This window comes from Candidatus Krumholzibacteriia bacterium (genome assembly GCA_035649275.1).
Classification (GTDB): domain Bacteria; phylum Krumholzibacteriota; class Krumholzibacteriia.
On record DASRJW010000143.1, the window covers coordinates 1 to 57,671 of the forward strand.

General features: G+C 69.4%; 42 protein-coding genes, 1 tRNA gene and 1 other RNA gene (1 of these 44 running past the window's edge). 16 read left to right on the forward strand and 28 right to left on the reverse strand.

The window, feature by feature from the left end; genetic code table 11:
* Positions 1–490: PDZ domain-containing protein (locus VFE28_16050; GenBank protein ID HZM17508.1), on the forward strand; the 490-nt coding region annotated here is incomplete at its 5' end.
* A gap of 10 nt (positions 491–500) precedes the next feature.
* Here the strand turns inward: VFE28_16050 and VFE28_16055 are convergent.
* From VFE28_16055 to VFE28_16065, 3 genes are all read right to left on the reverse strand, one after another.
* Positions 501–1,001, reverse strand: a complete 501-nt coding sequence (locus tag VFE28_16055; GenBank protein ID HZM17509.1) for a DoxX family protein — start codon at positions 999–1,001, stop codon at positions 501–503.
* Between the two features lie 14 nt (positions 1,002–1,015).
* Positions 1,016–3,805, reverse strand: a complete 2,790-nt coding sequence (locus VFE28_16060; GenBank protein ID HZM17510.1) for an insulinase family protein — start codon at positions 3,803–3,805, stop codon at positions 1,016–1,018.
* A gap of 151 nt (positions 3,806–3,956) precedes the next feature.
* Complete coding sequence (locus tag VFE28_16065) at positions 3,957–4,754, reverse strand: hypothetical protein (protein HZM17511.1); 798 nt, start codon at positions 4,752–4,754, stop codon at positions 3,957–3,959.
* Positions 4,755–5,159: 405 nt separating this feature from the next.
* On the opposite strand from VFE28_16065, the gene VFE28_16070 reads away from it, so the two are divergent.
* Complete coding sequence (locus tag VFE28_16070; GenBank protein ID HZM17512.1) at positions 5,160–6,659, forward strand: serine hydrolase domain-containing protein; 1,500 nt, start codon at positions 5,160–5,162, stop codon at positions 6,657–6,659.
* A gap of 27 nt (positions 6,660–6,686) precedes the next feature.
* Here VFE28_16070 and VFE28_16075 read toward each other — a convergent pair whose 3' ends face one another.
* From VFE28_16075 to VFE28_16090, 4 genes are all read right to left on the reverse strand, one after another.
* Positions 6,687–7,094: a response regulator gene (locus tag VFE28_16075; GenBank protein HZM17513.1), complete on the reverse strand. Its 408-nt coding sequence runs from the start codon at positions 7,092–7,094 to the stop codon at positions 6,687–6,689.
* Positions 7,095–7,135: 41 nt separating this feature from the next.
* Positions 7,136–9,238 carry an ATP-binding protein gene (locus tag VFE28_16080; GenBank protein ID HZM17514.1) on the reverse strand — a complete coding sequence of 701 codons (2,103 nt, stop codon included), beginning with the start codon at positions 9,236–9,238 and terminating at the stop codon, positions 7,136–7,138.
* 11 nt (positions 9,239–9,249) lie between these two features.
* On the reverse strand, positions 9,250–10,932 hold the full coding sequence (locus VFE28_16085; protein HZM17515.1) for an ABC transporter substrate-binding protein: 1,683 nt from the start codon (positions 10,930–10,932) through the stop codon (positions 9,250–9,252).
* A gap of 128 nt (positions 10,933–11,060) precedes the next feature.
* Positions 11,061–11,702 carry a hypothetical protein gene (locus tag VFE28_16090; protein HZM17516.1) on the reverse strand — a complete coding sequence of 214 codons (642 nt, stop codon included), beginning with the start codon at positions 11,700–11,702 and terminating at the stop codon, positions 11,061–11,063.
* A gap of 90 nt (positions 11,703–11,792) precedes the next feature.
* Between VFE28_16090 and pgm the strand changes: the two genes are divergently transcribed.
* On the forward strand, positions 11,793–13,502 hold the full coding sequence (pgm, locus tag VFE28_16095) for a phosphoglucomutase (alpha-D-glucose-1,6-bisphosphate-dependent) (GenBank protein HZM17517.1): 1,710 nt from the start codon (positions 11,793–11,795) through the stop codon (positions 13,500–13,502).
* Here the strand turns inward: pgm and VFE28_16100 are convergent.
* The 8 genes from VFE28_16100 to ligD all read right to left on the reverse strand — a co-directional run bounded on the left by VFE28_16100 (position 13,477) and on the right by ligD (position 29,370).
* Positions 13,477–14,832: a HAMP domain-containing sensor histidine kinase gene (locus VFE28_16100; protein HZM17518.1), complete on the reverse strand. Its 1,356-nt coding sequence runs from the start codon at positions 14,830–14,832 to the stop codon at positions 13,477–13,479. The genes pgm and VFE28_16100 overlap by 26 nt on opposite strands.
* Before the next feature lie 27 nt (positions 14,833–14,859).
* Complete coding sequence (locus tag VFE28_16105) at positions 14,860–15,297, reverse strand: STAS domain-containing protein (protein HZM17519.1); 438 nt, start codon at positions 15,295–15,297, stop codon at positions 14,860–14,862.
* The gene (locus tag VFE28_16110) at positions 15,278–17,524 is read right to left on the reverse strand and encodes a SpoIIE family protein phosphatase (GenBank protein HZM17520.1); all 2,247 of its coding nucleotides are present in this window, start codon (positions 17,522–17,524) and stop codon (positions 15,278–15,280) included. The genes VFE28_16105 and VFE28_16110 overlap by 20 nt, the downstream gene beginning before the upstream one ends.
* Before the next feature lie 11 nt (positions 17,525–17,535).
* Positions 17,536–19,578, reverse strand: a complete 2,043-nt coding sequence (locus tag VFE28_16115; protein HZM17521.1) for a hypothetical protein — start codon at positions 19,576–19,578, stop codon at positions 17,536–17,538.
* Positions 19,575–25,760, reverse strand: coding sequence for a DUF11 domain-containing protein (locus VFE28_16120; GenBank protein ID HZM17522.1), 6,186 nt, complete (start codon positions 25,758–25,760; stop codon positions 19,575–19,577). The genes VFE28_16115 and VFE28_16120 overlap by 4 nt, the downstream gene beginning before the upstream one ends.
* A gap of 255 nt (positions 25,761–26,015) precedes the next feature.
* Positions 26,016–26,387 carry a hypothetical protein gene (locus VFE28_16125; protein HZM17523.1) on the reverse strand — a complete coding sequence of 124 codons (372 nt, stop codon included), beginning with the start codon at positions 26,385–26,387 and terminating at the stop codon, positions 26,016–26,018.
* Between the two features lie 21 nt (positions 26,388–26,408).
* Positions 26,409–26,630 carry a hypothetical protein gene (locus VFE28_16130; GenBank protein HZM17524.1) on the reverse strand — a complete coding sequence of 74 codons (222 nt, stop codon included), beginning with the start codon at positions 26,628–26,630 and terminating at the stop codon, positions 26,409–26,411.
* A gap of 70 nt (positions 26,631–26,700) precedes the next feature.
* A complete protein-coding gene (gene ligD / locus VFE28_16135; protein HZM17525.1) occupies positions 26,701–29,370 on the reverse strand; it encodes a DNA ligase D in 2,670 nt (889 codons plus the stop codon).
* 26 nt (positions 29,371–29,396) lie between these two features.
* Here ligD and VFE28_16140 point away from each other — a divergent pair, with 26 nt between their 5' ends.
* Together VFE28_16140 and VFE28_16145 are read left to right on the forward strand one after the other, a co-directional pair.
* Entirely contained in the window at positions 29,397–30,257 is an 861-nt protein-coding gene (locus tag VFE28_16140; protein HZM17526.1) for a Ku protein, read from the forward strand.
* 182 nt (positions 30,258–30,439) lie between these two features.
* Positions 30,440–31,312 (forward strand): tetratricopeptide repeat protein, encoded by an 873-nt coding sequence (locus VFE28_16145; GenBank protein ID HZM17527.1) that lies wholly within the window; start codon positions 30,440–30,442, stop codon positions 31,310–31,312.
* A gap of 11 nt (positions 31,313–31,323) precedes the next feature.
* Here the strand turns inward: VFE28_16145 and typA are convergent, their stop codons facing one another.
* The 8 genes from typA to VFE28_16185 all read right to left on the reverse strand — a co-directional run bounded on the left by typA (position 31,324) and on the right by VFE28_16185 (position 40,567).
* Positions 31,324–33,144: a translational GTPase TypA gene (gene typA / locus VFE28_16150; GenBank protein HZM17528.1), complete on the reverse strand. Its 1,821-nt coding sequence runs from the start codon at positions 33,142–33,144 to the stop codon at positions 31,324–31,326.
* The gene (locus tag VFE28_16155) at positions 33,141–34,196 is read right to left on the reverse strand and encodes a pyridoxal-phosphate dependent enzyme (GenBank protein HZM17529.1); all 1,056 of its coding nucleotides are present in this window, start codon (positions 34,194–34,196) and stop codon (positions 33,141–33,143) included. Before VFE28_16155 ends, typA begins: the two co-directional genes overlap by 4 nt.
* Positions 34,197–34,272: 76 nt before the next feature.
* Positions 34,273–35,382: an AmmeMemoRadiSam system radical SAM enzyme gene (amrS, locus tag VFE28_16160; protein HZM17530.1), complete on the reverse strand. Its 1,110-nt coding sequence runs from the start codon at positions 35,380–35,382 to the stop codon at positions 34,273–34,275.
* Between the two features lie 67 nt (positions 35,383–35,449).
* The gene (locus VFE28_16165; GenBank protein ID HZM17531.1) at positions 35,450–35,950 is read right to left on the reverse strand and encodes a tetratricopeptide repeat protein; all 501 of its coding nucleotides are present in this window, start codon (positions 35,948–35,950) and stop codon (positions 35,450–35,452) included.
* Between the two features lie 20 nt (positions 35,951–35,970).
* Positions 35,971–37,338, reverse strand: a complete 1,368-nt coding sequence (locus VFE28_16170) for a glycosyltransferase (protein HZM17532.1) — start codon at positions 37,336–37,338, stop codon at positions 35,971–35,973.
* A gap of 191 nt (positions 37,339–37,529) precedes the next feature.
* Entirely contained in the window at positions 37,530–39,104 is a 1,575-nt protein-coding gene (locus VFE28_16175; GenBank protein HZM17533.1) for a DUF6029 family protein, read from the reverse strand.
* Entirely contained in the window at positions 39,101–39,670 is a 570-nt protein-coding gene (locus VFE28_16180; protein HZM17534.1) for a TlpA disulfide reductase family protein, read from the reverse strand. Before VFE28_16180 ends, VFE28_16175 begins: the two co-directional genes overlap by 4 nt.
* Positions 39,671–39,736: 66 nt before the next feature.
* Positions 39,737–40,567 (reverse strand): helix-turn-helix domain-containing protein, encoded by an 831-nt coding sequence (locus VFE28_16185; GenBank protein HZM17535.1) that lies wholly within the window; start codon positions 40,565–40,567, stop codon positions 39,737–39,739.
* A gap of 220 nt (positions 40,568–40,787) precedes the next feature.
* Between VFE28_16185 and VFE28_16190 the strand changes: the two genes are divergently transcribed.
* The gene (locus VFE28_16190) at positions 40,788–42,452 is read left to right on the forward strand and encodes a DUF3352 domain-containing protein (protein ID HZM17536.1); all 1,665 of its coding nucleotides are present in this window, start codon (positions 40,788–40,790) and stop codon (positions 42,450–42,452) included.
* Here VFE28_16190 and VFE28_16195 read toward each other — a convergent pair.
* Positions 42,415–44,070, reverse strand: coding sequence for a glycerol-3-phosphate dehydrogenase (locus tag VFE28_16195; protein ID HZM17537.1), 1,656 nt, complete (start codon positions 44,068–44,070; stop codon positions 42,415–42,417). The two genes, VFE28_16190 and VFE28_16195, sit on opposite strands and share 38 nt — an antisense overlap.
* Positions 44,071–44,078: 8 nt before the next feature.
* Entirely contained in the window at positions 44,079–45,407 is a 1,329-nt protein-coding gene (locus VFE28_16200) for a PEGA domain-containing protein (GenBank protein HZM17538.1), read from the reverse strand.
* A 268-nt stretch (positions 45,408–45,675) separates the two neighbouring features.
* Here VFE28_16200 and VFE28_16205 point away from each other — a divergent pair, with 268 nt between their 5' ends.
* Positions 45,676–47,715 carry a SpoIIE family protein phosphatase gene (locus VFE28_16205; protein ID HZM17539.1) on the forward strand — a complete coding sequence of 680 codons (2,040 nt, stop codon included), beginning with the start codon at positions 45,676–45,678 and terminating at the stop codon, positions 47,713–47,715.
* Positions 47,716–48,001: 286 nt separating this feature from the next.
* Here VFE28_16205 and VFE28_16210 read toward each other — a convergent pair whose 3' ends face one another.
* Entirely contained in the window at positions 48,002–48,763 is a 762-nt protein-coding gene (locus VFE28_16210) for a TIGR04283 family arsenosugar biosynthesis glycosyltransferase (GenBank protein ID HZM17540.1), read from the reverse strand.
* Between the two features lie 99 nt (positions 48,764–48,862).
* Here VFE28_16210 and trxB point away from each other — a divergent pair, with 99 nt between their 5' ends.
* Positions 48,863–49,801: a thioredoxin-disulfide reductase gene (gene trxB, locus VFE28_16215; protein ID HZM17541.1), complete on the forward strand. Its 939-nt coding sequence runs from the start codon at positions 48,863–48,865 to the stop codon at positions 49,799–49,801.
* A gap of 49 nt (positions 49,802–49,850) precedes the next feature.
* On the opposite strand, the gene VFE28_16220 is transcribed toward trxB, so the two are convergent.
* Positions 49,851–50,171 (reverse strand): hypothetical protein, encoded by a 321-nt coding sequence (locus tag VFE28_16220; protein ID HZM17542.1) that lies wholly within the window; start codon positions 50,169–50,171, stop codon positions 49,851–49,853.
* A gap of 233 nt (positions 50,172–50,404) precedes the next feature.
* On the opposite strand from VFE28_16220, the gene VFE28_16225 reads away from it, so the two are divergent.
* Positions 50,405–50,845, forward strand: coding sequence for a single-stranded DNA-binding protein (locus tag VFE28_16225; protein ID HZM17543.1), 441 nt, complete (start codon positions 50,405–50,407; stop codon positions 50,843–50,845).
* A 169-nt stretch (positions 50,846–51,014) separates the two neighbouring features.
* Here the strand turns inward: VFE28_16225 and VFE28_16230 are convergent, their stop codons facing one another.
* Positions 51,015–51,740, reverse strand: a complete 726-nt coding sequence (locus VFE28_16230; protein HZM17544.1) for a class I SAM-dependent methyltransferase — start codon at positions 51,738–51,740, stop codon at positions 51,015–51,017.
* 225 nt (positions 51,741–51,965) lie between these two features.
* Here VFE28_16230 and VFE28_16235 point away from each other — a divergent pair, with 225 nt between their 5' ends.
* The 7 genes from VFE28_16235 to VFE28_16265 all read left to right on the forward strand — a co-directional run.
* Positions 51,966–53,669 (forward strand): carbamoyltransferase C-terminal domain-containing protein, encoded by a 1,704-nt coding sequence (locus VFE28_16235; protein ID HZM17545.1) that lies wholly within the window; start codon positions 51,966–51,968, stop codon positions 53,667–53,669.
* A 76-nt stretch (positions 53,670–53,745) separates the two neighbouring features.
* Entirely contained in the window at positions 53,746–55,161 is a 1,416-nt protein-coding gene (locus VFE28_16240; GenBank protein ID HZM17546.1) for a hypothetical protein, read from the forward strand.
* 323 nt (positions 55,162–55,484) lie between these two features.
* Positions 55,485–55,560, forward strand: a tRNA-Lys gene (locus VFE28_16245).
* 20 nt (positions 55,561–55,580) lie between these two features.
* Positions 55,581–56,216 carry a hypothetical protein gene (locus tag VFE28_16250; GenBank protein HZM17547.1) on the forward strand — a complete coding sequence of 212 codons (636 nt, stop codon included), beginning with the start codon at positions 55,581–55,583 and terminating at the stop codon, positions 56,214–56,216.
* Positions 56,217–56,388: 172 nt separating this feature from the next.
* Positions 56,389–56,738, forward strand: a transfer-messenger RNA (tmRNA) gene (ssrA, locus tag VFE28_16255).
* Positions 56,739–56,827: 89 nt separating this feature from the next.
* Positions 56,828–57,481 carry a thymidine kinase gene (locus VFE28_16260; protein HZM17548.1) on the forward strand — a complete coding sequence of 218 codons (654 nt, stop codon included), beginning with the start codon at positions 56,828–56,830 and terminating at the stop codon, positions 57,479–57,481.
* A gap of 116 nt (positions 57,482–57,597) precedes the next feature.
* Positions 57,598–57,671: the 5' portion of a YggS family pyridoxal phosphate-dependent enzyme gene (locus tag VFE28_16265; protein ID HZM17549.1), read on the forward strand. The gene runs 592 nt beyond the window's last position; 74 of the gene's 666 nt are visible here — the first part of the coding sequence; it begins with the start codon at positions 57,598–57,600; its stop codon lies beyond the right edge, outside the window.

Here is a 57,671-nt window from a genome sequence, read left to right on the forward strand (position 1 = left end):
CGGGCGCGGCGTGCCGGCTATCCAGCTGTTCACCGGGGCGAACGCCGACTACCACCGGCCGGGGGACACGCCGGACAAGCTCGACTACGCCGGGCTCGAGCGCATCGCGGGCTTCACGAGCGAGCTGGTGCGCTATCTCGCGGACCGTGACGAGCCGCTGACCTTCCTGCCACCGGGTGCCACGAGTGCACCGGCGCAAATAGCGCCGAAGAGTAGTGGCAGCCGGCGTGTCACCTTCGGCAGCATCCCCGACTTCAACGACAAGGGCGAAGGCGTCCTGCTCTCCGGCGTCATTGCCGGCAGTCCGGCGGAAAAGGTGGGGCTCAGGGCCGGCGATCGCATCGTCGGCTTCGCCGGCGTCGCGGTCACGGATCTCGCCAGCTACAGCGAGGTGCTGAAGACGCTCTCACCGGGGGACGAAGCCGAGGTCACCTTCGTCCGCGACGGCAAGCGCCAGACGGTCAAAGTCACGGTGGTCGAGCGCAAATAGTGGCGTGCTCTCACATCTCGGTCGATGAGGGCGTTCGGTCGGGATCTGCGACGAGCTTGCCGCCGCGAACGGTCGCACCGATCACGACACCAGCGCTCACCAGCACCAAGTTCTTGATGATGTACTGGCCCTCCAGGGTCGGGGCATAGGGGAAGCGCTGGAACACTTCGCTCGGAAACAGGCAGATCGGTGCGATGGTGCCCAGCATCTGCACGAACATGAGCAGCAGCGTCACCCGCATCATGATGCCGGTGACGAGGCCGAGACCAATCAAGCACTCCCAGGTCGCCAGCAGTGGCATGGAGACCGAAGCGTGCACCACGCCGAAGCTCAGCTTCTCGATGGTCCGCGTCGCCAGTCCCTGCGCCGGGCTCAGGTCGGGAAAGAACTTGAGCACGCCGAACCAGAAAAAGACGACGCCAAGGCTCAGGCGCAGCAGGAGCACACCTTGGCGCGCCATCCATCGCGTCAGCTTCGGGTCCAGCCGCTGGTAGAGGTGGCGCAGGTTCACGGCGATGCAAGCCCCTAACGCGCGATCACGGTGACGAGCGGGCCAGGGCCGAGGTAGCGCTGGGCGGCGCGTTCCACGTCCTCGGGCCGCACCGCCATGAGGCCCTTCGCCTCGCGCTCGGCATAATCGATGCCGCCACACTGGAAAAGATCCCGGCTCAAGTTGAATGCCTGACCCATGCTCGTGATGCGGCGCATGCGGACGAGCGCGAGGTACTTGTTCACCGCCGTCTCGATGGCGTCCGGCGCAGCTTGCAGCTTGCCTGCAGTGATGTAGTCGAGCATGCCCTTCTCGGCTTCGGCGAGGTTCTCCGGGCGTGTTCCCATGGAGGCGACGATGCTCGCCCGGTCACCGACGAATTGGGTCGAGATGCCGAGCGAGTAGGCGAGACCGCGGGTTTCGCGCAGGTCCTGCTGCATGCGGCTGGAAGCGAGGCTTGCCGCCACCAGGAGGGCCCAGCGGTCCGCCGGATCGACATCGACGACGCGGCCGAGGCGGAGCGCCGCCTGCTTGCCACCGACCTGGAGCTCCTCGCGTGCCGCCGCCTGAGTGAGAGGGAGTGCCGGCACCGCGAGAGGTTTCGCCCGGCGCGCCGAGAGATGTCCCAGCGTCGCTTCGACCTGGGGGAGCAGCACCTCGCGTGGGACGTCGCCGACGACGGCGAGCACGAGCTGGTCCGGCGCGAGGTAATCGGCGGCGAAGCGAGCCAGCATGTCCGGTGTGATCTTCCCCAGGCTCTCGGCGTCCCCAAGCACGGGCCGCGACAGCGGATGACCCGGCTGCAGGAGGGCGTCGAACCGGGCCTGCGCGCGGGGTCCAGGTTGGCTGGAGGTGCGCTGCAAGGCGGAGAGCATTTCCTTCCGCGCCGTGTCGAGGGCCTCGGCATCGTCGTGCGGGCCGGCGACCATCGTCGCCAGCAATCCGAGAGCCTCCTGGTAGTAGGTGTCGAGGCACTCGAGGCGCACGAAGGAGTAGAGCGGCGTCGTGTAGTAGTCGTCGTAGGGAATGGAAGGACTGTCTGCCACCTTGAGCGTGCCGCCGATGCGTTCGAGCGGCGAAGGTCCCCCCGCCCCCAGCTTGTCGATGCGGGCCGCCATGCTGCGGTGCAGCAGATCGGCGCAACCAGGCGCGTCTGCGGGCTCCCGCAGGCTGCGGTTCCGCACCAGGAGATGGGCGGCGAACATCCGCGTGCTGGCGGAAGCCGTGTGCACCAGGGTGAGGCCGTTGCCGAGCTGCTGCACCGTGGCCGGTTCGTCCGCAGCGAGCGGCACGGGCGGCCGGCGCTCGGGCTCCCCGGCGACGGACGTCGTCGAGGCAAGGGAAAGCTGGGCAAGTGGTTCGAGCCCCGAGAGGTCGCTCGCTTGGGTCACCAGGCCAGGGCCCGCGGCGGCAATCTGCAATGGCGCCGCGGCGAGCACCCTCTTGGCCATGGCGCCGAGGGCGGCGGCATCGGCCTTCTCCAACGCCGCGAGATAGCGCGGTGTGAAGCCCGGGCCCACGTGCCAGAGGCGGTCGCCCTGGAAGATGGCGTAGTAGTGCAGCTGCTCGAGTTGCGAGACTTCCTGGGTGAGAAGCGCTTTCTGCGCCGCCGCCAGTTCCGCGGCGCCAATCGTGCCGAGGCTGCGGAACGCCGTGAGCAAACGCTTCGCCGCCTCCGTGGCCGCCGCTGCCGCTCCCGCAGAGGACTGCGGTGCGGTGTCGGAGGCGAGGCGCACACGGAGCTCGAGCAGCCGGCTGTCGGCACGGTGATGCAGGGTCGCGCTCGCTGGCTCGTGCGGCACGGCAGGTTCCTGCTGCAAAGCCCGTTCGAGAAGGCTCGATTCGCTGCCGCCGGCGATCTGGGCAAGCAACGCGAGCAGGGCGTCATCCTCCGGTACACCTGCGGGCAGCGCCGCCAGGAGCTCGACCACCGCCAAGGGTCCCTCGACGGCCTGCAGGGTGAGTCGCCCTGGGGCGGCGAGCGGTCCGGGCGGGACCGGGAGCGGCGCAGCCGCGGGGGGTCGGGCGCTGGGAGTGGGGAAGAGACGCTGCAACTCCGCCAGCGCCGCATCGCGCTCGAACTCACCCATGAGCACGAGGAGCATGTTCGACGGCACGTACTGGCGCGCGTAGTACTCCGCGACGTTCGCCCGCGGCAGCTCCTTCAGGGTCGTCGGCGTCCCCAGGACGGGACGGGCGAAGTGGCTGCCCTCGCCGTAGAGCATCGTTTCCAGGGCGCGGTCCGCGCGGTACTCCGGATCGTCCATGTCCTTGCTCAGCTCCTCGAGAACGATGCCCCGTTCCTTATCGAACTTCGCCTCCGGCAGGGTGCTGTGCAGCAGCATGTCCGCCTGGATGTCGAGGGCTGCGGCGAGCTTTTCCGAGGGCGCCACCATCATGTAGTGGGTGTACTCCTGCTTGGTCGTGGCGTTGTTGTAGGCGCCGATGCGGTCGGTCTCGGCGTAGATCTGCTCCTGCGTGCGCCGCTCGGTGCCATTGAAGAGGACGTGTTCCAGGAAGTGGCTGCTGCCCGCGTCGCGGTTCTCCTCACGCGTCGAGCCGGCGCCGACGAAAACGTTGCTCGCCACCATGCCGCTGCCCGCGTGGGGCAGAAGGAGAACGCGCAGGCCGCTCTCGAGGCTGAGCTCCTCGCTCGTGCCGCTCGCGGCGCGCGTGCCGCTGGCAGCGGCGAAGAGCAGGGACGCCGCGAGGAGCGACGCCGCGGCGAGAAGCAGCACCACCGCGCGATGCGGCGCCGCAGCGACCTGCCGCACCACCGTGCGGAACTCCCGTCGTGCCGAATGAAGGGGGGTCTTGTCGCGCACGGGCACACCGCCTGGGTTCGCTGGGCGTTCGCTCCGGAGACCCGAGGCAGTCTGCCTCATGGCGGGGAGAGACGCAATCGTCCGGCCGGACGAGGTGAAACTCCTCCCAGGGGAGCACCGAGGAGTTTCACGATCGTCCGGCGGAGCCGCACTATGGCGTGCGATACAGACTCTTCATGTTCGACCAGGTGAGCGCCTCGACCCCCAGCGTGGTGGGATCGAAGAAAGCGACGAAGGCCCACTCGAGGGGCAGGGACTGTGGATTCTGCGGGTCGTACACCGGCTCGAACCAGACGCCCGAGCGGCCCGCATCGACGGTGAAGAAGTCGCAATCGTTGTCAGGGGCGGTGGCTTCGGCGGCGATCCCCGGGCCCTGAGTCGGTGCCGTCAGCTGGCCGCCGTCGGGGAACTGCAGGGCGAGGACGAGTGCCGAGCCACCGCCCGGTTGGACGATCAGATTCTGGTCGCGCAGATCCACGAAGACTTCCGTCGTGTCACCGTGGCTGTGCACGTTGCGCACCGCCAGCTGGTTGAGCTCGTTGGCGGTGGGGAAGCGCAGGTTGCCACCCTGCACCGGAATGAGGATCGCCCCGGCTGCGGGGAATACGGTGTTGCCGTCGTTGCTCAGGAAACCGAAGCCCCGCAGCCGTTGCGGTACCGGAGGATCCGGGAACAGGTACTGGATCAGGTACTGGGTCGAGCTGGAGGTGCAGTCGCCCGCCTGGCTCGGGTTGCTGGTGACGAAGCAGCCCGGGTTGAGGAGGGCGAAGTCGGAGCCGTCGAAGCATTGCAGCATGCTGTCGGCGGCGATGACTTGGAAGCGGACGTCCGTGTCCACCCAGGCCTCGAGGCGTGCCGGCCGCGCCGAGCTGGCGCCGGCTGGCTGGGCCCAGGCGCCGAGGAGAGTGGAGAGGAGAGCGAAAGCAAGGAGCCTGTCACTGCGTCCCACCCCACACCTCCCAGCCACCCAGCGCTGCCGGCGTCGCCGAGGCGTCGTCACCGGCCGCTCCATCGTCAACGTCCATCGGTCACGAGATCATCGCGCATGCATCGAGTGTTCCGCCGACGTCCGCCGACGGCGAGAAAAGGGAGTGCAACGGATCTCCGTGTCGACACCGTGTCCGGTGTGGGCGCATGCGGGCCGAGGGCACCCCATGCCGGCGGAGCGAAAACGAGCGGCAGGAGGGCGCCTGACGCTCCCGATGCTCCGGCCGGGCGTCCGGAGAGGTGCATTCTGCACGCGGCCCTCCAGCGGACCGACGGCTTTGCACGCTCGGTGTTACCATGTCCGGGCGTAAGCCTTACGCTCCGTCGCCGTGGACGGGATCACTTGGTTTCGACACTGGGAGGCCGCATGCGTCGAGGCTGCCGTTTTCTCCTGCTCATGCTGCTCCTCGTCGCGCCGGTGCAGGCACGGGCTGCGGCGGTGCCGGACTCGGTGGTCACCGCGGGACTGGAGCGCACCATGGCGGCGGCAGCAGCAGAGGGCTTCCGCGGCGCCGTTCTCGTCGCCCGCGGCGAGAACGTCCTTCTCGCCCGCGGCTATGGCACCACGGTCCCCGGCGGGAACAGCCCGATCACGGCGGAAACCGTCTTCACCACCGGGTCCATCACCAAGCAGTTCACCGCCACCGCGATCCTGAAGCTGGAGACGCAAGGGAAGCTCTCGGTGCAGGACAAGCTCGGGCGCTGGTTCGACGCCGTGCCGGCGGACAAGAGCGGCATCACGTTGCACCAGTTGCTGACGCACACCGCCGGTTTCCCCGGCGCCATCGGTGACGATCGCGAGCGCATCGGTCGGGACGCCTACGTGCAGCGCGCCCTGGCCACGCCGCTCCTCTTCGCCCCCGGCGCGCGCTACGAGTACTCGAACGTCGGTTACAGCCTGCTGGCGGCGATCGTGGAGAAGGCGTCGGGTCAGGACTATGAGCCATTCTTGCACGACCAACTCTTCGTGCCCGCCGGGATGCACGACACGGGGTATCGCCTCCCGGCTTGGGATCCGGCGCGCCTGGCGCACGGGAGCAACGACGACGGCAGCGACTGGGGCACGACGATGGAGCACGCCATCCTGCCCGAGGGCCCGGGCTGGAACCTGCTCGGGAACGGCGGCATCCATTCCACCGTCTTCGACATGCTGCGCTGGCACCGGGCCCTGGCCGGCGACGCCATCCTGCCCGCGGCCGCCCGAGCCCAGATGATCACGAAACAGGTCGAGGAAGGCGGTGGCACCTGGTACGGCTACGGCTGGTCCATCGAGCCGACCGACTGGGGGACGCTGATCACGCACAACGGTGGCAATCCTTATTACTTCGCCGATTTCCTCCGCTTCCTCGACAGCGACGTGGTGATCTATTACACCACCGCGAGTCGCGAGCGGCGGATGCGCCGGCTGGCGCGCCCCCTGGCGCGCATCGTCTTCACCGGCGAGGTGCCGGCGCTGCCGCCCAGCGTGCCCGCAGCGGCAGCGTCGCAGTCCACGAGCCCGGTGGGAGCGCCCGCAGCGCCAGGATCCTTGGCGTCGAAATGGGGGCTCCCGGGCGGACCCCAGGCGCAGCGCGCCGCGGAGCTGCTCGAAGCGCTCACGACCTCCGACGCAGCCTGGAGGCGCGACTTCGTCCGCACCGGTTTCGTGCCGGATGTCCTGGAGAGTCAGGGGGAGGACGCTCTCGACCAGAGCCTGGTGGCGCTGCGGGACGAGCTGGCGGAGTTCCGGGTGCAACGGGTCGTACCCACGGCGGACGGCCTCACCCTGGTGCTCGAGACGCCGGGGGCACCGACTGAGCTCGAGATCAGCGTGGAGCCGGAGCCACCGCATCGAATCATTTCGATCGGCGTGCAGAAGGGCGGCTGAGCGCGGGCGCGGCGGAGCGGCCCCGATTCAGGGGGGCACCGGCGGCGCCGCCGGGAGAGCGCTCTGCACGCGGCTCAAGAGCTCCCGGTTGGAGAAGGGTTTGGAGATGTAGTCGTCGGCCCCGGCGGCCAATCCTTCGGTCCGCTCGCGCTGCATGGCGCGCGCCGTGAGCAAGATGACATGGACGTCGCGCAGTTCGTCGTCGGACTTGATCAGGCGGCAGAGGTCGAGACCGCTCATGGATCCCATCATGACGTCGAAGACGGCGACCCGGGGTTTCTCGCGCCGCAGCTGCGTCAGCGCCGCCGCACCATCCTTCACCGCCACCACCCGCAGCCCGGCGCTGCGGAGGATGATGCTCACCGAGCGCAGAGTGAGGGCATCGTCGTCCGCGACCAGGACGTAAGGGGAGCCGGGGCTCGTCGGCTGTCCCATCGCTTTCCTCCCAACACGCGTCCGCGGGACGCTCCTGGGCTTCACACCAAAGCCCGGACGTTCTCGATCAGCTTCGCCTTCTCGAAGGGCTTGCGGATGTATTCGCTGGCGCCGAGGGCCATGGCCTTGTCCCGGTCCTCGAGCACGGAGAGCACGATCACCGGGATTGCCGCCGTGGCGGGATCGCTCTTCAAGAGGCGCAGCACGTCGTAGCCGTCGATTTCGGGCATCATGATGTCCAGGATGATCACATCCGGTTCCAGCTGCCGCGCCTTGGCGACGGCTTGGCTGCCGCTCTGGCAACCGACGGTGGTGTAACCGAGCGGCGCGAGCAGCTCGCTCAACGCGGTCACGATCGAAGGCTCGTCGTCCACGATGAGCACCTGCTTGCCCGGGCCAGTGCGCTGCAGCGCTTGCACCAGATGGGTTTCGGCCACGGTGGTGCGCTCCGGCGCCGGCCGGTCGCTCCGCCGCGGTGCGGGTCGAGCCGCTGGCGTCGCCGCCACCGGCAAGGTGAAACGGAAAATGGAGCCTTCGCCGGGAGCGCTTTCCACCCAGATGGCGCCGCCGTGCTGTACCACGATGTTGCCCGAGATGGCCAGGCCGAGACCGGTGCCCTGAGGCTTCTCGGTGAGGACGTTCCCCACCTGACCGAACTTGTCGAAGATGCGCTGGTGGTGCTCCTTCGGGATGCCGACGCCGGTGTCGCGCACTTCGACCAGGACATAAGCGTCGCTCTCCGGGCTGATGCTGGTCATGCCAGCCGGCCCGCCCCGCTGGGGCCCCAGTTCCTCGGGCTCCCGGTGCGGGCAAGGTCGCGCCACCACGGTGATGACGCCCCGTGGGGGCGTGAACTTGATCGCATTGTCCACCAGGTTGGTGACGACTTGGCTGATGCGGTCCGAGTCGGCCAGCACCGCGGGCAGGTTCGGATCGATCTCGGTGCGCACGCGGATCTCGCGCTCCGCGGCCAGTGTGCGCAGCGTCTCCAGGCAGGGATCGATGATGCGGGACAGCTCCACCGGGAGCAGGCGGCAGCGCATCTCCCCGGCCTCGATGCGTGAAAGATCGAGCAAGTCGCTGATGAGGCGCGTCAGACGCTCGGTTTGATGGGCGATGATGCCGAGGAACTCGACGCGCTCGTCTTCGGTCAGCGCCTCCGGGTCGTCGAGCATGATTTCGGTGAAGCTGCGGATGGAGGTGAGCGGCGTCCGCAGTTCGTGGCTGACGTTGCTGAGGAAGTCGCTCTTCAGGCGGTCGATCTCCTTCAGCTCCTTGTTGGCCTTCTCCAGCTCCTGCGCCTTCTGGTGCAGGGCCGCGGTGCGCTGCTGCACGATCTGCTCCAGATGCGCGTTGTGGTAGCGGATGGCGTCCTGGCTCTGCTTGAGATCGTTGGTCATCTTGTTGAAGGAACGCGCCAGCTCGCCCAGCTCGCCCACCAAGTCCTCCTGCACCACGTGATCGAGATCGGACTTGGAGACGGCGGCGGTCGCCCGCGCCAGCTGCTGCAGCGGCAGGGTCACCTTGAGGGAGAAGAAGCGCGCCGAGAGCAGGACCACCACCACGGCACTGGCGCCGAGGAGCGAGAGGACGAGACGCGTCTGCGCCACCGAAGCCATGAGCGGCTGCAGCGACAGACCCAGGCGCACCGTGCCCCAGCGCACCGGCGTCCCTTCCACGTGCACCGGTACGGCGATGTCCAGCACCGGGGAGCGTGGCCCGTTCCCCGGCTGTACCCCGAGCCGCTGGATCACCACCTCGTTGACCGCCAGGATGCGGCGGCTGTTGGCGTCGTCGGCCCGCTGCCCCTGGCGGTCGGGCTGCTCACTGTGCGCGGCGACGCGGCCTTCCTTGTCGAGGATGACGACGTAGAGCACACCGCTGTCCTGGACAGAGGTCTCGGCGGCCTGCTGCAGCGACACGTAGTCGTAGCTGAGCAAGGAGTTCCGCACCCCCGCGGCGATGGAGTTGGCGATGGCGACGCCCCGCATCTGGGTCAGCTCCAGCATGTCGGCGCTGTGCCGGGTGCCGACCACGTAGATCACGCTCGTCATCAGCGAGATCACGATGATCCCGAAGTAGAGCATGAAGCGTCCTTGCAGTCCCAAGCTGCGAAAGCGCCGCAAGCTGTCCAGGGGTTGCACGCCAGGCCTCCTCAAGGTCTCTTCTCCGCCAGGAGAGCGGTCTGCAACCAGACCTCCTCCATCGCGATGTTGCCGATGCCCATGGGTGTCATGTGCACGCCGCGCACGGTCTCTTGCACCGCCAGCGCCTGCAGGGGATGGAAGAGCGGCACCACCGCCGCGTCGTCGAGGAGCAGGCGCTCCACGGTGCGATAGATCTTCATCCGCCCCAAACCGAAGCGGGCGCCGCGGCCCTCGCTCAGCAGGGAATCCACCCGGGGGTTGCGGTAGTTGGCGAAGTTGGCCGAGCCCTCGCTCTGACCCAGGGGATAGAGGATCGAGTCCGGATCCGGGATGTCCGCGAGCCAGGTGACGGTGAAGCACTGCAGCTTCTGTGCGGTGAGGGCGCTGCTGAAGTCGAGCCAGCTCCGCTTCTCGATCTCGAGGCGGATGCCCACCGCCGCCAGCTGGCGGCTCAAGGCATCGAGGATCTGCTGCGATTGCTGGGTCTGACTCGCGGTGGTGAAGACGATGCGGGGCAGGCCGCGTCCCTCCGGGTAGCCGGCGGCGGCGAGAAGCGCCCGCGACCGTTCCGGGTCGTACTGCAGCAGCTTCGGCGTCGGCGTGTAGCCCGGCATGCCGGGCGGCAGGATGCCGGTGGGGGCGACGCGTGCCGCCGCTTCCTGCCGCAGGATCTCGTCGCGATCGATGGCGCAGGCGAAGGCTTGGCGCACACGCACGTCGTCGAACGGCGGGCGCTTCTGGTTGAGACCGATGAAGGTGAGGCTGAGCTCCTGGCGCGTCAGGATGCGGGCGCCGGGACGGGACTGGAATTCCGCCAGACGCCCCTGGGGCACCAGCGCCGCGCTCAGCCGGCCGGCGAAGAAAGCGGCGGCGGCGTAATCGCGCACCTTGTCGCCCGGGAGCTCGAAGCAGAGCGAGTCGAGGCGCGCCCCCTGGAGATGGTAGCCCGGGGCGGCGACGAGGACGATGTCCTTGTCGCTCCAGCGCGCCAAGCGGAAGGGACCGCAGCCCACGGGCTCGCGGCCGAAGCGCGCATCACCCACCCGTTCCACATAGCGCCGCGGCACGATGCGAGAGGGATCGGAGGCGACGACGGCCAGGAAGGAGGCGAACGGGTGCGCCAGCTCGATGCGTAGGTCGTAGTCGCCGAGAGCCTGCAACCCGGCGATCGAATCGGTCTTGCCCTGGGCGTACTCCTGGGTGCCGAGGATGTGACCGAGGTACTCGCGGGCGAGGGTGGTGGATTCGGGGGGCAGCTTGAAGATGCGGCTGAACGAGTAGACCACGTCGTCGGCGGTGACCTCGCTGCCGTCGTGGAAGCGCACCCCGGGCTTCAAGTGGAAGGTGTAGACGAGGCCGTCGGGGGAGACCTCCCAGAGATCGGCGACGCAGGGCACGATGTTCAAGCTGCCGTCGAAGCGCAACAGGCCGTCGAAGATCTGGTTGATCACCGTGGCTTCGTAGACGTCGTCCAGGCAGGCCGGGTCGAGGGAAGCCGGCGTGTCCTGCGCCATGCGGAAAGAGCCGCCGTGCGTGGGCAGTGCGGGCAGCGTCGCCTCTGGACGCGACTTGGGTCCGCAGGCGGCGAGCAGCGTCAGGCCAGCGAGGGCGACGGCGCGCCACGGTGTCGCCACCGACCCTGACGCGCGCCGCGTGGCCGCGGCGCCGGGCAACTCGCACGGACTGGACATGAATCACGCTCAGGCTGGAAGACCCAAGGCTCCGCCGCGGGCGAAGCAAGGATCAATCCACGGCGTCCACTCCGGGCGCGCGGAAGCGTCCCGCCTCCGAGTGCAGCGCAGTGTGGTCCGTGCGAGCTTCAGAACAGCTTGTCCTGGGTCATGGCGCCGATGAGAACATGGATGAACTCATCGACCTGGGCTTCCACCTTGCCGCCGAGTTCCGTTTCGGTGAGCCCGGTCCAGATCAGCTTCTGCGACGGGATGTCGTAGACGTTGGTCTCCAGATGGACGTACTCGGTGTCGTAGGTGTAGCCCGGCGACGAGACCGTGGAGTACCCGGCATTGTAATAGCCGTACCAGCTGCCGTAGTACGACGGGTAGTAGCTCGGGTAACCCATGCCATAGGTGGTCGTGGTCGGCGGCACGTAGGTGGTCACGGTCTTGCGGTCGACGATCCGCGTCACCAGCACGTGGGTGATGCCCTGCGCCTGGATGTGGGGCGCCACCGTTTCCTGGCTGATCGCCGCCGGGTCGGGGAGGATCTGGTAGCTCGGCATGGCCTTGATGTGCCGCGACGCCAGCTCCTTCACGAAGTCGTCTTCGTACTTGCGGCGGACGACCTCGTTCTTGGCGACGCCGATGACGAGCACGTGATCCATCTTCTTGCCGGGGGATTCCGGGTCGATCCAGCTGGAGAGCATGGTGCTGGTGGCGCAAGAGACGAGGAAGAGAGCGAGCAGACCGCAAGGCACGACGAACGAGACGGCGCGTCGGGGCACGGGAAACTCCTTTCGACCGGAGGCTCAGGATACACCAAGACTTGGGCCCGTCGCTGGCAAGGGGGGGCCCTGAAGCGCTAGGCTCCTCCCATGGCACTGCATCCCCTCGCCGGCAAGCCGGCGCCGGACGACATGCTGGTGAACGTGGCGGAGCTTCTCCGCGCCTACTCTACGAATCAACCCGATCCGGCGTTGCGCGAGCAGCGAGTGGCCTTCGGCACCTCCGGTCACCGGGGCAGCTCGTTCAGCACCAGCTTCAACGAGGCGCACATCCTCGCCATCACGCAGGCGATCTGCGAGTACCGCGCGGCCCAGGGCATCGACGGACCCCTCTTTCTCGGCATGGACACCCATGCCCTCTCCGAGCCTGCCTTCGCCTCCGCCCTGGAAGTGCTGGCGGCGCACGGCGTGGCCGTGCACATCGATGCCGCCGGCGAGCCCACGCCGACGCCGGTGATCTCCCACGCCATCCTCGGCCACAACCGCACGGGCCCCGGCGGCAAGGCCGACGGCATCGTGATCACACCGTCGCACAACCCGCCCACCGACGGAGGCTTCAAGTACAACCCGCCGCACGGAGGTCCCGCCGAAACAGCGGTGACTGCCTGGATCGAGGCGCGGGCCAACGCTCTCCTGGGCGGCAGCGCAGCGGGAGCAGGCGCGGCGGGTGCGGGGGGTGCGGGTCCGCTCCAGGCCGGCACGGGAACGCCGGAGATCCGGCGCCTTCCCTACGCGCGCGCTCTGGCGGCAGCGCACCGGGTGGACTTCGCCGCCGCCTACGTGCGCGACCTCGCCGCCGTGGTGGATCTCGAGGCGGTGCGGAGCGCCGGCATCCATCTCGGCGTCGATCCGCTCGGTGGCGCGAGCGCGGCGTACTGGGGACGCATCGCCTCCGAGTACCACCTGAATCTGGAAGTCGTGAACCCGAAAATCGACCCGACCTTCCGTTTCATGACCCTCGACTGGGACGGGAAGATCCGCATGGACTGCTCGTCGCCGTACGCCATGGCGGGCCTGGTGGCGCACCGCCAGCGCTTCGACCTCGCCTTCGGCAACGATGCCGACGCCGATCGCCATGGCATCGTCACCCGTTCCGGCCTGATGAATCCCAACCATTACCTCGCCGTCGCCGTGGACTACCTCTTTCGCCAGCGCCCGGCCTGGGGCGCCGGCGCCGGCGTGGGCAAGACGCTGGTGAGCAGCAGCCTCATCGACCGGGTGGCGGCGCGTCTCGGTCGTCGTCTGGTCGAAGTTCCCGTCGGCTTCAAGTGGTTCGTCCCCGGGTTGCTGCAAGGCAGCCTCGGCTTCGCCGGCGAGGAGAGCGCCGGGGCCTCGTTGCTCCGGCGCGACGGCAGCGTCTGGAGCACCGACAAGGACGGCATGGCCCTCTGCCTGCTGGCGGCGGAGATCAGCGCCAAAAGCGGCAAGGATCCGAGCCAGCTGTACGCGGATCTCATCCGAGAGCTGGGCGAGCCTTTCTACGAACGCCGGGATACTAAGGCGACGCGGGAGGAGAAGGCGCGACTGCAAGCGCTGGGACCTGCGGACCTGGACGCCACCGAGCTGGCCGGCGAGCCCATCCGCGCCGTGCTGAGCCGGGCGCCGGGGAACGACGCGCCCATCGGCGGCATCAAGGTAGTCACAGAAAACGGCTGGTTCGCGGCCCGGCCTTCGGGTACCGAGGACGTCGCCAAGATCTATGCGGAGAGCTTCCGCGACCGCGCGCACTTGCAGCGCCTGCAGGACGAGGCCGAGGCGCTCCTGGCGCGGGCCTTCAAGCGCGGGGCAGGAGCACGCTGAGGCGCATGCCGTGTCCGATCTCGCTCGCCGCCAGGATCTCGCCACCCATGGCCTGCACCAAACGGTGCGCCAGCGCCAGGCCGAGACCGAGACCATCCTTCTCGCGGGTGAGCGAACCGTCCACCTGCACGAAAGGCGTGAAGAGCTTGGGGAGCATGTCCGGGGCGATGCCCGGGCCGTCGTCCTCCATCTCGATGCGAACGCGGGGCGAGCCCACGGTGTCGTCGCAGGCGGCGCGCAGGACGATGTGGCAGCCCTGGGGCGTGAAGCGCAAGGCGTTGTCCAGCAGGATGTCCAGGACCTGGCGCAGACGGCGTTCCTCGAACCGCACGGGCGGCAGGCCGTCGGGGAGGGCGAGACGGAAGTCGTGGAGCGTCATCGCCACGCCGTTGCGGCGGTTGTCGTAGTACTGCTGTAGCGCCAGTCCCAGGTCCCCGGCCTGGCAGTGCACCTCGAGGCGGTTCCCGGACAAGCCGGAGAAGTCGAGCAGGTTCTCCAGCATCTTCTTCAACTTCTCCGTCTGCTTGAGCACCACCTTCAGATGCGCGCGCTGGCTGCTGTTCTCGGGCAGCTCCTCCAGCAGGCTCTCGGCGTACATCTGCATCACCGTCACCGGCGTGCGCAGCTCGTGGTGCATGGTGCTCACGAACTCGTTCTTCGCCCGGTCCAGCTCCTGCAGGTTCTCGTTGGCCTGCCGCAGCTCCCGCACGCTCTCCTGCAGCTCGTGGTAGAAGATGGAGTTCTGCAGCGCCACGGCGAAGAACTCCACCGACGCCTGCAGTACCTCGATCTCGAAGGGATCCACGCGGTCGCCCGGCCGCGTGCCCAGGGCGATGATGCCGAGCAGCCGGTCCGGCGCCAGCAGCGGCGCGAAGAGCGAGAGCCCGCGGGAACGGAGCAGCTCCATCTCGTCCGCCGTGAAGATGCGGTGCAGGTCGTCGCGCAACTGAATGCGCCGGTCGCGCAAGAGGAGATCCACCAGAGTCTCCATGCACTGCGCCCCGATCTGCCGCGCCACGCTCTCCGGGAGGCCGTGACTGCGCACCAGCACCAGACCTGCCGGATCGTCGGGGGGTAGGAGCCAGAGCGCCGAGTGCGGCGTGCCCAGGTGGCCCATGAAGTTGAACAGGGCCCGGTCGGCGAAGTCGTAGATGTTGAGCGAGTAGTCCAGCTCCTTGCTCAGCTCGAAGAACGAGAGCAGGCTGTGCCGCTGCAGCTCGCTGCCGCTGCCGCGCTCCGCTCCCGTCCCGGCCGGCGCCCGGGACTGCCGCCCGCCCTGGGGCTGCGCCGCCAGTTCGGGCTTGGGCAACTCCTGCGTCTTGCGCGCCATGAACCCTCCTCGAGCGGCGCTCTCGACTCAGCGAGAGTTCTTCACCACGAGATCGTCCACCGACGGAACGAGGGAGAGGAAACGCCCCACGTTCAGCAGGTTGACCACCGAGGCCACGACGGAGGAAGCCGCCACCAGGTGCAGGCTGCCGCCGCTTTCCTTGAACTCTTCGGTTTCGGCCAGGAAGACGCCGAGACCGCTGGAGGCCAGGAAGGTGATGCCGCTCAGCTCGAGGGCCAGGTGCTGCACGCCCTGCGTCCGCACTTCGTTGCAGCGTTGTTGCAGGAGCTGCGCGGCGCGGCCATCGAGCCGCCCGGTCAGCTGCAGGACCACCAAGGAGCCGCGGCGCGGTCCGTCGGTGATCCTGAAATCCCCCAGGCTGGGCAAGGAATCGCGGGAGTGCCCGCCGAGGGATCTCGGTCCAACCGGGCGCTGTCCCCCGGAGCTACCGTCTGGTCGAGACATGCCGAACCTCCTTCTCTGTGCTCTGTTCCACCGGATCGAAACGCATGACCGTGATGTTTCCCTGCACCGTCGACTCCAGGTAGAGCACCGGGTGCATGACCTCCTGGATGATGCGGAGACCCAAACCGCGCCCGCGCTTGCGCACCTCGGGGTCGTCGAGGTCGGACTCCTTCCGCGACAGCGGGGAGAACGACCGGCCGCTGTCGCGGAGGAGAAAGGCGCCGCGCTGCAGGTTCGTCCACTGCTCGCCGGCGGCGGCGGCGCGCTGCGGGTCCCGCGGCTGCTGGCCGCTCCACAGGTCCAGCTCGGGGATCCACCACAGATCGAGGCTCACGGTGGGATCGGGGCGCGGGTGGCCGCGGTAACCGTGCTCGATGACGTTGGCGCAGAGCTCGTGCAGGGCGTGCTCGAGGAGCACCGCCTCCGCTTCCGGGAGTGCGGCCAGCTGCGGGCAGCCGGCGAGCCAGCCGCGCAAGCCGCGCAGCGCATGGGGGTCAAGGGGCAGCGCCAAGTGGCGGCCGGTGTGCCGCTGGTTCCAAGCGCGCTCGCCGAGCACCTCGGTGGCGCCGGGCACCGCGCGGCCGGCGAGCGCCCCAGCGGTACCCGCTGCCGCCGCGGTGCTGGCCGGCAGGCGATGCACCACCACCAGAGTCTCGTCGTCCAGGCGCGGCGCCTCCTGCGTCCATTGCGCAATGGCCCGGCGCACGGCGGCGATCACGGCGCGGCTGCCGCCGGCGGCGGCGTTCTTCACCACCTGCTCCAGGCGACCGAAGCCGAACTGCTGGCGCGTTTGCGGTTCCCAGGCTTCGTTGATGCCGTCGGTGAACTGCACCAGCGTGTCGCCGGCCAGGAGCTCGAGCTCGTAGTCCCGCAGCGTCTCGCGCAGCGCCCCGCGCACCGCGCCGATCGGGATGGCTTCGGTGTAGTGCCATTCGATCTGCTGCGTCGCGGCACGATGCACCAGCACCGGGCTGTGTCCTGCCGAGGCATAGCTGAGCCTGCCGCTCCGGGGATCCAGGATGCCGTAGAACATGGTGACGAAGACGCCGGGGCGGAGGTTGCCGGCGAGCTGATCGTCCAGCGCCGCGAGCAGTGCCGACGGGGTGCGATGCGAGCGCCGCAGCGAGCGCAGCAAGACCGCCACCATGGACATGACCAGGCAGCCGGCGAGGCCCTTGCCAGAGACGTCGGCGATGGCGATGCCGACGCGCCCATCGGGCAGCTCGAGGACGTCGAAGTAGTCGCCCCCCACCTCGGCGGCAGCCTGGTGCACGCCGAGGACCTCGAAGTCGCCGACCAGGCTGGAGTGCGCCGGCAGCAGCGAGCTCTGGATCTGCCGCGCCAGCTCCATCTCGTGCTTGAGGCGCTCCTTTTCCATCATCTGTCCCTGCGCCCGCTGCAGCTCCGCCGCCATGGAGTTGACTGCATCGGCGAGCAACTGGAACTCGGTACGATCGCGCAGCACGATGGGGGTACCGAGGTCGCCGCGGCCGATGCGCTCCAGCCCGTCGCGCAAGCGGTCGATGGGCCGCAGCAGCACGGTCATGACCAGCAGAGCGCTGGCCACCGCCAGGCCGAGGAGCCCCATGAGCACGACGCCCTGCTCCTCGCGGGCCGCGGTCGCCTCCGCCTCCAGATACTGGCGCTGCAAGGCGACGAAGACCGTGCCGATGGCGCCGCCGCTCGGGTGCTGCACCGGCACGCGGGCCACCAAGGTGGCGTCGTTGCCGAGGATGGCTTCGCCCGCCGCCAGCCGGTTCCGCGGCACCAGGGGCTGCAGGTCCGGAGGCGGGGTGTAGTTCTGGTCCAGGGTCCGGGCATCGGCGTGGCCCTGGATGTGTTGTTCGTGGTCGACGACGACGACGAAGGCGAACTCCGGGTGATCTTCTTGGATTTCCCGCACCGCCGGATGCAGGACGAGCTCGGGGAAGTCGCTCAGCAGGGCGCCGGCGGAAAGCCGCGCCAGGTTGCGCGCCGTCATCAACAGGCGCGCCTCCATCTCGGTGCTGAGGACGCTGCGCACGTGCCGCTCGCCCACCCAGCCGACGCCGAGGACGCCACCGGCCACCAACGCCACGGCGACGCCGGTGACGATGAGGCGGATGCTGAAGAAGCGACGCTGGCGCCGCCGCAGGGGGGGCACCGCAGCGGCCGGCGTAGCGGCCCGCGTCGGCACGGCACCGGGAGCTGCCGGCGGAGCGCTGCGTGTGGTGTCGGCTGCGGCCATCACCATGCTCCTCAATCTCCCGGTCCGAGGATCTGCCGCGTGCGCGACAGCTGCTCCTGCGCCCGCTGCAGGTAGGCGAGGGCGCGCTGGTCGGTGGGGTCGACGCGGAGCGCCTTCTGCCACTGCTCGATGGCGGCCTCGAGGGAGCCGCGGGCGAACTGCTCGAGGCCCCAGGTCATGTACTCGCGCTTCAGATGCTCCCGCACGCGCTCGAAGTCCGGCGCGAAGGACCACACCAGCTCCCAGTAGCGCACCGCGTCCTCGGTGCGTCCCTCTTGCAAGGCAGCGACGCCGCGACGGTAGAGGTCGTCGAGCTCTTGACGGCGCTCCGGCGTGAGCGGCGTCGGCTGCGACGCCGCGCTCGTCGTGGCGGTGTTGCCGTTGTGGGCGGGCGTGTTGGTGTGCGCCGCCTGCGCCTGGCTCGCGACCCGGAGACGCGCCGCGAGCACTTCCAATCCCGGTGCATTCGGATCCAGGGCGCGGGCTTGGTCGAGCAGGCGGCCCGCCTCGTCGAGGACGCCGTCGGCGAGGAGTCGCTCGGCGAGCTGCAGGCTGTTCTGCGTCCGCCGGGTGCTGGCCTTCTCGGTGCGATCCAGCATCTCGTACGCTTCCGCGTCGCCCGGGTTGAGCTCGAGAACGCGGAGGAAGCCCTGGCGCGCGGTGGCGAAGTCTTCCGCCATGAAGGCTTCCATGGCGTGGGCGAACTCCTGACGAATCTTCTGCGACCGCGCGGCGCGCTCATCGCTCCGCTTCTGGCAGCGGGCCTGTCCGGCCTTGGCGGCAGAGTCCCCCGGGGCGAGGACGAGGATCTGACCCCAGAGGAGAACCGCGTCGGCGAAGGCGCCGCTGCTCTCGAGTTGCTGCGCCTTGGCGGCGAGCAGGGCCGCCTCGAGCTGCCGGCTGCGCTCGTCCTCCGGGGCCAGGACACGCACCGTGGTCACGAGCTCCAGAGCGGCGTCGAGCTTCTGTTCCCGCTGCAACGCCGCCGCTTCGTGCAGCAGCGCTTCCACCTGCTGCGCCTGGCGCTTGCGGAACTCCTCGGCGAGCCGCGCAGCCAGCGCCGCTTCTTGCGCCGCCAGCGCTGCTTGCCGGCTCTCCTCCACAGAAAGACCGAAGCGGAAGGCGGCGCCGAAGCGGTGCACCGGTTCGATGTCGTTGTTCTCGTAGACGTAGTCGAAGGAGAAGTCGCGCCAGGTGACGCCGGTGCCCGCCGCCAGCTTGTCGTCGTTCATCCCGAGACGCAACGACAGCACCGAGTGCACCCGCGCTTCCATGCCCGCATGGGCCCGGAGGTCCATGCCCTCGGTCTTCTCGATGTCCGCCACCCAGAGGAGGTTGGCGCGCCCGAAGGGCAGCCAGTAACTGGCGCCGGTGCGGAGCGTCGGTGGTTCCTCCACGCTCGTCTGGTCGAGGCGCAGCGCCGGTTGCACCGCGTTCTGGATGGTGCAGCCGAGACCCAGCCGGTGGGCCCAGGGAGCGCGGCTCCCGACGAGCAGCGCCGGGCGGAGGAGCACGCCGGCATCCACGCCGAGACCGGTATCGGAGTACCCCGCCAGGCTGTGGCGCCGCATCTTGATGGCGGCGCCGAGGCCCCAGATGTGGCCGATCTGCCGGCCGTAGGCGAGGGCGAGCTGGGTTTGACTGTCCGACTGGTCCTCGCCGAGGACGAAGTTGCGTTCGTCCCGGAGGTCGATGCCATCGACGCTGAATTGTTGGTAGGTCAAAGCGAAGGTGCCGAAGCGCCAGCTCGGCAAAGCCAGCGCCGCGTATTGTTCCCGGAAACCCAGGCCGTAGAGGCTGGCGTAACTGGCATCGAAGCAGCGGCGCTGCACGAAGGCCAGACCGCCGGGGTTCCAGAGCGGCGCGCTGGCGTCGTCCGCGGCGCCGGTGTAGGCCCCGCCGAGGGCGAGAGCGCGGTTGCCGGCGCCGTAGGCGAAGACGGAGCGGATGCCGCCGTCGTCACTGGCGTGGAGCGCGGCCGGCAGGACGAAACCGGCGAGGGCGAGAAGCGCCCACCGGCGAGGGCGGAAGGCTCTGCGGCGGGGGTCGTTCATCGCACCACCGCCACCTTCCGGAGCACTCGCTCCCGGCTGCCATCGGGGTGCTGCACTTCGAGAGCGGCGATGTAGACGCCGTTCGTCACCAAGCGGTCGTGGCCGTTCGCGCCGCTCCACAGATCGCTCTGGTGCAAACCGGCGGTGCGATCGGCGTTCTCCACCACCGTCGCCACGGCCTCGCCGCGGGGACTCAGGATGCGCAGCGTCACGCGCCCCGCTTGCGGCAGGTAGTAGGTGAAGGTCGTGCTCTCGCGCCCGGGCCCGAAGGGGTTGGGGAAGTTGGCGAAGCTCTCCCCGAGCGAAGCGACGGCGAAGCCTCCGGCCTCCGTCCAGAGCGGGAAGGCCTGGCCGGGCTCGGCCTGGACACGGACGCCGAGGGAGCCCGAGGGTTGCAGGAGCTGCACATCGTCGCTGCCCACGCCGAGACGGAAACCATCGAGGCCGGAGTCGCCGCGGAAGGCGGCTTGCACGTCCACCAGGGCGGTGACGCCGGCGTCGACGCGGAGCGGTGTCGGCAGCGTGAAGCTGACCGTGACGCTGTCGGTGCCGAGGGTGCCGCTCGCGGCGAGGACGTTGCCGTCCTGCAGCAGCACCAGCTGCGAGGTCGCGGCGCCGAGAGCGATGGCCTGCAGGCCGCGATCGGCGGCGCGACACACGAGGCGCTGTACCTCGATGCTCCCCGAGCCTTGCACCGCGGTGTTGCGCAACGACAAGCGGGCGAGGAGGACCATGGAGCCGTCGGGGCTGAGCACGGCGGGAATACGGCTCTCCAATCCCACGGCGAGATCGGTCGCTGGCGGCCCGAGCTTGGTGAGACCCGAGGTGAGGGGCAACTCGGCGCCGTTTTCCGGCTGCACCTGCACCGAGCCCCCGAGGTTGGCGTCGAAGGCGGTGACGGCCGGGAGCAGGAGCTCGAAGAAGGTGGCCGGCGCTGTCGCTTCCACGTCCACCTTCACCGTGAGTGCAACGGTCTGCCCGGGTTCGAGGAAGAAGTCGGTGAGGGAGACGTCGAAGCCCCCGGTCGGCGGGAACTGGCTCGCCTGGGCGATCTCCTGGGCGCCGAGCCAGAAGGAAAGTCGATCCAGGTAGGCGGCGCTGGAGAGACTGCGGCGGGCCTCGTCACGGCAGAGCACGCTCAGGCGCTCGACGCGGATGCGGCCCACACCGGGAGCGCCAGGATGGCGCAAGCTGGCGACGAGGGCGGTGCGCCCGGTGTCGCCGACGATGAATCCCGGCGGGAAGGACGGCGTGCCGGCGAGGCGCAAGCTCTCCGCTGGGGCCTCGATCGTGACTGCCGACCCTTCCAAGGGCGTGGTGGCATAGACCACCGGCACCGGGGCATGGGTGTTGTCGTCCCGCGCATCGATGCTCGCCGGGCTGCCGAGGCGCAAGCGATAGGCGCCGAGAGGGGCGCCGGGCGCCACGTCACCCAGGATGACGAGGTCGTTGTCGGCGCCGGCGGGAACCAGGGCGGGAATCGAGAGCGTGAAGGTGACGAAAGGATCGGTGGAGGAGACCAGGCTCCTCTCTTCCAGCGTCAGGGCGCCGCTCTTGATGCGCAGGCTTTGGAAGGCACTTCCGGGTAGTGGAAGGGTGTTGCCTGCGGCGTCGACGATGCTGCACTCGAAGGCACCGACGCGCACGTTGGTGGTGACGTTCGGTACGCCGGGATTGGAGAGACGCATGCCGAGCAAGGCCACCTGGGTCTGCCCGCGGCCGATACGCTGGGGAGTTGCGGGCAAGGTGGCGACGTCGAGCTCGACGGGTGCCGAGCGCACTTGTCCGGTCCCGGATTGGATGGGGAAGCTTCCCGGTGCGGGGTGCACGGTCACCGGCGTGCCCTCGGTGGCGTCTTCGGCGACGAAGGCAGTGGCGTCCAGGAGCACCAAGCGGAACACCGGTACGGTGGTGGTCGGGAGGATGTCGCACTGGAAGCTCACCGTGGACGGTTCGTCCGGCGTGATCCGGAGCGCCGGCGCCAGGTCGAGATCGATCACCGCCCCGCTCGTCGGCAGCGCGGTGCTGGCGTAGTAGGTGCGCGAGCCCTCGCGCACCGCGAGCTGCGCCAGGATGGCGGCGGGCACGATGCCGGCGCCGGTGTCGTCCTCGACGCGGAGGCGCATGTGGCGCAACAGGATGTCCGAGGTGTTGCTGTCGCCGTCGTGCGAGAAGGTGAGGCTCAAGGGCACGACGCCGGTTTCACCGCGGTTGATCGAGAAGGGAACGTTGCCCACCGGCAGCACGCCCATGGAGGTCGCCCGCAGCAGGAGCCGCAACGCCCCGGAGCGATCCGGGAGGGAACGGCGCACCAGGCCTCCCGCGGCACCGGTGCCCTCGGCCTCGCCGACGAATTGCAAGCTGCCGACCGCTGTGCCTTTGTAGGTCCACTGGAAGGTGACTTCGCTGTCCGGGAGCAGAGTGGCGGACGCCGGAACGGGAGGCGCCATGAGGAGCGCTGCAGCATCACCGAGCATGGACAGCGCCGAGGGCTTGACGCCGAGGATGGTCTCGTCGCCCACGTTGCGCACCGTCATCCGCACCAGGAAGTCCTGGCCGACGTTGCTGCGCGGCACGGCGACGGCGAGGGAGACGGAGAGTGGTGCGGTGCTGAGCAGCATCGCCTCGCTGTTCGCCACCGCCTCGTCGACGGGACCGTCGTTCCCCGAGGCGGTTTGGATGCCGTCCAGGGGGACGCCGAACTGCACTGTGGCGGAATCCGCCGGTGCCCCAGCCACGGTGACGCCGACGAACAGGCGCAGGCCGCTGGCGCCGATCGGGGTGGCGAGCTGCGGGCTCTTCCACAGACCGTCCACGAAAACGAGTGGGGCGATCTCGGCGTCGTCGCCGCTTCCCGGGGTGAAGGCGCCGTCGCCGCCATCGCGCCACAGGCGGACGTCGGCGAGATCGGCGGCGGTGGCGCTGCCGTTTTCCACCAGGCTCAAGCCGCGCAGGACGTCGTCGGCGTAGCCGTTGCGCGGCAGGCCGAGGTCCAGCGCCAAGGCGGGGCCCTCGTTCGGCCCCAAGGTGACCCCGGCGGCGCCATAGTTCGTGAGCTGCGCTGCCACCATGCCGTCGACCCGACCGCGACCGGTCGAATCCAAAGGCCAGCTGGCGACGACGGAGGTCGGGTCCAGGAAGGTCACGTCCAAGGCCCCGACGACTTGGGCGCCGAGCTCGTCGCCGTCCGCGGCGCCCTGCAGCGCCACAGCGCCGACGACGAAGAGGGAGCGCGACGCTCCCGCGCTGAGGGTCCAGGTCAGGCCCTCGAAGAAGGCGCGGCCCCCGGAGAAGAAGCTACTGGCGAGGACGGCGTCGCTCCCCTCCAGGAAGCCGTTGTTGTTGCTGTCGTCCACCAGCTGCAGCTGCTCGAGGGAAGCATCGAGCTGCGCCCTGCTGCCGCCGTTCGCGCTCGTGGCGACGTTCGTCAGCGCGAGCTCGGTCAAGGTCTTCTCCGCGGGGTAGCTGTTCGTCCCCGAGAGCTGCAGGAGGAGGAAGCTCTGTGTACTGGGCCGCACCGGCCGCGTCTCCAGGGCGACGGCGCTCAAGACGACGCGGTCGGCCGTGCTCACGGACTGGGAGAAGCGGTTCGCCACCGAACCGTCGACGGGCCCGTCGTTGCCGCTCGCCATGCCGATGGGAATGTCCGGGTCGCCGCTCAGACCGAGCCGGATGGTGCGTCCCAAGCCGGCGCCAGCGCCGAGGCTGATGGTGAAAAAGACCCGCAGTCCGCCGACCGGCACGGTCTCGCCGAGACCGGTGAGCTCCCAGCGGTTGCCGGTGAAGACCAAGGTCCCGAGCAGGCGCTCTTCGCCGTCCTGGAAACGACCGTTGCCGTCGTCCACCCACGCCTGCAGGACCTCGATGTCGCTCCCGTGGGCGGCAGTGCCGTGGTTGAAGAGGTTCAGCTTCTCCAGCACGTCGGGGCTGTAGCCGTTGGCCGGGAGCGTGATGTCGAAAGCGAGATTGCGTGCCGTGCCGGCGAAGAAGGTGCTGGCGGGAACCTCGTGCACCGTGATCTGCGCCGCCGACATGCCATTGACGAGGAAGGAGCCGGCAGGATCGAGGCTCCCGGAAACCTGGATCGTGCTCACGCCGGAGTGGCCCAGGTCGGTGGCATCGAGATGCAGGTCGAGGACGTCGCCATCCCGCGCTGCCAGCGACGGGGCACCGCGGAGGACGAGGGTCACGCTGTCCCCGGCCGCGATGGGGAGCGACCAGCTGCCGAAGTGAGCCCGGCCGGCGTTGAAGGCCGCCGTCGCCAGCGTGCTTCCGCCTTCGACGCCGAGAGTCAACGCCTCCCACTCGGCATCGCGCTCCGCCGGCGTTCCCGGTCCGGAGGTGTTGTTGGTGCCGTCGAGGGTGAGCAGCGTCTCGGCCGCGGTGGAGGCATTGACGACCCGCAAGCGATACACCGGGACCGGGGCCTGGCCGGGGAGCAGCGTGCTGCCGCTCTGGGACGCCGACAAGCGCAGGAGATGGCGCTGCGGCGTCACGTCGAGCGTCGCCACGTTGTTGCTCGCCACCGGGTCGGTTTGGCCGAGAGAACTCAAGCTGGCGGCGCAGCTGAGGGTGAGGCCGGCGGTGCCGGTGTCGACGCGGAGGGTGCGCTGCAGCACGTCGGTCGACTGCACCGCCATGGAACTGATCTGCCAGACGCCGGTGCTGCTCGACCAATTCCCCTGGGTCGCGATGTCGGAGACATAGGTGAGGCCCGCAGGGAGCGGCGCGGCGATGTTCACGTTGGTGGCGATGTCGGGGCCATGGTTCACCACGGTCAACGTCAACAGGATCGTATCGCCCTCGCGCGGGTTCGGATTGCTCGTCGTCATCACCAGGCCGATGTCCACGTTGGCCTGGAGGCCGTAACGACGCCCGAAGACTCCGTCCGCGTCGCCGCTGCCGTTCCCTTCCCAGACGATGACGAACTGCTCCAAGGCATCCAAGGCCACGGAGGCAGCGGATTGGTTGCCCGCGAGGGTGGAGTTGGCCACTTCCTCGCTGCCGACGGCGAAGCCGTCCTTGCTGAACTGCTGCACCCGTACGTTCCAATCCACGCCGGCAGTCGGGTCGTCGTCGCTCGTCCAGCCGACGACGTACTCGCCGCCGGTGTCGAGCTGGAGGCACGGGTCCTTCTGCACGCCGCTGGAAGCGCCGTGCACGAGGGTCTCCGCGGCGAGAGGGAATCCGGAGCCGCTCATGCGGCGCATGTGGATGTCCGTGTCGCCAGGGCCGACGTCGGTTTCCCAGGCCACGACGAAGTTGCCATTGGAGGCGCGGGACACCGCCGGATGGCGCTGCTCGCCGGCGGTGATCGCGTTCACGAGACCCTGGCTGCCCTGCGGTGTGCCGTTGCTGTCGAAGCGCCGGAAATAGATGTCGTGGTCGCCGCTCGGGCCCGGGCTCTCCCAGACGACGACGAAGTCGCCGTTCGAGTCGGAAGTGATATTGGGATGGGACTGCACACCCGTGGTGTCGCTGTTGACCAGGATCTCCGCCGTCCTGGGGGTGCCGTTGCTGCTGAACATGCGGGCGACGATGCCCTCGGGGTCGCCGGGCCCGGCGCCACACCAGACGACGACGAAGGCGCCGCCGTTGTCCATGGCCAGATCGGGATCGTCCTGCGCGCCCGCCGTCGTGGTGTTGACCGCGATCTCGCCGCCACGCGCATTGCCGGCGGCGTCGTAGGCGCGGGCGAAGATACCCTGAGTGTCGCCGGGTCCGGAGCCCGCCCAGGTCACCGCGAAGTTCCCCCCGGTGTCCAGATCCACTCCTGGCAAGGCCTGATCGCCCGCGGTGGTGCTGTTGACGCGGAACTCGCCGCCCACCCGCCCACCCGTGGCGTTGTAACGCTGGGCGTAGACGCCGAAGCCGCTCCCATCCTGGAGGGCGCTCTGCCAGACGACGATGGTGGCGGAGCCGCCGCGCGCCACGCTGCGGCCGCGGCGCGTGCCCCGCGCCAGGGACTGCGAATCGGCGACGGCGGAGTTGACCCGGAACTCGGGCCCCGCCGGCGTGGCGGCGTGGGCAGCGCTGGAGGCGCTAGCGGCGACGACAATGGCGAGCAGGAGAACGGCGAGAAGCGGCAGCTTCCGTGCGCCTTCCTTCTGTGGTCGTGATCCGACCGCAGGGCCGGCGAGAGGCTCGTTGTCGTTCCCGAAGGCGGAAGAGATCCTGGTCATGGTGTTCCCGGCTGGCGGTTCCGGGCGCGCTCCGCCCCCGCGGCGAAGCCCGCCCTCTGGATCCAGCAAGGATCGTGACCGTGCGTTGTGCAGGGGGGCAGGAGGTGGCGCGCCTTCCAGACGCGCCTCGGTGCGGTGCGACGGAGGACGAAGGCGCCTCAGCGTACCGCGAAGCGCCTGGTTCGCACTGCGAGCTGCGAAAGCGGCGGCGAAGTGCCGACGCGGCGCGGCACCTTGGAGCGCCGCGCCGGGGGATCACTTGGCCGCTGGCGGCTGCATGCCGAGATCGCGCATCCGGTACCTCGGCGTGTCGAAGCTGTCCGGCATGCTGGCGAACCTCTTCAGGTTTTCCGCCGACTGGAAGTAATAGGGCACGCCGGCGTGCTGCGTGTGCGGCGACTTCGCCGTGGGGCGGAAACGCATGCGGCTCACCGGATCGGTCACCAGGCTGCAGTATGCCGCCGGAGCGGCCGCGAAGCGCTGGCGCTCGGCGGGAGCGGCGAAGTAATAGAACTCCCAGTTCACCCGGGCGCAATGCAGGGAGTCGAGGCGCGCCGGTTTGGAGGCGTCGAACCAGCTGCGGAGCGCGATGCCGCGAGCGGTGAGGTAGGGGGTCGGGTCTTTCACGAAGACCCCGGGGCAAGGGGTTCAGCAGAAACCGATCGGCTGGGCGTTGACGTAGACCGCCGGGATCTTGGGGTTCAGCTTGTTCAGCCGCACGGCGCAGCGGTCGTTCAGCGACACCAGGGAATCGGCATATTTCACTCGCGGGTGGTCCGCGTCGGTGCCGGGAACGTGGTGGGGCGCCGCGGCGATGGCGGCGAGGCAGAGGAGAGCGAGCGGAACGGCGCGCACGGAGTGGGGGGACACGAGAACCTCCCGTCGCACAGGTGCAGCGGCGCTCAGCGTACGGTCACCTTAGGGTCGCCGGTCGACGCGGTCAAGCGCGGCGTCCTCGTTCCTCGAGGCGCTCGAGCCGGAGCCCGAGCGCTCCCAGCGCGCCGAGGAGGTCGGGCTTCGCGGTCAGGATGGGGAGCAACGGATCGCGGCGCTGGCGCGACAGCCGCGCTCGCAGGTTGTGCAGGGTGAACTGCCGTGGCGTGAGACGGGGGGTGACCTCGCTCCAGCGCAGCGGCGCCGACACCGGGGCGCCGGGCAGGGGTCGCACGCTATAAGGCGCCACCAGCAGCTGCCCGTGCCGGTTCTGCAAGAAGTCCAGGTAGACGCGGCCGCCGCGCAGTGCCGGGTTGCGCACCGTGGTGGCGATGTCGGCGTGCTCCGCCTCGATGACACGGGACAGCAGCGAGCCCAGCTGGCGGGACTGCTCGAAGGTGCACTGCCCGCCGAGGGGTACCAGTACGTGCAGGCCGGTGGAGCCGGTGGTCTTGACGAAGGACTCGAGGCCGATCTCTTCGCAGAGCGCGTGGATGGCGCGGGCGAGACGCACGACGTGGAGGAACGGCGCTGTTTTCGGATCCAGATCGAGGATGCACCAGTCGGGGTGCTGCAACGTTTGCGCCCGGCTCGGCCACACGTGCAGCAGAATCGCACCGAGGTTGGCGATGTAGAGGAGGGCGTCCTCGTCGTCGCAGAGGAAGTACTCGATCTCCCGTTCCGAGCTGTCGCTCCACACCCGCACCCGGCGAATCCAGCGGGGTACGAATTCGGGGGCGCTCTTCTGATAGAAGCTTTTGCCGGTGATGCCGTCCGGGTAGCGCGTCAGCACCAGCGGCCGGTCGCGGAGATAGGGCAGGAGCCAGGGGGCGACGGTGCGGTAGTACTCGATGAGGGCGCCCTTCGTCGTGCCTTCCTCTGGCCAGAACACTTTGTCCAAGTTGGAGAACTGGAAGGTGTGCGGGGTCGGCGGCGCGGCTCGGGAGGCGCTCGCCGCGGCAACCGGCGCGTCGCCGTCGTCGCCCGACGCATCCGCCTCGATGTCCTCTGCGTCGCTCGTGGCAGCATCCCCCGTGGCTGCCTCGCCCGCCGCTCCTTCGTCGCTCGCCGTCTCCGCGGCGCTCGCGTCCTCGGCCGCCGCCTCCGACCAGCGCCCGGCAGGGAGGGTGCATTCCTGCGGCGCTTTGTCGTCGCGCCAGCGGACGAACACCGGCGCCCGCAGCAAACCGTCCCGCGTCACCTCCTTGAAGCGCACCTCCACCACCCACTCGGGACGGACCCAGCGCGTCTCCGGGTCGGCGGGGGCCCCGGTGCACGGTGGTTCCGGTTGCACCATGGGGTCGAGGGCGGCGCGCATCGTGCGCAGCTGGGTGTCGTCGAAACCGGTGCCGACACGACCGGCGTAGACGAGGCCGCCCGCAGAGTGGGCTCCGAGCTCCAAGGCGCCGAAACCGGTGCGCTGGCCGCGCGGCGCGGTGAAGCCGCAGACGACGAAATCTCCCGTCCGCTCCACCACGATCTTGAGCCATTGCGGGGTGCGGCGGCCGACGTACTTCGAATCGGCGCGCTTGGCGATGACGCCTTCGAAGCCGAGCTGGCGCACGCTCTCGAACATCGCCATGCCGTGCTCGAGCACGTGTTCGGCGAGTCGCAAGGGTCCGTAGCGTGGCACCAGGGGTTGGAGCAGGCGCTTGCGCTCGTGCAGCGGCAGGCCACGCAGGTCGAAGCCCTCGAAGGCGAGGAGATCGAAGGCGTAGAGCGCCGCCGGCCGCCGTACGGCGGCGACATCGATGTCGCGGCTGCGGCGCAGCTGGCTGCGCTGTTGCAGGGCCTGGAACTCCGGCTTGCCCTGGTCGTCGGGCACCACGAGCTCGCCGTCGAGGACGAGGCCGTCGTAGGGCAGGGTGCGGAGTACGCGAGCGATTTCGGGGAAGAGCGGGGTGAGATCGTTGCCGTTGCGCGAGCGCAGCAAGGGCCGGCCTTGCTCGCGGGCGGCGAGCACCCTGTAGCCGTCGTACTTGAGCTCGAAGATCCACTCCGGTCCGGAGAAGGCTGCGGGCGCCGTTTCCGCCAGCGTCAGGTCGAGGCTGCGGGCGTCCACGGCGCGGCGGGGCGCGCCGAGCTCCTCTAGGGCGGCGAGGTTGGAAGCCGTGCGCGCTTGCCCGTCGCGCCGTTCCTCCAGGCTGAGGCCCGAGAGCACCGATTCTTCGTTGCTCGCATTCGTGGCGCTGGCCCAAGCGTCGGGCTTCTTGCGCAGGAGCCAGTCCTTGCCGCGAGTGCGCAGCAAGAGCCAGGTGCCGCGCAGCTTGTAGCCGTGCAGCTCGAAGTGCAGCTTGCCCGTCGCTTCCAAGGTGTCCGGGTCGTCGAGCGGCAACCAGCGTCCCAGGTCCCAGACGATGACGGCACCGGCGCCGTATTCCTTGGCCGGGATGACGCCTTCGAAATCGGCATAGTCCACCGGATGATCTTCGACTTGCACCGCGAGGCGGTTCACCTGCGGATCGAGGCACGGTCCTTTGGGCACGGCCCAGGACCATAGGGTGCCGCCCCACTCCAGGCGAAAGTCGTAGTGCAGGCGGCGGGCGGCGTGCTTCTGCACGCAGAAGAGGCGCGGGCGCGGGCCAGCGCCGCCGAAGGGCTCCGGCGTGCGCTGCGCCGAGCGCTTGGCGCGATAGGGCTCCAGACGTGAGCGGCGGCGAGAATCGTCCTTGTTCATAGGCGATCCATCCTTATAATAACACCATGGCACCGCGGCCCTTGGCTTCGGCCACCATATCCTTCGGTCTCGTCTCCATCCCGGTGAAGCTGTTCACCACGGTGGAGTCGTCCGAGGCCATTTCCTTCCGCATGCTGCACCAGAAGTGCGGCTCTCCCGTCAAATACCAGACCTGGTGCCCGAAAGACGACCTCAAGGTGGAGCGCGACGCCACCGTCAAGGGCTACGAGTACGCCAAGGACCGCTTCGTCGTCTTCACCGCCGACGAGATCAAGGCGCTGGAAGAGGAAGCCACCAAGGCCATCGCCATCGAGGAGTTCGTCGACCTGGGCAAGATCGACCCGGTCTACTTCGACAAGGCCTACTACTTGGCGCCGGAGAAGGGCGGCGAGCGCGCCTACAAGCTGCTCGCCCACACCATGGCGGAGCGGGGGCTGGCGGGGCTGGCGAAGTACGCGGCGCGGGGCAAGCAATACCTGGTGATGGTGCGCGCCGTCGGCGACGGCCTGGTGATGCAGCAGCTGCACTACGCCAAGGAGGTGCGCGCCTTCGCCGACGTGCCGCGGCCGAAGACCGAGGTCAAGGACAGCGAGCTCAAGCTGGCGCGCCAGCTGGTGGAGCAGTCGATCTCCGACAAGTTCCAACCGGAGAAGTACGAGGACGACGTGCACAAACGGGTGATGCAGGTCATCACGCAGAAGATCGAGGGCGAGGAAGTCACCTTCGCCCCCAGCGAAGCCCCCAAGGCCCAGGTGATCGACCTCATGGAGGCGCTGAAGGCGAGCCTGGCCCAGATCTCCGGCGGCGGGGCCGCGCCCCATCCTGCCGCCAAGGCGACCCCTCGCAAGGCCGCCGCCAAAGGCGTGCGCAAGCGCGCCGCCAAGTAGCTTCCCGCCGCGCTCCCTCCCACGGCATCACGCGTCCGGCTCCGAGCCTCGGCCTCCCCGTGGGCTGGCCCGGCTCGACTTCCGACGCACGGGCAGCGAGCCGCTTCCCCGCGCCGCTGCTGCATCCGGAAGATGCTTCCCAAGCCCCGGCGGCTGTGTTATCTGGAACCACGGTGGTATTCGTGCAGAAGCAGCTCGAGCGTCGTCGCCGGCCGCCCTTCCCTCACGGCTACACCGTGAGCGAGGCCGCCCGTCTCCTCGACGTGCCGGCGAGCCGCGTGTATGCCTACGTGCGCGCCGCCTTCCTCGAACCGCGGCGCGGCCCGCGGGGCGAATACCGCTTCACCTTCCAGGATCTGGTGCTGCTGCGCACGGCGAAGGAGCTCTCCCAGCAGCTTTCGCCCCGCCGGGTGAAGCGCGCCCTCGCCAGCTTGCGCCGCCAGTTGCCCGTCGGACGCGAGCTCGCCGGCTTGCGCATCCTCTCCGACGGCGAACGCGTCCTGGTGCGGGACGGCGACAGCAGCTGGCTGCCCGAGTCGGGGCAGACGCTCTTCGACTTCCAGGTGGCGGAGTTGTCCCAGGGGGTGGAACCCCTGGTGCGGCAGGCGGCGCAGGCGGCGGAAAGCCGTGCCGAGGCCCTGGGCGCCGAGGACTGGTATGAGCTTGCCTGCGAGCTGGAGACGGTGGATGCGGCGGAGGCGCAGGAGGCCTATGGGCGCGCCCTCGCCCTCGATCCGGCGCACGTGGATGCACACGTGAACCTGGGGCGGTTGCTGCACGAAGCCGGCGACCGCCGCGGCGCCGAAGCGCACTACCGCGCGGCTCTGCGGGCCGAGGCCGAAGATGCCACCGCGGCCTACAACCTGGGTGTGCTGCTGCAGGAAGGCGGCCGCACGCTGGAGGCGGTGCAAGCGTACCAGCAAGCCATCCGTGCCGATCCGCAGCACGCCGACGCGCACTTCAACCTGGCGCATCTCTACGATGAGCTCGGGCGCAAGCAGAGCGCCGTGCGCCACCTGCAGATCTACCGCAGCCTGGAGACGGGCTCCCACTGAAACACTAGGCCTCAGGCGGACGGTTCTCCTGCCGGCTGTTTCACCGCACGCTTGCGGGCGTTCTCGTCCAGCAGGGTCTTGCGCATCCGGATGCTCTGGGGCGTGATCTCGACCAGCTCGTCCGAGTTCAAGTACTCGAGGACTTCCTCCAGGCTCATCTTGATCGCCGGCGCGATCTTCATGTTGCGGTCCGAGCCGGCGGCGCGCATGTTGGTGAGCTTCTTGCCGCGCTGGGCGTTGACCAGGATGTCACCCTCCTTGGAGTTCTCGCCGATCACCTGCCCGGTATAGAGCCTGTCGCCCGGTTCGACGAAGAAGCGGCCGCGGTCCTGCAAGGCGTCCAGCGCATACGCCACCGCGATGCCCTCGGCCATGGAGACGATGCTACCGGTCTGGCGTTGTGGAATCGAGCCCTTGAAGTACTCGTACTCGTAGAAGCGGTGGTTGATGACGATCTCGCCGGAGGTGGCGCGCAGCATGCGGCTGCGGAAGCCGATCAAGCCGCGGCTCGGCACGTGGAACTCGAGCCGGGTCCGTTCGGCACCTTGCTGCATCTGCACCAGCGTGCCCCGGCGGGTGCCGACGTACTCGATCACCGTGCCCGCCAGATCCTGCGGCACGTCCACCGTCAGCACTTCCACGGGTTCCGCCTTGCGGCCGTTGATCTCCTTGTAGATGACCCGCGGCTGGCCGACCATGAATTCGTAGCCTTCCCGCCGCATGTTCTCCATGAGGATGGACAGGTGCAGGATGCCGCGGCCCGAGACCCGGAAGGTATCGGTGTTGGCGGTCTCCTCGACGCGCAGGGCCACGTCGCGCTCCGCCTCCTTGAGCAAGCGCTCGCGCAGGTGGCGGCTGCTGACGTACTTGCCTTCCTTGCCGAAGAACGGGCTGTCGTTGACCAGGAAGCTCATGGAGAGCGTCGGCTCGTCGACGGCGACGAAGTGCACCGGCTCCGGGGATTCCGGGTCGGTGATGGTGTCGCCGATGTCCACGCCTTCGAGCCCGACGGCGGCGCAGATATCGCCGCACTGCACCTCCTTCACCTCCCGCCGGCCGAGGCCGTCGAAGACGAAGAGCTGGCGGATGCTGTTCTTCTCGCTGGTGCCGTCGCGCTTGAGGAGCAGCACGGGCTCCTGGGCTTGGAGCGTGCCGCGGAAGACCCGGCCGATGCCGATGCGGCCGACGTAGTCGCTGGTGTCGAGGGTGGTCACCAGCATCTGCAGCGGGCCTTCGACCACGGGCGGCGGCGGCACGTGCTCGACGATGGCGTCCAGCAGCGGCACCAGGTCGCGCCGCGGCTCGTCCAGCTCGCTCACGGCCCAGCCCTCGCGGCCGGCGGCATAGAGGGTGGGGAAGTCGAGTTGGTTGTTGTTGGCCTCGAGCTCGACGAAGAGCTCGAAGACTTCGTCCAGCACTTCCAGGGACCGGGAGTTGCGCCGGTCCACCTTGTTGATGACGACGATGGGCTTCAAGCCCAGCTGCAGGGCTTTCTGCAGCACGAAGCGCGTTTGCGGCATGGGGCCTTCGAAGGCGTCGACGAGCAGCAGGACGCCATCGGCCATCTTCAGAACTCGCTCCACCTCGCCACCGAAGTCGGCGTGGCCCGGCGTGTCGACCAGGTTGATGCGTACATCCTTCCAGGTGACCGCGATGTTCTTGGCCAGGATGGTGATGCCGCGCTCGCGCTCCAGGTCGTTGGAGTCGAGGACGCGCTCTCGGACCTCCTGGCCGGCACGGAAGACGTGGCACTGCCGCAGGATCTGGTCCACCAGCGTGGTCTTGCCGTGATCCACGTGGGCGATGATGGCGACGTTGCGGATGGACATCACGAGGGCACGGTGAAGGTGCGGGATTCGCCGGGCAGCGCCTCGACAGAGGCCGCCGGCCTCTGCAACGGTGGCGGGTCCGTATACCAGAAGAGACAGGGGGCGCGCACCGCACCATCCCGGCAGTCTGCGACCAGGAGCGCCATCGCCGCGGCGCCGGCCGCGGAGTCGAGCGCCACCCCTTCCACCTCGCGGAGCAGCGTCCGCGCCTGTCGGGGCGTAGGGCTCGCGGCGGTTGCAGCAACGCTCACCAAGCGCCCCGCCAGGAGTGCGTGGGCTGGAAAGTCGTGCACATGGCGGCGGAGGAAAGTGTCGCTCCGCCGCGCCAGGCGCAGGGCGCGCTGGCGCACCGCCTGCCCAGGCGGGCAGACGACCACGGTGCGAAGGCCCGCCAGCTCGCAGCCCAGGGCCAGGCCGGCCAGGGTGGCGGTGGAATCCGTGCCGGCGTAGAGCCGCTCAGGTTCGGGCAGGATGCCGCAGCGGATCTGGCGTTGCAGCTCGAAGACGGCGTTGACCGTGCCGAGGGCGCCGAACAGCGCCGCGCGCCACGGCCAGACCACGAAGGGCAGGCGCGGGCCGCCGCGCCGTGGCGCACGGGCCGTGCAGCGCCGCAGCAGACGGAGGAACGCGACGGGGCCGCCGTCCAACCGGTGCAGATCGGCGCCGAAGCTCCGCTCCAGCGGCGGCGTGTCGCGCCCCACTGGGTCGGGGCCCCTGCCCCTCAGGGCGAGAATCGTCTCCAAGTCGAAATGCTGGGCGAAAGCGGTGAGCGCCAAGCAGGGCCGGCTGCCGGCATGACCGAAGGCGAGGAGCCGCCGCGAGCCCCGCCGGAGGGCGACGCCGAAGAGGAACTCCAGCTCTCGGGCTTCCGAGCCACCGAAACGCTCGCTCGTGCGGTCCTCGCGCTTGAGCCAGATCGCTGGCCCGCGGACGTGGGCCTGGAGCCGCGGCAAGAGCTCGACCGGCGTCGGCCGCGCCAAAGGCGTCCACGCGAGACGCTGGCGGAGCTCGGGGTAGTGCCTGAAGAGCTCGGGAGGTGCGATCATGTGCTTCATTATACCCCGCCTTCGTGGAGGGGCAAGCGTCGGCGCTTCCCGAGCCAGGGTGCAAGAATCCGGAGGACGCGGCGGATCAGGTGGCGAGCACCGTGGGAACGAGCGCCGGCGCCTGCCACACGCCGGCGATGGCGCGATCGCAACGGGAACAGCGGCCGGAGCGCAGCCGGTACCGCAGCACCTGGAAACCGTAGCGTTCGATGACCGCCAGGCCGCAGCCCGGGCAATGGGTGTTCTCCCAGGCGCCGACGCGTCCCGGCAAGTTCCCGGCGTACACGTGATGCAAGCCGGCGTCGCGGCCGCGCTCGCAGGCGCGCAGCAGGGTGGCGACCGGTGTGTTCGACCGGTCGGTCATCTTGTAGTCCTGATGGAAAGCCGTCACGTGCCAGGGGATGTCCGGGGAGATCTGCACCAGGTAGCGGGCGATGTCGGCGAGCTCGGCGTCGGAGTCGTTCCACCCCGGGATCACCAGCGTCACCACCTCGACCCAGAAGCCCATCTCCACCAGGAGGGGGATGGTGGCGAGGATGCGATCCAGCCGGCCGCCCAGGCTGCGGTAGTTGCGGTCCCGGAAGCTCTTCAAGTCCACCTTATAAAGGTCGACCCAGGGCCGCAGATATTGCAGCACCTGGGGGGTGGCGTTGCCGTTGGAGATGTAGGCGGTGACGAGGCCCTGTGCCTTGGCCAGCCGGAAGACCTCGACCGCCCATTCGGAGGTGATGAGCGGTTCGTTGTAGGTGCTGGCGAGGGTGGTGGCGCCGTGGCGCCCGGCCAGCTCCACCAGCTCTGCGGCGCTCATCGGGCGCGCCGGCGCCACCGCCGCGGGGTCCCGGAGGGCTTGCGAGGTGACCCAGTTCTGGCAGTAGGCGCAGTGCAAGTCGCAACCGAGCATGCCGAAGCTCAGGGCTTCGGTGCCCGGGAGAGCGTGGAAGAAGGGCTTCTTCTCGATGGGATCGCACATGAGAGCGGCCACGTAGCCCGAAGGGACGCGCAGAGTGCCGGCCTCGTTGAAGCGCACCTGGCAGATGCCCGGACGGCCTGGCGGAATCTTGCAAGCATGGCCGCAGGACCAGCAGCGCACCCACTGGTCCGGGAGAGGAGTGCAGAGCTCCGGGGCGCCCGCCACGGTGAAGCGTTGCAAGGTGGTGGCGAGGCCGTTCGCGCCCTTGTCCTCTGTCTTCGCCATAGCTGCTCCCTCCTCCATAGTAGGGAGGTCGGCGCGGCGTCGACAAGGGCGGCAGGAACCGCGCCGACTACAGTCGGGCGGGGCGGACTTCGAGACGTTCGAGGCGCTCGAGGGCCTGGCGAGCCAGCAGGTAACCGGGCTCGAGCGAGAGCGCCTCACGATACTTGCGGATGGCGTGCTCGAAGTCGGTGAGCTTCTCGTAGGCCCGGCCCAAGTTGTAATGGGCGTAGTGGTAGGTGAGGTAGCGCGGGCAGCGCAGCGCTTGCTCCAGGAAAGGAATGGCTTCGTTGCAGCGCCCGAGGGCGAGGAGATAGGCGCCGATATCGTTCCAGGGGTTGCCGAAGTCGGCGTCGAGAGCGATGGCGCGGCGACACAGCTCGATGGCGCCTTCGTACTCGCCCCGCATGCTCCGCGTCCAGGCCATGAAGGTGTAGGCCTCGGGGCTCTCCATGCAGTCCAGCGAACGCTGGTAGTAATGGACCGCCCGCTCCAGATCGCCTTGCATCTGCAGCTCGTAGGCGAGCTCGAAGTAATCCTGCGCCATCAGAGCCACTTGTTGGCTGGGCAAGCCGTTGCCTCCCCGACGAATCAGGCCGGTGCCGGCGCGACCTCGGCGTAGACGCGGCGCAGATCGGTGGCGGCGCGGCCGCCGTCGAAACCCGCCGTGGCCAGAGCCCGCAGCGGTTCGCCGAGCTCGGGCCGGAGCCGCGCCAGGCGTCCGATCTTCTCCTCGAGCTCGCGCACCGGCGGCGCCTCGACGCGCAGCACGCACAGTCGCCCGATCTCCGGCGAAATCCCTTCGCTCACCAAGCGGGCCACCGCGTCGATGCCGGCTTGGTCACTGGCCAGCGGTAGCACGCCGCACGCCAAGGCCTCGAAGAGCATCTGCGAAGGCGGACGCGAGGCGGTGCCGGGCATGACGAAGACATCGGACAAGCGCAGCAAGGCGGCGAATTCCGTACGCGTCACCCGGCCGACGAAGCGCACTCGCCGCTCCGGCTCGATCCTGGCCGCGACGCGCCACCAATCTTCCGCCCGGTGCTCGAGCTGCAAGCGTTCCAGATGGTCCACCAGCGGCTGGCAGAGCTCGCTCGTCGCCACCACGTCGTGGAGTAGCTCGGCCCGCCCGGCCGCCAGCGCCGCCCGCAGCCCGTCGGTGAGCGGGTCGCCTGCGCCCACCGCCACCACCTGCAAGGCCGGCTGCAGGCGCAAGAGCTCCGGGAGGGCGAAGAGGAGCTGCTCGAAGCCGTGGCGATCCTCGCGGGACTCCACCGCGAGGACGACGAAGCTCTGCAACCAGTCCAAACCTTCGAGGCGCCCGCGCAGCTCGCGGCGCCCGAGCAGCATCTCCGCCTGCTTCATCCGCTTCGGTCGGGGCAAGGGCCGGAAGGTGTCGAGGTCCACGCCGCGGGCGAGCACGTCCACGCGGGGTGGCAGCACACCGAAGCGCTCCTGCACGAGGCGCGGTGTGGTGCCGTCGAAGACGAGGAGCGAGTGGGCGCTCCGCAGCGCCGCCCCGGCCCGGGCGCGGAAAGCGGCATCGCCGCGGTTGAGGTCCGGATGGCGCGGGGTGACGAAATAGGGCAGGCCCGTGTGGGCGTGCAGCGCGCGCGCGACCTGGGCGGACAGATCGAGGCCGATGGCGTGCAGCGCGGTCAGGCGATGCGCCGTCACTTGTGGTTCGAGTTGTTGCGCTAGCGCGGCGACGGCAACGCCCAGACTGCGGTCATCGAGAGGCGTCTGGAGCGTTTCCACGCTGGAGATCGATTCCAGACGCGCCGCCGGTCGATCGGGGCGCCGCACCGTGTGCAGGAGTCGAGGGGCTTGGACGGGGGTCGGGACCAGTAGGAAGAGATGGGTCGGCTGGCCCTCGCGGGCCAGGAAATGCGCCACATCCTCCGCGAATGCATTCGCAGCGAAACCGCACTCGCGGCCATCCAGCAAAACGCCGACCATTCGTCACCCCACCCCACCGGTCCCAACCGCCCGGTCAGCGTCGACCAGAGTCAAGGGACGATGGCGGCAGCGTCAACACGAAAAATGCGCCGCGCAGAGGCGGACGGCAGGCGGGGTTGCGCGCCGCCGAGGCGGAGCCCCGCGCGGGAAGCAACCCTCCGCACGGCGATCCCCGGGGTCGGGTGAAGACTTCAGAAGCGGGTGAGTAGCTGCAGGCTGGCGCCGTCGAAGGCGGGCACGACGTAGCAGGTGCCGGCGGTGCAGGCAATGCCGCCCCGGCGTTTGCCCCAGAAGCCGAGAAGATCGTGATGCCGAGCGAGTCGCAGCCGCGCGCCCACGGAGGTGAAGTCCTGCCGCGGGTAACGTCCGGTGCTCGGGTCCGGTTCGCCGGCGCCCGGATCGCCCGGATCATCGGTGGAGGTGGTGACGACGCCGAGAGAGATCCGTTCGGCCCAGGCCCAGGTGAGGGAAGCGTAGCGATCTTCGAAAGGGATGTCCGCCGGGCTCGAGTCGCGGCTGCCCCGCATCCGCGCCAGCTCGATTTCCAGGCTGTGATCGCCGTGGAGCGGTACCACGGCGTAGGTGCCGTAGGTTTCGCGCTCGCGCACCGGCGGGATGGCGCTTCCGTCCTCCGCCAGGTCGGCGAACAGGCTGAGCGTGAAGAGGCCCCGATGGCCGGCGAGCTCGGCGAAGAACTCCTCGAAGCGGCGCGAGTCGGAGTTCTCCGCCCGGCTCCAGTTCAAGGTCAGATCGGCGCGCTGCCGCCAATCGAGGCGCGCTTCGAACTGGTAGCCCTCTTCTTGCGCCGGCTCGAGCACATGGGTGCTGCGGTTGAGCAGCGCCATGGTGTGCTCGCGCACCAGCGTCGGCGGTTCGTTCACCGTACCGGGCAGGGCGAAGTTGTCGTAGTCCTTGTACTCCCAGCTCGCCGCAGCGCGCAGGCCCGGGAGGAAAAGCGGCAGCGAAACATCCGTGCCCACGTACAGCGCCCGTCCTTCGTCGGGATCGACATCCGGGCTCACCGACGCACTGGGGTCGAGATCGATGGCATGGGCGTACTCCCCATAGGCTCCGAGGGTGAGAGCACGAAGACCGAGCCGGGAGAGCCAGGGTTCGAAGGCGACCTGGGCGAAGCCGCCGGGGATGTGCGTGGTGGGGCCGCCATCCTGCGGGTCGAGGCGCAGGTACTCCCCGCCGAGACGGAGCCCCTTCACCAGCTGCCCTGCCGCCTGCGCCCCGGAGGCCAGACCACGCCGCTCGGTTCCGGGGGGCTCGTCGGCGCGGCGCGGCTGACCGGTGAGCGCCATCAGATCGAGGGAACCGCGCCGATAGCGCACTTGTCCGCCGTCGAGATCCCGGCTGTAGCCGAATTGACGGAACTGCTCTTCCCGCACCACGCCGGGCAACTCGAAGGCGCGCAGCACGAGACCGCGACCGAAGAGGGCCTGGAAGTTCCCCACCCGCACCTCGAGACCGCGGTCCTGCCAGGCGGCGTAGCGCTGCACGAATTCGGAGTAGCCGAGGGAGGCGTCCTCGGAGGCGACGTAGTGCTCGAAGCGGAAGCCGAGCAATAGCGCGTCACGGGCCCAGTCCAGGTGGAACTGATCGAAGAAGGTGGCGCGGTCGTCCGGCACGGCGGGACGGGGATCCTGCGGATCCTTGCCGACCCGACCCTCGAGGAGGTTGGAGAAGGTGATCTGCGGCCAGGCGGAAGCCGGAACCAGGCCGAGCGCCGCAGCGACGCAACAGAGCGCGGCGCGCTTCATTCGCTCTTGGGTGTCAGGTGCGGCTCGAGCAAGCTGCGCAGCTTTGCCGTTTCCCCGGGTCGATAACCGAAGGAGGAGTGCAAGACCACGCCGTCTTTGTCGAGCACGAGCGTCGTCGGCAAAGCGATGGCATGCAGACGCCGCTGCGCCTCGCGGTTCAGATCGAGGAGGACGGGAAAGGTGTAGCCGTTCGTCTGCAAGAAGGGCCGCACCTTCGTGGCGTTCCGCGGGCCGTCCTCGTTGATGCCGACGACACGCAAGCCGCGCGGGGCGAGCTCGGCGTACAGCTCCTGCAGCTCGGGCATGGCGAGGAGGCAGGGCTTGCACCAGGTGGCCCAGAAGTCCAGCACCACGGGGCCCTCGCCGAGGAAGCTGCCGATCGAAACATTGTTGCCGTCGAGATCGGGGAGGAGGAGCGACTGGAGCACATCCCGGAGTGAATCCTTGCCCTTCTCTTCCTCGCCCCTTCCGAAGGAAAACGGCGGCGTGGCCGCGAGCAACGCCGCGCCAAGGCAGAGGACGAGGAGGCCACGGCGCCACCTGGATCGCCGCTTTCCTTCTCGCACTTGTCGTCTCCTTCGTGCGCCGCCGTGCCGAGCCGCGTTGCTTCCAGAACCCAGGCGCTCGTGGGCCTATTCCACCGTGGCAGCTGCCGGCGTCGCGTGACTCCGCGCCAGGCGCTGCAAGGCGGCGAGGGCAGCAGCCGGTGCCTCCGCTCCCGGGAGGAGGCAGAACCCAGCCGAGGCCGCGCTGCAGGCCCGTTGCAACGCCTCCGCCTCGGGCGCGGCAGCGGCAGCGAGGACGACGAGACGCGGCCTGACCACACCGATGCCGGCGCGGACGGTCGAAGCCGGCACCGCCGGGCCGAGATCCACCCGCTCCCAACCCTCGTCGGCGAGGACGAGGGCCCCGAGCGCCAGCCAGAGCGTACCGTTTTCTCCCTGTCCTCCGGCGAGCAAAGCTCTCGGTGCGCCGGGGAGCGGCGGCGGTAGCTGCAGCGACAGTTGGCGCGCTCCTGCTTCGGCGAGCCGCAAGGCCCGGCGCTGCACGAAGTCGTCGCCGACCTCCGTCAGGACCGCCGCGAGAGCCCCGAGCAGGATCTCCCCCGCCACCTTCTGCACGCCGAGGCCGTGCCGGTGCAGGTCGACGAGCCAGCGGCTGGTGCCGGGAGCATCGCCTTCTCCGAGCGTCGTGGCCAAGCGCGCCACCAGTCCCTCCTGGTCGCGCTGCAAGAGGAGGAGCGAGAGCGCGTCCACTTCCGCGGCGGGCCTCGTCTCCGGCACGGCCATGCTGGTGCCCAGCTGCCGCGCCGCCTCGGCCACGTCTTGGAGGCGGAATTTGCGGTGCCCTCCCGGAGTGCGCAAGCAGCGCAGGAGGCCCGAATCGGTCCAACGTTTGATGGTCGAAATGCTCACCCCGCAGATGCGGGCGAGCTCGGCGGTCGTATAGAAGCGCTCGTGCATCACCACCACCCACCTTCGTCCCCTGAGGCGCAGCGCCTTCGTCGCGACCGGCAGCAGGCACGGTCACCTTGGCGCAGGTTAGCGATCCGCCGCCGGAGGCGCAAGACGACGCCCACCCGCGCGCCGTCCTGCCGCGGCGGTGTAACCTCTGCATCCAGCGGGGCGTATTGCCAGAGAATCGGCTCGCGGCGGGGCGCGGGCCACAGCGGCAGGAGGAGCCATGCGCAGCGCTCGCTGGTGGATCTGGGGAGTCGCAGCTTGTCTCGGCTGCCGGGCCGAGGTCTCCGAACCGGAGCTCCGCCGTCCGCTCGAGTCCATGCCCCGAGGCGCTTGCGTCCTGCTGGTGGCCTCGGATCTCGCCAACACCTGGGAGCGCGCCGAAGCGCATGAGGCGCTGACCATCCTGAAGCGCTCGCTCCCGGAGGAGCTGGTGGCGCCGCCCGAGCTGGTGGCGCTGCAGGAAAGACTCGCCGCCTTCGAGACGCGCACCGGTACCAGCCTGCGGCAGGATCTGTGGCTCAACTTGATGCGCCAGCGTCTCGCCGTGGGCGTCTATCCGGAAGACGGTGCCTCCCTGGGTGACATTCTCTTCGTCGCCGAGCTCGACGACGGGCCGCGCTTCCGTTCCGCTCTCGAAGCGGTGCTGCGCGAATCGGCGCCGGACTGGCGGGTGGAAGAGACGCGCTTCGACGAGCTCCCGGCCTGGCGGGTACGTGACGGCGAGCGCCTCGACGTTCTCTTGGTGCAGGAAGGCGAGTTCCTCGCCCTCTCCACGGCCGACGCGCTGGTGCACGGCGCGTTGGAGATCCGCCGCGGGGCGTCGGAAGCCTCGGTGCTGCGCGAACCGGCTTGCGCCACGGCCCTCGAGGCTCTGGGGCGGCAGAGCGTGGCGATCGTGAGCCTGGACGCCGGAGCGGCGCAGTGGAACGCCAAGGGCCTGACCTGGGACAGCGATGGCGTGCACTTCAAGCGCCTCGTGCCCATGGCGGAACCGGCGGCGTCCGCCGCCGGCGCGACGCCCCCACGGCGCGAGGAGATCATGCGCTCCGTGCCCGCCGGGATGACGATGGTGTACTACGCCAAACCGGCAGAGATGCAACAGCTGCGCACGCTCTTCGACGATTTTCAGTGTGGCTCGATGCACAGCTCGTCGCGCCGCGCAGCGATGCACTTCGCCGCCGCTTCGAGTCCGGCGACGGTGCAGAGCGCCGCCGCACCGAGTGCCACGCCCTTCGGTCTCGACCGCTTGCCCTTCGCTCTGGGGCAGGACGTCTTGCCCTGGGCCGGGGACGAGATGGTCTTGGTCCTCGCGGATCTGAAGCCGACCGCCTTGGTTCCCTTGCCCAACGCCGCGCTGGTGCTCGAGGCAGCGGATGGCGAGGCGGCGGTACGCAGCCTCGGCGAGCTGGAACAGCGTCTCGAAGGCTTCGCCCTCATGGGCGGGCAGGGCTTCGAGGCGGTGCACTACGGCGGCAAGACCTACCGCAGCCTGGCGTCCCCGGTGCTCGAAGCGCTGGCGCCGAGCTATCTCGTCGACGGCGATCTGGTGGTGATCGCCACGACGCGGGAGCTCTTGCAGCAGATCATCGACACACGCCGGGCCGGCAAGGGGAACCTGCTCCGCGCCCCCACTTTCCGTCCCTTCACGCGCTTCGTTCCGGTTGGCGCCAGCGTCGTCGTCTACGCCGACCAGACCAAACTGCATCAAGCGCTGCTGCAGGTGGCGCACTTGCCGCGCCTGTGGGGCGATGAGGTGGATCGGGCGGTGGAGATCATGGAAGGTCTGAGCGTGGTCTTCGAGCACTTCCCGGCGAGCGCCGCCTACATCGAGCGCACACCGGAAGGGCTCACGCTGAACGGGTGGATGCGCGAGGCGCCGGAGTGAGGCTCGCCTTCTGCAGCCCTTGCAGGAGACGGGCGCTGGCCGCGGCGCCTTCGGCCTCCGTCCAGCCGAGCTCGGCGGCGAAGAGCTCCGCCACCCGTTCCAGCGCCTCGAGGCCGTGACAGGGATGGTAAGCGGTGCGCGAGCGGCGGTAGAACCAGTCCTCCAGCTGCAACGCCATCTCCTCCCGGAGCGCGAAGCGCACTTCCGCTTCGATGTGGGGCAAGTGCGGGCACAAGCGCCGGGCCGCCGCGGGTTCCTGGCCGGCGAGCGCCGCGATGGGTGCGGCGCGGCTACCGTAGGTGCGGAGCAGGTGCTCCACCGTCGGGGTGTCGAGGCTGCTCGCCGCGACCAGGCGTACCACTTCTTGCCGCCAGGCGCGACCTTCCTGCCAGTGCTCCCGAGCCCCCCAGGGCAGATCTCCCCCGGGCAAGGGGAGCTGCGCCGTGCGGCAAGGATGGCGCCGCTGGAGCTGGCTCTGCACTCGATCCACCACCTGCTCGGCCACCGCCCGGTAGGTGGTGTACTTGCCGCCGAGGACGCAGAGCAACCCCGGCAGGGGCTCGAGCAGCGCGTGCTCCCGCGGCCGCGAAGAGGCGCTGCCGTCGGCGCGGAGCAGCGGCCGCAACCCGGCGAAGGCGGCGATCACGTCGCTCTTCATGAGTCGCGCTTCCGGGAAGAAGCGGTTCGTTTCCGCCAGTAGGTAATCGATCTCTGCCGCCGTCGGTGTGACCTCATCGGCGTCGTCGGCGCTCGCCACGTCGGTCGTGCCCACGAGCGTCAGACCCAACCAGGGGAGGACGAAGAAGACCCGGCCGTCGGCGCCCGCGGCCAAGGTGAAGCCGTGCTTCACCAACGGGCGGACGACGATGTGGGTTCCCCGCGTCGGTGCCAGAGGTTGGGGGGTCCCGGGCAAGCCGGCGAGCAAGGCGTTGGTCCAAGGTCCGGTGCAGGCGACGACGCAAGGAGCGCGGAACTCCCGGCGCTCGCCGCTCAGGCTGTCCTCGACCTCGACGCCGCCGACGCGACCGCCGTGGAGGAGCAGCCGGGTCACGCCCACGTAGTTGAAGGTCCCCGCACCGGCGGCCTGCGCCCCCAGCACGTTGGCCAAGACCAGCCGCGCGTCGTCCATGCAAGCGTCGTAGTAGAGGGCCAGCGTCCGCAGGCCGTCGCGCCGCAAGCCATCGGGCCAGGCGCCGGCGTGCTCGGGGCGCAGCATGCGGTGCGGCCGGACGTTGCGGAAGGTCGCCAGCAGATCGTAGAGCCACATGCCGGCGCGGAGCTTCCAGGGCGGGAAACGGGAATCCTCGTAGAGCGGGAAGACGAAGGGGAGCGGGCGCACCAGGTGCGGCGCCTGCTGCAACAGGATGCGGCGCTCGCGGCAGGCTTCCCAGACCAGGCGTAGCGCGCCGTGCTCCAGGTAGCGCAAACCGCCGTGCACCAGCTTCGAGGTGCGCGAGCTGGTACCGGCGCCGAAATCGTCCTTGTCGAAGAGGACGACGCGCAAGCCGCGCAACGCTGCGTCGCGCGCCACGCCGGCGCCGTTGATGCCGCCGCCGATGACGAGGAGATCCTGTTCCGGCGCCACCAGGGCCAGCCGGTCGCGCCTCCGTGCGTGCATGCTCGTTCCTACGGGCACTCCATCTGCACCGTCAGCTTCGTGCTCCTGCCTTTTTCCCACCCAGCGGCGGAAACGAAACGCACGTGATCGCCGCAACCATCGCGTTCGAAGCGGATCACGTGGTCCGCCGTCGGGTCGAGGCGCACCTCGAGGGGCGTCTTGCCGACCTCGTGCTCGTCCACGAGCACCTTGGCCCCGCTGGGCTGGCTGTCGAGACGCATGGCGATCGTCGCCGGAGCGCTCGATCCGGGTTCGAGGAGCACCTGCGACGGCGGATCCGCCGCGGAGGGCAACCCCTGCGCCGTGCTCGGATCCGCGGGCTCGACGACGTCTCTACCCTTTCCAACCGTGGCGCCGCTCGCCGCGGTGCCTTCGATGGCGGTGCCCACCGCCGCCCCCGTCGCTGCCGGGTTCGCGGCGCTCTGCGCGCCGACCGACGGCGCCTCGGGAACCGTACTCGTGGCACCGGCCGCTGCCGCCTGTGCCTCCGGGACCGAAGTCGCGGCACTTTGCGTTCCCACGGACGGCGCCTCGGAGCCGGTCGCCGCGGCGCCGGCCGCGGCGGCCGCTGCCTCTCCTGCGGGCTCGCTGCCGGGCGGCACGACGTCGTTGCCGTGGATGACGATGGAAGGAGTGTTCGCCTCGCTCGCCGACGGCACATAGGTGGACGAGGTCACGCCCTCCGGTGTGCCACGAAGAATGGTGACCGCCCCCGTCGTGCTCGCGGCGTCCGCCGTGCCGCCGGTTTCCTCCGGTGCCGCTGCGGCGCTCGCCACCGCGTTGCCGCCTGTTTCGTCGTTCGAGGTCGCGGCCGCCGCCGCGCCCAGCGGTGCCGCGCTGCCGGCGCGCGACTTGGACGCCGTGGTCATGCGGGTGAAGGTTTCAGCGTCGACGATGCGGAACGACGTCACCGTCCGCGCCGGCACGCCGCGCCAGTCCTTGGCGAGATCGGCAATGAGGTAGGTGGTGCCGCCGCTGTGCACTTCCACCGGGGCCGGCGTTTCGAGGCGGGCGAGATGTTTCTCCGGGGCAAAACCGCGGACGCGATACGTCGCATCCACTCGGTACGTCCCGGGCTGCAGATCGATCTCGATCCGCGCATCATCCCACCAGGCGATTTCGACCGCTGGCTCGATGCGCACGCCATTGACGCTGTATTCGATGGCGCGCGGGTGACCGAGGACGGCGGCGACGAGGTGAGCGGTGTTCGCTCCCTCGGCGAGGGGAGCGATGCTGCTCGCGTCCTGCTGGGAAAGAACGGTGGCTGGGGCGCCGCAGCCGGCGAGGAGCAACGCGGCACCGAGGCTTCTCCAAGCGTACGAGGACAAGGGATTCATGATGTGACTCCATGCGGTTCCGCAGAACCGGCTCGGGGCGGCAGGCCACAGCGAAGTGGACCCGCTGGTAAGATCGTGCCTTTCGTGCGGCGGCGCAATGCACGCAGCTGCCGACGCGCTGTCCGGCACTCACCCGTCCGAGTCCATCCCGCTCTGACCCCAGAATTGTACCGCGTCTGCCACCGTGCTAGCCTGGCCCGCTCCACCTTGGCCACCTACCGCCGCGCACCCTGCGGTGGACGCCCCACCCCGTCGCCGGATGAGCGCCGTGCCCAAGCCACCACGGACCGAACGCCGCCACGATCGGCTGCGCCGGTTCTGGCGCCGGCGCGACGTCCTGGTGGTCCTCTCCCTGCTGCTCCTGGCGCTCCTCCTGCGCCGCCCGTTCCTCCTCCTCGTCCCCGGAACCATCGTGGCGGTCGCCCTGTTCCGCCCGCTCTACGCCCGCATCCTCGACTCGGTGCGGGCGAAGCTCATGGCTTTCTATTTGTACGCGGCGCTCCTGCCGTTCCTCCTGATTCTTTGCGTCCTCCTCTTCGTGGGCTACGTGGTCCTCGGCCACGGTAGCGCCCAGGTGGTCGAGCGCCGGCTCGAGGCGCTCTCCACCTGGATGGAGCGGCGCGGCGACCAGGCGGAAGCGGCGTACTGGCGGGAACGGGCGGCCGGTACGCCGCCGGAGCGTGCCGCGGTGCGGGCCCTGCAGACCGCCTTCGCCGCCACGGACTCGGCGGCAACCGCCTGGTGGGTCCTGGGAGCGAACGAGGTACCGCTCGCCTCCGCGGGTGCGGTGGGGGAGTTCGGGCCGCTCGAGCCGGGCTGGCTGCGGGGGCGGAGCTTCGCCGGACTCGTGGTGGCCGGCTCCCGGCTGGAGCTGCGCTTGCACTCTGTCTTTCCCGGCTCCGGAGGGCGGCTGCTTCGCCTCGGCGCCGCGCTGCCCCTCACCTCGGAGCTCCTGGCTCGGGAACCCCCCGAGGCGGGCGCGCGAGTGCACGGCGGCCTGGGCGACCCTGGCCGTCCTCTCGCGGCACCGGCCGGCACCGATTCGAGCCCGATCGCCGCCGGCATCCTCGCCTGGGTCGAGCCGCGCACGACGGCAGCGGACACGGCGAGCGGCGGCGTCACCGCCTCCCAGCGCCAGATGCTGGAGCGCGTGGCGGCGAAGTCGGCCTTCCCGGCGCTCCTCTGGGACTACCGCGGCCATCCGGTGGACTGGGTCACCGGTCGCACCGAAGCAAGTGGTCCGCCGATCAGCATCGCCTTCTCCCTCGAGGGCGCCACCCGCGCTCTGCTGCGCACGAGCTTCGAGACCCTCGGGGCCGTTGCCATCGTGGTGCTCGTGGTGTGCGGCCTCATCGTCCTCCTCCAGCTCGTCGCCACCTTCCGCGGTTTCGCCTATGCCCGCGCCATCGCCGCCGCCGTCTCCCGCCTCGATGCCGGCGTGCGTGCGCTGCGCGCCGGCAACTTCGGCACCCGCATCCAGCCCAAGGAACGGGATCAGCTCGGCCGGCTCGCCCTCGCCTTCAACGACATGTCGCAACAGCTGCAAGCTCTCCTGCAACAGCGGGCGGAGCACGAGAGCGTGGAGCGCGAGCTCGCCATGGCGCGCAGCGTGCAGCGCCGCTTGTTCCCCGAGTCGCTGCCGCAGGTCCCCTATCTGGAGGCGAGCGGCATCTGTCTGCCGGCGCGCCTGGTGAGCGGCGACTACTACGATTTCATCCCCTTCGCCGGCGGCACCGACGTGGTCATCGCCGACGTGAGCGGCAAGGGCATGTCGGCGGCGCTGCTCATGGCGAGCGTGCAGGCCGCGCTGCGGAGCCAGTACCCCCTGGACGGCCAGCCGGCGCCGGATCCCGGCACCATCCTGGCGCGGCTCAACCATCACCTGCATGCCACGCTGGAGCCGACGCGCTTCGTCACCCTCTTCCTGCTCCGCATTCTCGAGGATGGCCGCGTCCTCTACGGCAATGCTGGACACAATCCGGCCCTGCTGCTTCGCGGCGAGCGCGCCGAATGGTTGCAGGCGGGAGGGCTGCTGCTCGGGCCGTTCGCGGCGCCGCGCTTCGAGAGCACCGCCTTGCGCGCGAGCAGCGGCGATGTCCTCTGTCTCTACACCGACGGCGTCACCGAGGCGGAGGGGGCGGAAGGAGAGCACTTCGGCGAGGAACGCTTGGCGACCGTGCTGCGGGCCGGCCGGCACTTGCCGCCGGAGGCATTGCAGGAGTCCATCGTCGGCGCCGTGCGTGCCTGGCAGGGCGAGCAAGAACCCACCGACGATATCACCCTGGTGCTGCTGCGCCTCAAGCGCTAAGCCAGAAGGCGGGGGCACCCGGCCGCCCTGGCGAAGCGCAAGATCAACGATACAGGAGCCGAAGATTCGTCCAGGAGATCTGTCCGGGCGGGGAGCTGGACTCGTTCGGCGTGCTCTCCCAGCGGTAGAGGGTGAACCGACCGAAGCTGCCGGGGGTCTTGTCGAGATCCTGCAAGACCACGAAGCGGACGGGCTCATCACCAGGCCATGGTGGCAGCGTGCCTGCAGCCGAGGGTTTCGACGCGCGCAAATCCCGCCGCGCACTGTGCGTTCTTCGAGCCCAGCGTCAGACCCCAGCGCCTTCGACTGCACGTCGATTGCGTCCCGCCTCCTGGGCGCACCCGTAGCGCCGCTGCAAGTTCGACGGCGAAACCCCCAAGTGGTAGAGGGCATAGAGATGCAGGACAAGGAGCTGCTGCCGTACGACGCCGCGGCGCAGGTAGCGCCGAGGTGAAGCGCGGACGCTGCCTCGGGCCCGGCCGAGACGGCCGCGGCGCCGCAGCCGCGCCAGGATCTCCACGTCTTCGAAGAGCGGCCAGTTGGGGAAGCCGCCGATGCTTTCGAAGCGTTCACGCCGGACGAAGAGCGCGGCTTCGCCGAACTCGGTCCAGCGTGTGCGCAGGCGGGAAAGCGCCGAGAGCAGGCGGAGGAGCGGATGGGGAGAACCGTAGTCGATGGCGAAGACACCGGCGTCGTGGCCTCGCTGCAGCACCGCACGCATGGACTCGAAAGCGGCGGGGGGAAGCTCGCAATCGGCGTGCAGGAAGACGAGGGTGCTGCCGCGGGCGGCGCGGGCGCCAGCGTTCATCTGCACCCCGCGTCCCGGGGCGGAAGCGAGGACACGCGCGCCGGCCCGGCGCGCCAGTGCCGCGGTCCCGTCCTCACTGCCGCCATCCACGACCACGACGTCTTCCACCCCGGGGGCGCGACGGACCCGCGCCACGGCGGCGCCGATGCACGCCGCTTCGTTCAGCGCCGGGATGACGACGGCGAAGCTCTCCGCCGCCGCACTCGGGGACTCTTCTGTTATCCTGCGTCCGGTTGCCAACGCGCCCTCTCGCCGCGCCACCGCGGACATTGGCGAGTATAGGGCAGGGCAGCGAGCGCAGCCGCCAACACCGAGCGGCGACGAAGGAGCGCGCCCAGCATGGATCGCCTCGAGAAGATCCTCATCATCGGCTCCGGGCCGGCCGGGCTCACGGCGGCGATCTATGCCGCTCGGGCCAACCTCGAGCCGGTCGTCATCGAGGGCATGCAGCCCGGCGGACAGCTCACCATCACCACCGAAGTCGAAAACTTCCCGGGCTTCAAGGACGGCATCCTCGGACCCCAGCTGATGGAGGAGACGCGGCTGCAAGCCCAGCGCTTCGGCACCCGCTTCGTTTCCTTCGAAGCGGTGCGCGTCGATCTGTCGCGCCGCCCCTTCACGGTGTGGTCCACGGACGCGAAGCTCGAGGCGCGGACCCTCGTCGTCGCCTCCGGGGCGAGCGCCAAGCTCCTGGGGCTCAAGTCGGAGCAGGTTCTCATGGGCCACGGGGTCTCGGCCTGCGCGACCTGCGACGGCTTCTTCTTCAAAGGCAAGGAAGTTGTCGTCGTCGGTGGCGGCGACACCGCCATGGAGGAAGCCAACTTCCTCACCAAGTTCGCCACCCGCGTCACCGTCATCCACCGCCGCGACCGCTTGCGCGCTTCGAAAATCATGCAGGACCGCGCCGAGCGGAATCCCAAGATCGACTGGCTCTGGAACACCGTGGTCACCGACATCCTGACACCGGAGGACAAGGCGGTGCGCGCCGTGCGCGTGCGCGATCTCGAGACGGAGAAGGAGCGCGATTTCCCCACCCAAGGCGTGTTCGTGGCCATCGGCCACCAGCCGAATACCCAGGTCTTCGCCGGCAAGCTGGACATGGACGACGTCGGCTACATCCGGGTGGAGCCCTACAGCACCCGCACCAGCGTGCCTGGTGTCTTCGCTGCCGGCGACGTGGCCGACAAGATCTATCGCCAGGCGATCACGGCGGCCGGTACCGGGTGCATGGCCGCCATGGATGCCCAGCACTTCTTGGAGGAGCACGGCGAAGCCTGAGGCGGGGTGCCGGGGAGTTCGGCCCGCGCGCGGGGGACCGCCGTGGGGCTCAGGTGCTGTGCTGGCGCGGTGCACCGCGACGGCGCAGCAAGGACGCCAGGCCGAGCCCGGCGAGAACGAGCAGCACCAGGGGTAGGAGGGGCAGGAGGAGCGCGCCCACGATCACGGCGACTCCGACACCCACCGCTGCCACCAGGAGGAAGGGCAGGGCGAGGAGGCCGCCGACGAGGGCGAGTGCCACGCCGAGCAGGTGGAATGGCAGCAGCACCAATTCGAGCGCCAAGCGCAGGATGCCGGCGATGAGCTTGAGACCCAAGCCGACGGCGCCGAGGGCGAAGAGGGCGAGGGCCCCGAAGAGAAGGATCTCCACCGACCTACCTCCAGCACGGAAATACGCGAGGCCGGCTCTCGAGGTTACGCAGCTATGCCGTGGACAATCGGCGCGCACGTCCGTGACACCGCCGGCGCTCGCCGCTGCGAGAAGGGACGCTGCGTTGGCGCAAGTCTTGCGGTCCGGTTGACGCCCCGGAGAGCGAACACTAGTATTCGACATCCCATGGCAGCACCACCCAGGCAGCCAAGGATTCTGGGAGAGGAGAGGGTATGGCGAGCGTGAACAAGGTCATCCTGCTGGGCAACCTCGGAGCCGACCCGGAGTTGCGGTACACCAACTCGGGGACGGCGGTTGCCAACTTCCGCATGGCGACGAACGAACGCTGGAGCGACAAGAACGGCACCGCGCAGGAACGCACGGAATGGCACAACATCGTGGCCTGGGGCAAGCTCGCCGAGATCTGCGGCAAGTACCTGAAGAAGGGGCGCAGCGTCTACGTCGAGGGTCGGCTGCAGACCCGGAGCTGGGACGATCAAGCCGGGAACAAGCGCTACACCACCGAGGTGGTGGCGCAAGTGATGCAGATGCTCGGCGGTCGCGGCGGGGACTCTCCGGAAGGCGAGTGGTCCGCTAGGCCGGCGCCGGAAGAGTCGGCCGTGCCGGACATCCCGGTGGGAAGCGCCGCGTCCGACGACGACCTGCCCTTCTGAGGCCGCTCCACTCCGGAAGATGCGAGCTCGCCTGGGCGCCGGCTGGTGCAGCTGGCAGCGCACCAAGGCCCCCAGGTGAGCTCGCATGCGACTGGGTCTCCGCCCCGTGACGGTGGCCCCGGTGCTTCGCCGGACCATGCTCTTCCCCGTCACCCTCCTCGAGGTGCGCTCACGACCGCCGGAAGACCAAGATGTTCATCGCCGCGATGCGGTCTCGTTCCTGCAAGCGTAGACCCGCCGGCGCGGCCTCGGCTGCGTACGAGTCCGGGGCGGCGTAACGCACGAACGGAACCTGGAGGAAATCGCGCGCTCGGGTCATGGCTTCGCGCGCGCTGATCGAGTTTCCCCGCGCGCGGTAGCGGGCCAGGATGAGGAACGCTGTGGCCCGGAGAAGGAGGGCACGCCAGGGGCTGGCGCTCCAGGATTGGTGCAGGCGGCGCAGGTGCGACTGCAGGCTCCCGGGAGCATAAACCCCCAGCACGAGCGTTCCGGACGGGGAGAGCAGGCGTGCCATCTCGCACAGCGCCTTCTCCCGCTCCGGCAGATGGTGCAGGACCCCGATGCAGAGGATGCGGTCGTAGACGCCATCGGGAAACGGCAGGCGATTCAGATCGGCGCGCACCCGCAAGCCGTAGTCGATGGTGCGCAGCGAGCTCATGCTAAGGTCCAGGAAGACCGGCGGCGGTTGGTGCCGGCGGAGTGCTCCGTAGAAGAGGGACTGACCGCAGCCGAAATCGCCGACGCGCTGTCCTGGCTGTACCGCGACCAGGCCAGCGTATTCCGGGTGGCTGCGGCGCGACGGGAAGATGAGGCGCTCGTAGAACTCCGCCACCCGGGCCGCAGTGCGCGCTGCAGGCTCGACCGGTGCGGCCGGAGTGCTCGCCTGCGGGTCCATGGGATGTCCTCTGTGGAGAGGAGCCTGCGGCGGTGCGAGCCTCAGGCGTAGCGCCGCGCCGCCGCTGCAATCCGCTGCACTCTATCACGGCCCCATCGTCGTCCACCTTGACTGCTCGGTGGAGGGCCCCTTACCATTTCTTTCCGACCCCCCGCCTGTTCGTCAGCCGATGGGCCGTTGCGTGGCGCACCCCAGAGACCGCAGCGAGAGCCACGGAGTCGGTGCGTGAACATCCTCGGTGTCCATGACGGCAAGGATGCTGGCGTCGCGCTGGTGGCCGATGGACGCGTGCTGTTCGCGGCCAATGAAGAGCGCTATTCGCGCCAGAAAATGCACTTCGGGTTCCCCCATCAATCGTTGCAGCGATTGTTCGCCTACACGGGCTTCACCCCCAAGGACATCGACCACGTGACGGTCGGCTTCGAGGCCATGGTGGAGAAATCCGGCGAGGCCTACGACTTCGAGGCGGAGCCCCGTTTGCACCAGAAGGTCTACTCCGTCCTGACGCGCACGTTGGGCGAGGTCATGAACAGCAAGGTCGCCACCTACGGCGCCCTGCAGGTGCTCAAGCTCCTCAGCCAGAACAAGGCGCAGCTGCGCCAGAACCTCGACGCCGCCGGGATCAGCGCGCCGGCGCACTTCTTCAACCACCACCTGACCCATGCCGCCTCGGCCTACTACACCTGCGGGCGGGACGAGGCGCTGATCGTGACCTCCGACGGGGGTGGCGACGCCATCTCGGGAGGCGTCTATGTGGCGCGCGGCGGTCGCATGGAGAACAAGAGCACCTTCTCCAAGCTGAACTCGGCCGGGATCTTCTGGGAGATCATCACCCAGCTGTGCGGCTTCAACCCGGAACGGCACGGCGGCAAGATCACCGGTCTTGCCGCCTATGCCGACGGCGAGCAGGCCTACCCCATCCTCCGGCGCCTGTACGGCACCAAGGCTCGGACCGGCGGCATGGAGAACCTGCGCAAGCTCGCCTTCCGCGACGCCTTCGCCGACGCCCGCTCCCAGGTCGGCAACCTCAGCATCGAGGAAGTGTCGAGCGGGGCGCAACGCATCCTCGAAGAGGCCTTCGTCGAGACCGTCCGCAGCGCCTATGAGCGCTTTCGCATTCCGCACGTGGTGTTGGCCGGCGGTACCTTCGCCAATGTGCGGCTCAACCAGAAAATACTCGAGGTGCCTGGGATCGAGAGCGTCTACATCCATCCGCACATGGGGGATGGCGGGATGGCGGTGGGGAGCGCCCTGCTGCTCGCGGGCCAGCGCGGCGAGACCCGCCCGCACTGGCTCACCGATGTGTACTGGGGCGACGACTGGAGCGAAGCGTCGATGCGCGCGGCGCTGCAGCAAAGCAGCGGCGTCCGCTGGCGGCGGCTCGAGGAGCCGGCGGAGGCGATCGCCACCGCGATGGCGCAGAAGCAGGTCGTGGGCGTGTTCCATGGGCGCATGGAGTACGGCCCGCGGGCTCTGGGGCACCGGAGCATCCTCGCCGAGCCGACCGACACCACGATGATGGACTGGTTGAACAAGCGCCTCTGCCGCACCGAGTTCATGCCCTTCGCGCCGATCATCGTCGAGGAAGAGGCGCCGCACTACTTCCAGAACTTCGCGGCCTCGGTGTACCCGTCGCGCTTCATGACCATCTGCGTGCAATGTACGCCGCTCTGCAGGGAGAAGGCCCCCGGCGTGGTGCACCGCGACGGCACGGCGCGGCCGCAGTCGGTGCGCTCCGACACCGACCCGTACACCTATCGCGCCCTGCGTGCCTACCAGCGGCAGACCGGCTTGCCCCTCGCCATCAACACGAGCTTCAACAAGCACGAAGAACCGATCGTGGGCAGCCCCGCCGACGCCATCAGCGAACTCAAGCGCAACGCCGTCGACGTGCTCTTCTTGGAAAACTACGAGGTCGTGGTCGCCTAGCGTTGCCGCGCCGAGGGCACGCGTGGCCGGCCGCGGCGAAAGCCTGGGCGGGTCGCACAGGCCGAGTGGAGGGCCGATGCAACGGCTCGCGGACCACTTCAAGCTCGGGCCTCCCCTCGCTGGAGCAGGAAACGACGGCAGCGCCGAGACGGCGATGTCGGGCCGCGCGGTCGCTGGCGAACGGATGGGTGAGCGTGCTGGCGTTGCCACTCGGACCGACTTCCGGCACCTGCCCGCCGAGCGAGGCGAGGGAAGACCGCCGCTCCGGCACGGCCGCTATCGCGGCCTGCCGATCTGGTTCCACGCCCACGAGGGGGAGCTCGGAGCGCCGGCGGCGTCCGCGACGCTCGCGACCGACGATGGCCAGGAGCGCTTCGACCCCGACGATGCCATCGCCTGCCTGCAGTACGAGCACTACGTGGGCTGGGATCGGAGCGGCGGGGCCACCGACGCCAAGCGCCTCAAGACGCTCTACTACCTCCTCAAGCCCTTCATGCCTCGAGCCCTGCAGCTCGAGTTGCAGCGCCTCAATGCGCGGCGCCGCCTGCGGCAGGTGCGCTTCCCCGCCTGGCCCCAGGATTCGACCCTGACCGACCTTCTCGCCGCGCTCCTCGCCGCCTCGATGGGTGACGCGGGCATCGAGCAGGTGCCTTTCCTCGGCTTCTGGCCCCACGGGAAGACCTGGGCCTGGTGTCTCACTCACGATGTCGATACGGGCTTGGGGTACGCAGCGATCGAGTCGCTGGCGCAGGTCGAGGAAGAGCGCGGCCTGCAGTCGTGCTGGTACGTCGTCCCCGAACGCTATCGGGTGGAGGTCCAGAAGCTCGAGTCCCTGCAGCAGCGCGGCCACGAAATCGGCGTGCACGGCCTCGAGCATTCGGGCCGGCTGTTCTCGAGCCGCCAGGAGTTCGAGCGGCGCCGCGACCGCATCAACGCCTACGTCCGCGACTGGGGCGTCGTCGGCTTCCGCTCGCCAGCCACCTACCGCAATCCGTACTGGCTCCCGGAGATCGACGTCGACCACGACAGCTCCTACATGGACAACGCGACGCTGGAACCCCAGCGGGGCGGGATCTGCGCCGCCTTCCCGTTCATGTTGAGCGAGCGACTGGTGGAGATCCCGATCACGCTGCCCATGGACCACACCTTGATCAATGTCCTCCGCCAGGACGTTCTCCAGGCTTGCCGCGCCAAGACCGCCTGGGTGCGCGCGCAGCACGGGCTGGGCGTGGCGCTCTTCCACCCGGACTACAACACCCAGCGGCGCGATCGGGAACGTTATGGCGTGTTGCTCGAGCACCTGGCGGCGGATCGGCAGGCGTGGTGTGCCTTGCCTGCCCAAGTCGCCGACTGGTGGCAGCGCCGGCGCCAGTCGCGGCTCGTGCTGCAGGACGGCGTGCCACGCATCGAGGGTCCCGCGGCGGCGGATGGCTGCATCTGGTGGGCCCGTCTCGCGGACGGCACGGTACAATTCGAACCGCCGCACCCGTGAAGGTCGCGCCGGGCCCTAAGGCGCGACCTGGAGCGTGGTCAAGCAACTGTTCCGTGAACGAGGATTCGCCACACCTGCGGACCAGCGCCGGCTCGCCCTGGCGCCCAGGCTCGTCCACTACCCCACACCCCACTCGACTCCACGAGGGCTGCTCGGGGCGCGACTCAGGAGAGGCCCTTCGTGTATGATGCCCCGCGGTCTGCGGAAACCTCCCGGCGAGCGGGCCCTCCTTCGGGGGGTCTGTGGCTTAAGGGAGTACGGGACAGGAAGCGACGTAGAGGTGCAGAGCCGGAGACTCGATCGACCCTTGCTCTCGAAAACGTGCGCCGCTAGCTCAATTGGTAGAGCAGCTGACACTTAATCAGGAGGTTCCAGGTTCGAGTCCTGGGCGGCGCACCAGCCCTCACCAGCGGAGACGGATGAAACGCACTCTCCTCGGCGTGCTCGCCCTCGTCGTATTGGCGGTGGCGGTGTGGGTCCTGCGTCGCGGGCCTCAGGGGACGCCGCCGAGCGCCGCAGTGGCGCCCGGGCAGTACGTGAACGATTCTCTCGGCGTCGGCATGCTGCTCCCCGAAACTCCTGGCTGGGTGTTCCGCCAGGGTGCGGACGTGCCCGGCGGCGGTGTGGTGATGGCGTTTTACGCCGACTCCACCGCGGCGCGCGGGCAGCAGGCATCGGTGCGCGTCTACGCCCACCCGAAGGCGGCAGGTGCGAGCCTCCAGGACATCGCCCAACAGCGACGCGAGCAGCTGGCCCACGTTTTCGGTGTCGAGAACCTGGACGAGGTCATCGAGAAGGTGATCAAGAACGAGGAAGTCGATTTCGGCGGTCGCCCGGCCTGGCAATGGCAAGGGGTGACCGAGAACGTCGCCGTGGCCGGCGAGGAACCGAAACGAGTCATGTTCATGCTCCTCACCTTGGAGCGGGAGCAGAACATTTTCGAGGTCGTGGGCATCCTGGCCTATCCGGCTCGGCCGACGCCGGCAGACCAGCAGACAGCCCAAGCCCTCTCCCAGGACGTCAACTTCATCCTCCAGTCTTTCCAGGTGCGTTGAAGGGGGCTGGCGCTTCCAGGCGCGTGCTCCCGCCGCTAGGGAGGCGATCGCGTTTCCCGGTGTGGCGACGCGTTTCCTGCCGGGGAACGTCGCGGCGCGGTGCGGAACCCGCGCCGCTCGAGGTCTTGTCCAGCGCGCCGAGTCTGCGCTATCTTCGTCGATGGCATCCAAAGGGGGCGAATGGTCTCGACGGGATCGCTGAATCGTGGGATGCGTGTCGAGGTTCCACCGGCTCGTAAAACAGGTGGGAAGACAATAGCTAACGAACCGTTGGCTCTTGCGGCCTAACTAGTTTAGGTCCGTCGGCTCCGTTCGCGCCGCAGGGGGCGGAGTCCCGGCGTCATACACTTGCGGCTGGCCGCGGACTCTGTCCCGGAGGCCGGGGCGAGAAAACAGGGACTGGCGACGCGTCGATCCCGCCTGGTGGAGCGCCGCGCCGCGAGAACAAAAACCAGGATACGCACGTAGATTCCCCCGAGGACGCATTCACGGACGCGGGTTCGATTCCCGCCGCCTCCACCAACAACGGCTCCTCCGCCCGCGCGGAGGAGCCGTTTCTCTGGGATCGGCGCCCGTGGACGCCGCCCAAGCCTCGCTGCTACCTTCGACGCATGCACTCCCCGCCCGACCGCATCACCGGACACGGCTGGATCGAGGTCATCGCCGGCAGCATGTTCAGCGGCAAGAGCGAAGAGCTCATCCGCCGCCTGCGGCGAGCCCAGATCGCCCGCCAGAAGGTGCAGGTGTTCAAGCCCGCCGTGGACACCCGCTACTCCGAGACCGAGGTCGTGTCCCACAGCGAGCAGCGCATGGGCTCGCAGCGCGTGCGCTCGGCCCAGGAGATCCTGCAGAAGCTCGAGGAGGACACCCAGGTGGTGGGGATCGACGAGGCCCAGTTCCTGGATCTGGATCTGGTGGCGGTGTGCGAGCGTCTGGCGCACACGGGCCGGCGCGTCATCGTGGCCGGTCTCGATCAGGACTACCGGGGACAGCCCTTCGAACCGGTGCCGCAGCTCCTGGCGGTGGCGGAGTACATCACCAAGACGCGAGCCATCTGCGTACAGTGCGGCCAGCCGGCACTGCGCTCGCAACGCCTGCGCGGCGGCACCGAGCGGGTCGTGGTCGGTGCCGCCGACACCTACGAGCCACGCTGTCGCGCCTGCTTCGAACTCCCCGAGGAGGGCGCGCTCTTCGCGCCGCCCTCTCCGGGCGCCCCGCGCCCCCTGCGGCGCCGGCCGCCAGCAGCGGCGGACCCCGGTCCCTGAGGCATGCGGGCCGTGGCTCTCGCGCCCTTGCGGCGCTTCCGGGCGGAACCTATAGTTGCCTGCCCGCGATGGCTGCAGCGAGCGGCGCCGAGCGCGACGGTTTCCGGGGGTGCAGTGTGAGCCTCGCGGACAACCTCGCCCGCGTCCGAGAGCGCCTCGAGAAGGCGGCGGCGTTGGCCGGCCGCCGGGC

Bases quoted from the DNA above. Each gene is read 5' to 3' on its own strand.
- VFE28_16115 (HZM17521.1), bottom strand. From the start codon at position 19,578: ATGAACGACCCCCGCCGCAGAGCCTTCCGCCCTCGCCGGTGGGCGCTT.
- VFE28_16250 (HZM17547.1), top strand. From the start codon at position 55,581: ATGAAACGCACTCTCCTCGGCGTGCTCGCCCTCGTCGTATTGGCGGTG.
- VFE28_16200 (HZM17538.1), bottom strand. From the start codon at position 45,407: ATGAATCCCTTGTCCTCGTACGCTTGGAGAAGCCTCGGTGCCGCGTTG.
- VFE28_16185 (HZM17535.1), bottom strand. From the start codon at position 40,567: ATGCACGAGCGCTTCTATACGACCGCCGAGCTCGCCCGCATCTGCGGG.
- VFE28_16120 (HZM17522.1), bottom strand. From the start codon at position 25,760: ATGACCAGGATCTCTTCCGCCTTCGGGAACGACAACGAGCCTCTCGCC.
- VFE28_16085 (HZM17515.1), bottom strand. From the start codon at position 10,932: ATGTCCAGTCCGTGCGAGTTGCCCGGCGCCGCGGCCACGCGGCGCGCG.
- VFE28_16100 (HZM17518.1), bottom strand. From the start codon at position 14,832: ATGGCGCGCAAGACGCAGGAGTTGCCCAAGCCCGAACTGGCGGCGCAG.
- VFE28_16225 (HZM17543.1), top strand. From the start codon at position 50,405: ATGGCGAGCGTGAACAAGGTCATCCTGCTGGGCAACCTCGGAGCCGAC.
- VFE28_16230 (HZM17544.1), bottom strand. From the start codon at position 51,740: ATGGACCCGCAGGCGAGCACTCCGGCCGCACCGGTCGAGCCTGCAGCG.
- VFE28_16175 (HZM17533.1), bottom strand. From the start codon at position 39,104: ATGAAGCGCGCCGCGCTCTGTTGCGTCGCTGCGGCGCTCGGCCTGGTT.
- ligD (HZM17525.1), bottom strand. From the start codon at position 29,370: ATGAACAAGGACGATTCTCGCCGCCGCTCACGTCTGGAGCCCTATCGC.
- trxB (HZM17541.1), top strand. From the start codon at position 48,863: ATGGATCGCCTCGAGAAGATCCTCATCATCGGCTCCGGGCCGGCCGGG.
- VFE28_16240 (HZM17546.1), top strand. From the start codon at position 53,746: ATGCAACGGCTCGCGGACCACTTCAAGCTCGGGCCTCCCCTCGCTGGA.
- VFE28_16105 (HZM17519.1), bottom strand. From the start codon at position 15,297: ATGTCTCGACCAGACGGTAGCTCCGGGGGACAGCGCCCGGTTGGACCG.
- VFE28_16155 (HZM17529.1), bottom strand. From the start codon at position 34,196: ATGAAGCACATGATCGCACCTCCCGAGCTCTTCAGGCACTACCCCGAG.
- VFE28_16075 (HZM17513.1), bottom strand. From the start codon at position 7,094: ATGGGACAGCCGACGAGCCCCGGCTCCCCTTACGTCCTGGTCGCGGAC.
- VFE28_16070 (HZM17512.1), top strand. From the start codon at position 5,160: ATGCGTCGAGGCTGCCGTTTTCTCCTGCTCATGCTGCTCCTCGTCGCG.
- VFE28_16195 (HZM17537.1), bottom strand. From the start codon at position 44,070: ATGCACGCACGGAGGCGCGACCGGCTGGCCCTGGTGGCGCCGGAACAG.
- VFE28_16170 (HZM17532.1), bottom strand. From the start codon at position 37,338: ATGGTCGGCGTTTTGCTGGATGGCCGCGAGTGCGGTTTCGCTGCGAAT.
- VFE28_16190 (HZM17536.1), top strand. From the start codon at position 40,788: ATGCGCAGCGCTCGCTGGTGGATCTGGGGAGTCGCAGCTTGTCTCGGC.
- amrS (HZM17530.1), bottom strand. From the start codon at position 35,382: ATGGCGAAGACAGAGGACAAGGGCGCGAACGGCCTCGCCACCACCTTG.
- VFE28_16110 (HZM17520.1), bottom strand. From the start codon at position 17,524: ATGGCCGCAGCCGACACCACACGCAGCGCTCCGCCGGCAGCTCCCGGT.
- VFE28_16260 (HZM17548.1), top strand. From the start codon at position 56,828: ATGCACTCCCCGCCCGACCGCATCACCGGACACGGCTGGATCGAGGTC.
- VFE28_16140 (HZM17526.1), top strand. From the start codon at position 29,397: ATGGCACCGCGGCCCTTGGCTTCGGCCACCATATCCTTCGGTCTCGTC.
- pgm (HZM17517.1), top strand. From the start codon at position 11,793: ATGGCACTGCATCCCCTCGCCGGCAAGCCGGCGCCGGACGACATGCTG.